41 protein-coding genes and 1 pseudogene are annotated in these 48,301 nt (G+C 66.7%); 21 read left to right on the plus strand and 21 right to left on the minus strand.

Annotated features, from left to right (window positions below):
* The 7 genes from OSH10_RS22150 to OSH10_RS22180 form a co-directional block, all read right to left on the minus strand.
* A partial coding sequence (locus tag OSH10_RS22150; protein ID WP_266334811.1) for an IS5 family transposase occupies positions 1-944 on the minus strand: 944 nt, incomplete at its 3' end.
* Positions 945-1,063: 119 nt separating this feature from the next.
* Positions 1,064-1,930, minus strand: coding sequence for an RNA polymerase factor sigma-32 (locus tag OSH10_RS22155; protein ID WP_266334813.1), 867 nt, complete (start codon positions 1,928-1,930; stop codon positions 1,064-1,066).
* 214 nt (positions 1,931-2,144) lie between these two features.
* Positions 2,145-2,738: a CarD family transcriptional regulator gene (locus OSH10_RS22160; RefSeq protein WP_266334815.1), complete on the minus strand. Its 594-nt coding sequence runs from the start codon at positions 2,736-2,738 to the stop codon at positions 2,145-2,147.
* Positions 2,739-3,200: 462 nt separating this feature from the next.
* Positions 3,201-3,539 (minus strand): ferredoxin FdxA, encoded by a 339-nt coding sequence (gene fdxA / locus OSH10_RS22165; protein WP_266334817.1) that lies wholly within the window; start codon positions 3,537-3,539, stop codon positions 3,201-3,203.
* A 119-nt stretch (positions 3,540-3,658) separates the two neighbouring features.
* Complete coding sequence (locus OSH10_RS22170) at positions 3,659-4,063, minus strand: RNA-binding S4 domain-containing protein (protein WP_266334819.1); 405 nt, start codon at positions 4,061-4,063, stop codon at positions 3,659-3,661.
* A gap of 18 nt (positions 4,064-4,081) precedes the next feature.
* Positions 4,082-7,270 carry a helicase-related protein gene (locus OSH10_RS22175; RefSeq protein WP_266334821.1) on the minus strand — a complete coding sequence of 1,063 codons (3,189 nt, stop codon included), beginning with the start codon at positions 7,268-7,270 and terminating at the stop codon, positions 4,082-4,084.
* 866 nt (positions 7,271-8,136) lie between these two features.
* On the minus strand, positions 8,137-8,994 hold the full coding sequence (locus OSH10_RS22180; protein WP_266334823.1) for a DUF3108 domain-containing protein: 858 nt from the start codon (positions 8,992-8,994) through the stop codon (positions 8,137-8,139).
* Between the two features lie 257 nt (positions 8,995-9,251).
* On the opposite strand from OSH10_RS22180, the gene rpmB reads away from it, so the two are divergent.
* Both rpmB and OSH10_RS22190 read left to right on the plus strand, forming a co-directional pair.
* Complete coding sequence (gene rpmB / locus OSH10_RS22185; RefSeq protein WP_266334825.1) at positions 9,252-9,554, plus strand: 50S ribosomal protein L28; 303 nt, start codon at positions 9,252-9,254, stop codon at positions 9,552-9,554.
* A gap of 8 nt (positions 9,555-9,562) precedes the next feature.
* A complete protein-coding gene (locus tag OSH10_RS22190) occupies positions 9,563-10,201 on the plus strand; it encodes a queuosine precursor transporter (protein WP_266334827.1) in 639 nt (212 codons plus the stop codon).
* 50 nt (positions 10,202-10,251) lie between these two features.
* On the opposite strand, the pseudogene OSH10_RS22195 reads toward OSH10_RS22190, so the two are convergent.
* The 5 genes and pseudogenes from OSH10_RS22195 to OSH10_RS22215 form a co-directional block, all read right to left on the minus strand.
* Positions 10,252-10,979, minus strand: a pseudogene (locus tag OSH10_RS22195) (DNA helicase).
* Positions 10,980-11,207: 228 nt separating this feature from the next.
* Positions 11,208-12,242, minus strand: coding sequence for an esterase-like activity of phytase family protein (locus tag OSH10_RS22200; protein ID WP_266334829.1), 1,035 nt, complete (start codon positions 12,240-12,242; stop codon positions 11,208-11,210).
* Positions 12,239-14,143: a cobaltochelatase subunit CobT gene (cobT, locus tag OSH10_RS22205; RefSeq protein WP_266334831.1), complete on the minus strand. Its 1,905-nt coding sequence runs from the start codon at positions 14,141-14,143 to the stop codon at positions 12,239-12,241. Before cobT ends, OSH10_RS22200 begins: the two co-directional genes overlap by 4 nt.
* A 185-nt stretch (positions 14,144-14,328) precedes the next feature.
* On the minus strand, positions 14,329-15,315 hold the full coding sequence (gene cobS, locus OSH10_RS22210) for a cobaltochelatase subunit CobS (protein WP_266334833.1): 987 nt from the start codon (positions 15,313-15,315) through the stop codon (positions 14,329-14,331).
* Positions 15,316-15,417: 102 nt separating this feature from the next.
* Positions 15,418-16,041, minus strand: coding sequence for a J domain-containing protein (locus OSH10_RS22215; protein WP_266334835.1), 624 nt, complete (start codon positions 16,039-16,041; stop codon positions 15,418-15,420).
* Positions 16,042-16,110: 69 nt separating this feature from the next.
* On the opposite strand from OSH10_RS22215, the gene OSH10_RS22220 reads away from it, so the two are divergent.
* On the plus strand, positions 16,111-16,374 hold the full coding sequence (locus tag OSH10_RS22220; protein ID WP_266334837.1) for a BolA family protein: 264 nt from the start codon (positions 16,111-16,113) through the stop codon (positions 16,372-16,374).
* 137 nt (positions 16,375-16,511) lie between these two features.
* Here the strand turns inward: OSH10_RS22220 and OSH10_RS22225 are convergent, their stop codons facing one another.
* From OSH10_RS22225 to OSH10_RS22240, 4 genes are all read right to left on the minus strand, one after another.
* Positions 16,512-17,663 (minus strand): transcriptional regulator, encoded by a 1,152-nt coding sequence (locus OSH10_RS22225; RefSeq protein ID WP_266334840.1) that lies wholly within the window; start codon positions 17,661-17,663, stop codon positions 16,512-16,514.
* Positions 17,664-17,801: 138 nt separating this feature from the next.
* A complete protein-coding gene (locus tag OSH10_RS22230) occupies positions 17,802-18,755 on the minus strand; it encodes an acetyl-CoA carboxylase carboxyltransferase subunit alpha (RefSeq protein ID WP_266334842.1) in 954 nt (317 codons plus the stop codon).
* Between the two features lie 142 nt (positions 18,756-18,897).
* Positions 18,898-19,860 (minus strand): site-specific tyrosine recombinase XerD, encoded by a 963-nt coding sequence (gene xerD / locus OSH10_RS22235; protein ID WP_266334844.1) that lies wholly within the window; start codon positions 19,858-19,860, stop codon positions 18,898-18,900.
* Entirely contained in the window at positions 19,857-20,006 is a 150-nt protein-coding gene (locus tag OSH10_RS22240) for a hypothetical protein (protein WP_266334846.1), read from the minus strand. The genes xerD and OSH10_RS22240 overlap by 4 nt, the downstream gene beginning before the upstream one ends.
* Positions 20,007-20,205: 199 nt before the next feature.
* On the opposite strand from OSH10_RS22240, the gene OSH10_RS22245 reads away from it, so the two are divergent.
* The 3 genes from OSH10_RS22245 (at position 20,206) to OSH10_RS22255 (ending at position 22,780) form a co-directional block, all read left to right on the plus strand.
* Positions 20,206-20,832 (plus strand): shikimate kinase, encoded by a 627-nt coding sequence (locus tag OSH10_RS22245; protein ID WP_266334848.1) that lies wholly within the window; start codon positions 20,206-20,208, stop codon positions 20,830-20,832.
* Positions 20,819-21,946, plus strand: coding sequence for a 3-dehydroquinate synthase (aroB, locus tag OSH10_RS22250; protein ID WP_266334850.1), 1,128 nt, complete (start codon positions 20,819-20,821; stop codon positions 21,944-21,946). The genes OSH10_RS22245 and aroB overlap by 14 nt, the downstream gene beginning before the upstream one ends.
* A 111-nt stretch (positions 21,947-22,057) precedes the next feature.
* Complete coding sequence (locus tag OSH10_RS22255) at positions 22,058-22,780, plus strand: Crp/Fnr family transcriptional regulator (RefSeq protein ID WP_266334852.1); 723 nt, start codon at positions 22,058-22,060, stop codon at positions 22,778-22,780.
* Positions 22,781-23,304: 524 nt separating this feature from the next.
* Here the strand turns inward: OSH10_RS22255 and secA are convergent.
* Positions 23,305-26,031: a preprotein translocase subunit SecA gene (gene secA, locus OSH10_RS22260; protein ID WP_266334854.1), complete on the minus strand. Its 2,727-nt coding sequence runs from the start codon at positions 26,029-26,031 to the stop codon at positions 23,305-23,307.
* Between the two features lie 267 nt (positions 26,032-26,298).
* Between secA and OSH10_RS22265 the strand changes: the two genes are divergently transcribed.
* From OSH10_RS22265 to OSH10_RS22285, 5 genes are all read left to right on the plus strand, one after another.
* Positions 26,299-27,258, plus strand: a complete 960-nt coding sequence (locus OSH10_RS22265) for a peptidylprolyl isomerase (protein ID WP_323181657.1) — start codon at positions 26,299-26,301, stop codon at positions 27,256-27,258.
* Positions 27,259-27,420: 162 nt separating this feature from the next.
* The gene (gene argJ, locus OSH10_RS22270; protein ID WP_266334856.1) at positions 27,421-28,653 is read left to right on the plus strand and encodes a bifunctional glutamate N-acetyltransferase/amino-acid acetyltransferase ArgJ; all 1,233 of its coding nucleotides are present in this window, start codon (positions 27,421-27,423) and stop codon (positions 28,651-28,653) included.
* 10 nt (positions 28,654-28,663) lie between these two features.
* Positions 28,664-29,407 carry a GNAT family N-acetyltransferase gene (locus OSH10_RS22275; RefSeq protein WP_266334858.1) on the plus strand — a complete coding sequence of 248 codons (744 nt, stop codon included), beginning with the start codon at positions 28,664-28,666 and terminating at the stop codon, positions 29,405-29,407.
* 26 nt (positions 29,408-29,433) lie between these two features.
* Positions 29,434-29,838, plus strand: a complete 405-nt coding sequence (mutT, locus tag OSH10_RS22280; protein WP_266334860.1) for an 8-oxo-dGTP diphosphatase MutT — start codon at positions 29,434-29,436, stop codon at positions 29,836-29,838.
* A gap of 89 nt (positions 29,839-29,927) precedes the next feature.
* Complete coding sequence (locus OSH10_RS22285) at positions 29,928-30,107, plus strand: Flp family type IVb pilin (RefSeq protein WP_266334862.1); 180 nt, start codon at positions 29,928-29,930, stop codon at positions 30,105-30,107.
* Between the two features lie 6 nt (positions 30,108-30,113).
* Here OSH10_RS22285 and OSH10_RS22290 read toward each other — a convergent pair whose 3' ends face one another.
* Entirely contained in the window at positions 30,114-30,977 is an 864-nt protein-coding gene (locus OSH10_RS22290) for a methyltransferase domain-containing protein (protein WP_266334864.1), read from the minus strand.
* Positions 30,978-31,063: 86 nt separating this feature from the next.
* Between OSH10_RS22290 and OSH10_RS22295 the strand changes: the two genes are divergently transcribed.
* The 4 genes from OSH10_RS22295 to OSH10_RS22310 are packed head-to-tail and all read left to right on the plus strand — an operon-like array spanning position 31,064 to position 33,487.
* Positions 31,064-31,849: a ComF family protein gene (locus OSH10_RS22295; RefSeq protein WP_266334866.1), complete on the plus strand. Its 786-nt coding sequence runs from the start codon at positions 31,064-31,066 to the stop codon at positions 31,847-31,849.
* 37 nt (positions 31,850-31,886) lie between these two features.
* Positions 31,887-32,144, plus strand: a complete 258-nt coding sequence (grxC, locus tag OSH10_RS22300; protein WP_266334868.1) for a glutaredoxin 3 — start codon at positions 31,887-31,889, stop codon at positions 32,142-32,144.
* Between the two features lie 40 nt (positions 32,145-32,184).
* Positions 32,185-33,036, plus strand: coding sequence for a carbon-nitrogen hydrolase family protein (locus OSH10_RS22305; protein WP_266334870.1), 852 nt, complete (start codon positions 32,185-32,187; stop codon positions 33,034-33,036).
* 16 nt (positions 33,037-33,052) lie between these two features.
* On the plus strand, positions 33,053-33,487 hold the full coding sequence (locus OSH10_RS22310; RefSeq protein WP_266334872.1) for a DUF1178 family protein: 435 nt from the start codon (positions 33,053-33,055) through the stop codon (positions 33,485-33,487).
* 98 nt (positions 33,488-33,585) lie between these two features.
* On the opposite strand, the gene ubiG is transcribed toward OSH10_RS22310, so the two are convergent.
* Positions 33,586-34,332, minus strand: coding sequence for a bifunctional 2-polyprenyl-6-hydroxyphenol methylase/3-demethylubiquinol 3-O-methyltransferase UbiG (gene ubiG, locus OSH10_RS22315; protein WP_266334874.1), 747 nt, complete (start codon positions 34,330-34,332; stop codon positions 33,586-33,588).
* 277 nt (positions 34,333-34,609) lie between these two features.
* On the opposite strand from ubiG, the gene OSH10_RS22320 reads away from it, so the two are divergent.
* The 6 genes from OSH10_RS22320 (at position 34,610) to clpB (ending at position 44,880) form a co-directional block, all read left to right on the plus strand.
* Positions 34,610-35,863, plus strand: coding sequence for an aspartate kinase (locus tag OSH10_RS22320; protein ID WP_266334876.1), 1,254 nt, complete (start codon positions 34,610-34,612; stop codon positions 35,861-35,863).
* Positions 35,864-36,026: 163 nt separating this feature from the next.
* A complete protein-coding gene (gene ptsP / locus OSH10_RS22325; RefSeq protein ID WP_266334878.1) occupies positions 36,027-38,294 on the plus strand; it encodes a phosphoenolpyruvate--protein phosphotransferase in 2,268 nt (755 codons plus the stop codon).
* Positions 38,295-38,299: 5 nt separating this feature from the next.
* Positions 38,300-39,370: a peptide chain release factor 1 gene (prfA, locus tag OSH10_RS22330; protein ID WP_266334880.1), complete on the plus strand. Its 1,071-nt coding sequence runs from the start codon at positions 38,300-38,302 to the stop codon at positions 39,368-39,370.
* Positions 39,367-40,239 (plus strand): peptide chain release factor N(5)-glutamine methyltransferase, encoded by an 873-nt coding sequence (gene prmC / locus OSH10_RS22335; RefSeq protein ID WP_266334882.1) that lies wholly within the window; start codon positions 39,367-39,369, stop codon positions 40,237-40,239. The genes prfA and prmC overlap by 4 nt, the downstream gene beginning before the upstream one ends.
* A 453-nt stretch (positions 40,240-40,692) precedes the next feature.
* Entirely contained in the window at positions 40,693-41,988 is a 1,296-nt protein-coding gene (locus tag OSH10_RS22340; RefSeq protein WP_266334884.1) for a DUF4167 domain-containing protein, read from the plus strand.
* Between the two features lie 291 nt (positions 41,989-42,279).
* The gene (clpB, locus tag OSH10_RS22345; RefSeq protein WP_266334886.1) at positions 42,280-44,880 is read left to right on the plus strand and encodes an ATP-dependent chaperone ClpB; all 2,601 of its coding nucleotides are present in this window, start codon (positions 42,280-42,282) and stop codon (positions 44,878-44,880) included.
* Positions 44,881-44,982: 102 nt separating this feature from the next.
* On the opposite strand, the gene catB is transcribed toward clpB, so the two are convergent.
* Both catB and OSH10_RS22355 read right to left on the minus strand, forming a co-directional pair.
* Entirely contained in the window at positions 44,983-45,612 is a 630-nt protein-coding gene (catB, locus tag OSH10_RS22350) for a type B chloramphenicol O-acetyltransferase (RefSeq protein ID WP_407660749.1), read from the minus strand.
* Positions 45,613-45,889: 277 nt separating this feature from the next.
* On the minus strand, positions 45,890-48,043 hold the full coding sequence (locus OSH10_RS22355; protein WP_266334890.1) for a M23 family metallopeptidase: 2,154 nt from the start codon (positions 48,041-48,043) through the stop codon (positions 45,890-45,892).
* Positions 48,044-48,301 lie beyond the last annotated feature (258 nt).

The raw sequence follows: 48,301 nt of genomic DNA on the forward strand, positions 1-48,301 counted from the left end.
GCGAGCCGAACCGCCCGACGCAGATTGATGGCCATCAGGGTGATGAACAGATCGAGGCTGTTCTTGGCCAGGCCGATATAGAGGAGACGCTGTCGACGGTAGCTTCGTTTGAGGGTGCCAAAGATCCCCTCGACCCGCCCACGAATACGCCCGATGTCGGAGTTACGGGCCTTGTCGGCATCGCCCAGCTTGTGGTGCCGGTTCGGACGGCGCATGACACCATTGCCGATCCCGGCCGCCGCCAGGCGCTGGCGCATGACGGCGTTGTCATAGGCCATGTCCGCATAGACCTTGTTCTCGTCGCCCTGGACAAGGTCAGGGCCAATCGTGCAGTCAGCAACCGTCGCCCGCGTCAGCACCGCCTGACGGACAAGGCCGGAGGTCTGGTCGACGGCGATATGCAGCTTGTAACCGAAGACGGCCTTGCTGCCCTTCTTGGCCCAGACCGCCTCTGGATCGACCTTCGACACGCCGCCGCCGGCCTGCTTGCGCGGCTCGGCCACCGCGGCGGCGATCAGGCTGGCGTCGATCAGTGTGCCCTGCCGCACCAGCAACCCCTTGTCGCTCAAGGCCCGGCCCACCGCTGAAAACAGCGCGTCGCCCAGGCCGGCGGCAGCTAGGTCCGTGCGGAAGCGGCAAAGCGTCGAAGCATCGGGAACCGCCGCCTCGAGCGACAGGCCGACGAAGCGGCGAAACGACAGCCGGTCGACCAACCCATCCTCCGCCGCTTCGTCCGACAGGTTGTACCAGCGTTGCAGAAGCAGGAGCTTGAACAGCAGGAGCGGCGGATAAGGCGGCCGGCCCATGCGAGCCGACCGCAGCGGGCGCAGCAGCCCCTCGATCTTGGACCAGTCGATCAGGCCGTCGATCTCGGCCAGATGATCCTTGCGCCGCGACTGCTGCCCAGACACCAGATGATCCGCGAACCCCAACTGCTTAGACATCGAGCCCCCTCCGCATCCCCCATACGGAATCAGTCAATCCGCACTTTTGCAAGGGTCCCGCTTGCGGGAGAGGGTAGGGTGAGGGGCTTGCTTGGATTCCTGCCTTCGCGGGAAAGCCCTCACACGAAGCTGGCCCGATCCGGGTGGTCGCGCAGCAGGGCGGCCTTCAGCTTCTCGATCGCCCGACTCTCGATCTGGCGGACGCGCTCCTTGGAGATGCCGAGCGTCTCGCCGAGCGATTCCAGTGTGGCTCCTTCCTCGCGCAGGCGGCGCTCGCGCAGGATCCGCACTTCGCGGTCGGAAAGCACGGCCATCGCATCGTGCAGCCAGGTCACCCGTCGCTCGCTGTCGATGACGTCGCCGACCATCTGGTCGGGCAACGGCGTGTCGTCGACCAAAAAATCCTGTCGGTCGGAAGCGGACGATTCCGTGTCGTAGATCGGCGCGTTGAGCGAGGTGTCGGCGCCCGAGAGGCGCGCATCCATCATCGCCACGTCATTGGTCGAGACGCCGACAGCGATGGCGATCTGCTGGTAGATCTGCTGGTTGGGGATCGCCACCGAGCCCTGGGAGAGCTTGGCGCGCAGCCGGCGAAGATTGAAGAACAGCGCCTTCTGGGTCGAACTGGTGCCGCCGCGCACGATGGACCAGTTGCGCAGGATATAGTCCTGGATGGAGGCGCGGATCCACCAGGTGGCATAGGTCGAGAAGCGGACATCGCGATCCGGTTCGAACCGGGCCGCAGCCTCCAGCAGCCCGACATGGCCTTCCTGGATCAGGTCGCTCATCGGCAGGCCGAAATGGCGGAACCGCGCCGCGATGGCGATCACAAGCCGCATATGCGAGGCGGCAAGGCGGTGCAGCGCGTTCTGATCCTTGATATCGCGCCAGCGAATGGCGAGATTCTTTTCCTCATCCCGTTCCAGATATGGGGCCTGCATCGCCGCCTTGACGAATTGCCGCCCAGAGATCGCCGATGTGCCCATGCGACCCGCTCCTGTGTTTGGAATTTCGTGCGCCCCACGTTTGAACAACAGCAACCCTACGCCCCGGTTCCGAAAAGGCGACGCACATTGGTGTGATGCGGTCGACAGAAGCTTGTGATGGCGGCAGAGCGTCGCAGGGCGGCCGGCAGGATGCGGGCATAAAAAAAACGCCCGGCGGAGCCGGGCGTTTTTCGGGAAAGACGATGCGCCGGGATCACGCGGCTTCGTCGTGCTTCTCGTCGTCGCTTTCGACTTCGGCGACCGCTTCCTCATCGGCCTTGCCGCCGCGCTTCGGGCTCTTGGCAAGGTTCTGTTCGATCTGGCGGACCGCCTCGGTCTCCGAAATCTCGCTCACCGCCGCGATTTCGCGCGACATGCGGTCGAGGGCAGCCTCATAGAGCTGGCGCTCGCTGTAGGACTGCTCGGGCTGGGTATCCGAGCGGAACAGGTCGCGGACGACTTCCGAGATCTGGATCAGATCGCCGGAATTGATCTTCGCTTCATATTCCTGGGCGCGACGGCTCCACATGGTGCGCTTGACGCGGGCGCGGCCACGGATGGTTTCGAGGGCCTTCTTGACGGTCGTTGCATCCGAAAGCTTGCGCATCCCGACCGTCGCCGCTTTGGCGACCGGTACGCGCAGCTTCATCTTGTCCTTCTCGAATGCAATAACGAAGAGCTCAAGCTTGATGCCGGCCACTTCCTGTTCTTCAATGCCGACGATCTCGCCGACGCCATGCGCCGGATAGACGATGTGTTCGCCGGTCTTGAAATCGGAACGCAGAGTGGTCTTCTTGAGGGTGGCCATACGCGTATTAACTCCGTTAAATTGGCGGGCCCGGCTCGCCAAGCCAGAGGCCGGATTTTGACGAAACCCGTCTCATCCATGGCTGTCGCGGTTCCGGACCGGTCCCGGAACAACACGTTCCGGAGGCGACCCGGTCAGGTTCGCTCTTCCACTGTCAGCCGATCCGGAAAACGCTCGTCCCGATCCGGGGATCCGCACGCGCACAACCCAACATCGACAACGATCCATCGCCAGCGCGCCTTAATGTCGCGGCAGGACGACTTCTCGCTTCAATGTTGAGGGTTGTTCACGAACGAAACACCAGAAAGGTGCGGTGACGCCGTAAGTGGTTACCGACTGTATTTGTATATATATCACAAAATACCCAAAAATCAAAGCATTGCCGTCGCGGTGCGCGGGCGCACCTCGACAGCGGCTTCGTCCTGGGCCAGGCGTCGGTCGGATGGCGGCGGCGGAGCCGGCTCAGTCGCCCTCGCCGGGAGCCGCGGAGAAGAGGGTCTCGAGCTTGTTGGCGACGCCGTCGAAGTCCGCGGCGTCGGCCGGCGCATCCTTGCGCACCGTGATGTTCGGCCACTTCTCGGCATATTCGGCGTTGAGCTTCAGCCACTTCTCGAGGCCTGGCTCGGTGTCCGGCTTGATCGCCTCGGCCGGGCATTCCGGCTCGCAGACGCCGCAGTCGATGCACTCATCCGGATGGATGACCAGCATGTTTTCGCCCTCGTAGAAGCAGTCGACGGGACATACTTCGACGCAATCCGTGAATTTGCAGCGGATGCAATTGTCAGTCACGACATAGGGCAAGATCGTCTCCTCGGGCAAGCACGCTCCAAGCTCGCCGGCGTCGTCTGGGTAAACGCTTTAGCGGGACGGCGCAAGGATCGCGGATGCCGCATCGCCAAGCTCAGGCCGAATGAATTTCCTCAATCTTCGTCGTCATTTGGAAAATTCTCGCCCGGGTCGCCGGATGAGGCGGAATGGAACGCATCGAGCACCCGCCGATCGCGTTTTGTCGGCCTCGGACCGCCCCGGATGACCGGCTCCGTCAGCACGGCCGGCGGCGTCAGGTCTTCGTAAAGGCGCTGCGCCTCGGGGGCGGGACCCCGGCGCGTGCCGGGGTCGAGGATCCTGACGACGCGGATCTGCCGCTCCAGCGACAGGGTCAGGACGTCGCCGGGCCGCACGAGGCGGCTCGACGCGTCGATCTTGTCGCGGTTGACCCGGACCTTGCCACCCGCGACGAGCTTCTGGGCGATCGAGCGGCTTTTCGCGAAGCGGGCAAACCAGAGCCATTTGTCGATACGCTGGCGCCCGGTTTCCTCGCTCATCGCCGCTCCGCGTCTCGCTTAGCCACCGCGCTTCTTGGCTTCGAGGTCGGCCTTGAGAGCCGCCAGGGCCGCGAAGGGCGAATTCGGGTCGATCGGCCGCTCGCGCCGGGGTTCCTCGCGGCGCGGCTGCGGCGCGTTCTGGCCCTGGCGATGATCGCCGCCCTTGTTGCGGTGGTCATTCCCCGGACGATCGTTGCGACGGCCCTCGCGCTCGCCCTGCGGACGATCGCCGGCGCCGCGCTCGGGACGCGGACCCCGCGACTGTTGCGGACGGCCGCCCTGGCGGCGTCCGTCGCGTTCGCCATCGGCCTGACGGCCACCCCGGCCTTCCGGCCTTGCCTCACCGGCGACTGCCTCGGCGGGGGCGCCCTGGTTGGGGCGGCGGTCGCGGCGGTTGTCGCGCTGCTGCGGGCGACGGTCGAAACGGCCGGGACGCCAGACGTCGATCATTTCCGGCTCGGCCGGCGCGGCGGCCTCGGCTTCCACCGGCTCGCCATCGCTGGTCTCGAGCGACGGTGCCTCGACGACCGGGGTCGTGTCAGCCTCGGTGGTTTCGCCGACGGGGTCCTCGGTCGTCGTCTCGGTCACGACGGTTTCCACCGTCTCTTCCGAGGCGACGGTCTCGGCAGCCGGCGCTTCGACCTCCGCAGGCGACTCGCCCGCCGTCTCGGTGACGGTTTCCGTGGTCTCTTCCGAAACCGCTGTCACGGCCGGGGTTGCATCCGCGACCGGTGCCTTGGGCGGCGCCGGGCGGCGGTCGAGACGATAGCCGAGCGACTTCAGCACGCCGGCGAAGTCTTCGCCGGAGCAGCCCAGAAGCGAGGTCATCGACACGGTGACGGTGAAGCCATTGCCGTCGACGGCGCCTTCCGGCGGCACCAGATTGTCGGGGGTCGGCTTCCACGCGATCAGCGGGCGGATGATATCGGCCAGACGCTCGAGGATGTCGATGCGCACGGCGCGGTTGCCGGCGATGCGATAGCCGACGACCTTGTAGAGCGGGCGGGCGAAGGCCGGGTCGACCGGCACCGTGGTGCGGCCGGTTGCCGAAAGCTGCGGCAGCTCGGCCAGGCCGGGCGCGTCGAGACCATGGTTCTTCAGCGCCCACAGCATGGCGTTCAGCGCGCTCGGCGCGGGCTTCAGTAGGGCCGGCACATAGATGTGATAGGCGCCGAACCGCACGCCGAGCTTGCGCAGGCCCGAGCGGGCTTCCTGGTCGAGCGCCTTGATCTCGTCGGCCAGTTCCGACCGCTCGAGCACGCCCTGGCCCTCGACGAGCCGGAAGGCGATGCCGCGCGCGGGCGCCGAAAGCTCGACGCCGGCCAGAAGCTCGAACAGCGGCTTCAGCAGCGTCTCGACATGGCTCTTGAGCCAGATGTCGACGCGGTCCTGCACGCGCTCGCGGGCCGGGCCCGTCAGGCCTTCATCGGCCAGCAGGATCAGGCGCGGGCGCAGGACGTCGTCGGTCGCGACGATCCGTGCCACCGGCGCGCCGAGCCAGCGCAGCGTACCGTCGGTCGACAGCACGAATTCGGGATTGGGCGCATTGCCGATCTTCTCGGCACGGCGTTCGATTTCGCCGGCAAGCGCCTTCTGGGCAATCGCCCCGATCGCTTTGGCGTCCGGTCCGTCGGCCTGGGGATCTGGCGTGAAGCGGAAACCCTGCAGGCTTCCGACATGCTGTCCCTCGACCAGCACATCGCCGGAGGTCGTGATTTCTGCTTCGAGCATGGCGTTTTCTCTGAGCCGCTTCATCAGTACACTTGTGCGCCGATCCACGAAACGCTGAGTGAGCCTTTCGTGGAGCGCATCGGAAAGACGATCCTCTATAGCGCGGGTGCGCTCCTGCCAATGGCGAGGATCCTTAAGCCAGTTAGGCCGGTTTGCCGCAAAGGTCCATGTCCGAATGTGCGCAATGCGGTTGGCGAGCGTATCGATATCGCCATCTGTGCGATCTGCAAAGGCGACCTGACGCTGAAACCAGTCGTCCGGCACCGCGCCATCGCGGGCGACGAAGGTGAAAATATCGCCGACCAGCTCGGCATGATTAGCCGGGGCAATGCGTCGATAATCAGGCGTCTGGCAAATATCCCAGAGCAGTTCGAGCCGCTCGCGACGATCGGCAAGGCCCCGGATGCCGGGATCGCGGGCCAGGATTTCCAGCACCGTGACGTCCTCGGACGGCGGCGCCTTGGACAGGCCTTCATGGCCCGGCGGACGGTCCAGACTGGCGCGAAGCGTATCGATCGAACGGAAATCGAGCGCACGATTGCGCCATTGCAGCGTGCGCACCGACATGAAGTGGTGGCTTTCCAGCGCCTCGATCAGTTCGTCCTCGAAGGGATCGACCTGGCCGGTCACGCCGAAGGTGCCGTCACGCGTGTGGCGTCCGGCGCGGCCGGCGATCTGGCCGAGCTCGGCCGCCGTCAGCCGGCGATACTGGAAGCCGTCGAACTTGCGCTCCTGCGCAAAGGCAACATGGTCGACGTCGAGATTGAGGCCCATGCCGATCGCGTCGGTGGCGACGAGAAAATCGACATCGCCCGACTGATAAAGTTCGACCTGGGCGTTTCGCGTGCGCGGGCTGAGCGATCCGAGAACCACCGCGGCGCCACCGCGTTGCCGGCGAATCAGTTCGGCGACCGCATAAACCTCGTCGGCCGAGAAGGCGACGACGGCGGAACGGCGGGGCAGACGGGTGATCTTCTTCGAGCCGGCATAGGTCAGCATCGACATGCGCGGGCGGGTGACGATCTCGATGCCCGGCAGCAGTTTTTCCAGGATGCCGCGCATGGTGGCGGCGCCCAGCAGCAGCGTCTCGTCGCGACCGCGCAGGTTCAGCAGCCGGTCGGTGAACACATGGCCGCGATCGAGATCGGCGGCGAGCTGGATCTCGTCGATGGCAACGAAGGAAACGTCGGTATGCGAGGGCAGGGCCTCGACCGTGCAGACGCGAAAGCGCGGATTGGGCGGGACGATCTTTTCCTCGCCCGTGATCAGCGCCACCGATTCCGCGCCGACCCGGGCTACGATCCGGCCATAGACCTCGCGCGCCAGCAGGCGCAACGGCAGGCCGATGATTCCCGAAGAATGCGCGAGCATCCGCTCGATCGCCAGATGGGTCTTGCCGGTGTTGGTGGGCCCCAGAACGGCAGTGACATTGCGCCCGCCCGCTCCGGCGCCTGGTGGTCTCGTCCGTTCATTCATATCGCGGGCAGTCTCACTTCCAGATCAACGCTATCGAGCATGCCCCTGTATCATGTCGAAACAGAGAAGCGCTTTCAGGCCGTGCCGCGAGCGGCGCCGGTTAAGTTCTAGAACCTTAATGGAACAAACGAGGTCCGAATCGCTGACTCCCCGGAAATCGCGTTCTGTTCACCACCATATATGTGCCGCCCCAACGCCGGCGCCACGAAATAGTGCCGCAGGCTTGCCTCGAAAGACCGCAAAAGGCTCCGCGTCGTTAACGTTTGCCGCAACGCAACGGCGCGGCGTGGTTAGCAGACCATGAATTCGGGCGAGGCTGTCCGGCCGCGCCGCGTTAAGGACTCGACCGAATCCGGAACGGAGCATGGACGAATCGCTGGCGAATCGCCGTTCCGGATTCGTGCTGGCTAGCCGTGGTGTCGCGCGCGGGCGCGGACACTATGGGCGGAGTGCACTGGCGGCCGGCGCCTGGAAGTTGTCCGTGGGATCCCGGCTTTCGGCAGGTGTCGCGTTAACGGGTGGCAGGCGGGATGTCGCAATTCGGGACAGGCGGCATGGGGACCGTCCAAGATGCGGGATAGATCGCGGTATCGCCACGGCATTGGAGCGGGCTGCAGCGAAGGCAGACCCTCACCCCAACCCTCTCCCGCAAGCGGGCGAGGGGGGCTCGCCGGCACCCGTGGCTGGCGCAGGCTCCCTGCGTCCATGGTTGTCGCTACGCCCTTGATGAAGACCACCGGCCCAAATGCCCTCGCCCGCCCGCCGGAGAGGGTGGGTGAGGGGCTTGCTTGGGGACGGCTTCATGCGGCTGGACTGCATCCGCAGGGCCGTCTCGAAGCCCGCGCCGGACCTCTCGCCTACCCAGGCTATTCCGCCGCGGCGCGCCGCGTCTCGGCTTCGCCGACGAAGCGGGAGGCGTGGATGGTGAGCATGCCGACCTCGGTGCCGATCTGCATCCGGAACGGCATCATCACGCCGAGGCTCTCGACCGGCGCCAGCCAGACTTCGAGCGCCTTGTTGTTTTCCATGTATTCGATGGCTTCGCGCGTCGGCCTGTGGCCGGCCACAGGGACGTAGCGGGCGCCGCAGACGACGACCGAGCCCTTGTAGGATCCGCTCTGGCCGTCCACCTCGGCCATGCCCTTGTAGTGGAGCTTGACGTCGAAGCGCTGCCAGCCGTCGAAGACGGGAACCGTGCGATTGCAGGCCGCCGAGAGATTGCCCTTGACCAGCGGCACGATCATCGCGCTCAGCGGGTCGAAGATGTTGCGCTTGTGCTGCGGCAGCAGGGGAACGCGGTCCGCCTTCTTGGCGAGCGGCGGCATGGCGGCGACATTGACGATGGTGCCGCTGTTCATCTGCATCGACACGGTCGAGTTGCGGCGGCCGTTCTCGCTGGTGTCGAGCATGTAGGCGGCGGGCAGGACGCGCGAGCCGACGATGCGGCCGCTGCTCTTGAGGAAACCCTTGCCGTCGGAGACGAAGCGGCTGACGCCGCTGGTCGAGCCGCGCGCCGTGATCGTGTAGCCCTTGTCGTCGAAAACCGTATCGAGCGCGAAACGGCCGATGGTCAGCCCGCCGAGCAGGATGTTATATTCCGCGTCGACCTTGCCGGCCTGCTGCTGGGCGGGCGCGGCGACAGCCGCCGGCGCGACCGACGCCACGGGCGCGGCGGCCACGAGGAGCGGCAGGACAAGGGCACGGAAGAGGCGGAGCGATTGCATGGGAATTGTTCCGTCGGAGGAGCGGCCCAAAGCCGGTTCTCATGCCTGAGTCCGGCCTCGGCTTCGTGGTCGTGATGATGCCCCCAAATCACTTCGCGCGATTCTAGGTGATTTGCACCGTCTTCGTCACTAGTGATTGCGCGCTGAATGCTTGACGACCGAAGCTTCGGCCACTATGAGAAGGCCCACTTTCCGATACCCCTGTCGCGATGGATGCCGAGCCCGGCGCGTTGCGGCGGAAAAGAAGGATTTCTGTTATGTCCCGTGTCTGCGAGTTGACCGGCAAGGCCGTCATGACCGGCAACACCGTCAGCCATGCCAACAACAGGGCGCGTCGTCGCTACCTGCCGAACCTCGTCAACGTGACGCTGATCAGCGACGCGCTCGGCCGCAGCTTCAAGCTGCGCGTTTCGGCTTACGGCCTGCGCTCGGTCGAGCACCGCGGCGGTCTCGACGCGTTCCTCGCCAAGGCCAGCGCCAGCGAGCTGTCCGATCGCGCCCTGACGCTCAAGCGCGCCATCGCGAAGAAGACCGAGCAGGATAGCGTCGCAGCCGCCTGAGGCCTCCGATGATCAAGCCGGGTCACATCATTGCGGCCGCCTTCATGGCGGCCGTTGTCGTTCTGTCGAACATCCTCGTCCAGTATCCGGTCGAGGCCATGGTCGGCCGGCTGGGGCTCGCCGATCTGCTGACCTGGGGCGCGTTCACCTATCCGTTTGCCTTCTTCGTCAGCGACCTGACCAACCGCCGCTATGGCCCGCGCGTCGCGCGGATCGTCGTGCTGGTCGGCTTCGTCTGCGCCGTCATCGTGTCGTTTAAGCTGGCGACGCCGCGTCTCGCGATCGCCTCGGGCACCGCCTATCTGTTCGGCCAGTTGCTGGATATCAGCCTGTTTGCCCGGCTGCGCCGCCAGGCCTGGTGGCGCGCCCCGCTGGCGGCATCCGTGGTCGGTTCGGTGGTCGACACCGCGATCTTCTTCACGCTCGCCTTCGCGCCGTTTGCGGCCTTCCTCGGCCCCAACGATTCCTTCGCGCTCGAATCGGCGCCGCTGCTCGGCGTGCTGTCGGTCGCGAGTGCGCGCTGGATGTCGTGGGCGCTGGGCGACCTGACGGTGAAGCTCTGCGCGGCGCTGCTGCTGCTCGCGCCCTACCGCGCGCTGATGCGCTTCGTGCTGTCCTGGCCCGAGGCGCAGCGCAGCCCGGCCTGACCGGCTTCGCGTCTAAATGAAAAAGCCCCGCTTCGGCGGGGCTTTTTTGTTCAGCGCAGGGTCTGGATGCGGATCTCGCCCTGGTGCAGGAAGCAGGCCTTGTCGAACAGCGCCAGATCCAGCGGGTTGGGGAGGCGTATGTCCTCGAGACCGGCAGCGGCTTGGTCGCGGGATCATAGGACCGGTCGATCTGGGACAGGAAGGCCAGGATCAGACCCCGCTCGCGCGCGAAGGCCCGCAGTGTCCGCACCTGCGTCATCAGGTCGGGATTCGCCCGCCTCTGGTCGAGCAGCTGCAGGTAGTCGATCACGGCGAGCGTTCCCGGCGGCGCCGTCGCGAGCGCGGCGGCGATATGGTCGGCACGGATCGCGTCGGAGCCGTCATGCTCGAACAGGTCGCTGGAAAACATGGCCTCGGCGCCGATCGCCCGGAGCCGGTCGGCGATCTCGTGCGCGGTATATTCCAGCGTGAAGAACAGGCTGCGATGCCCTGCTTTCATCGCCTCGGCAGCAAGCGCCAGGCCCATGAGCGTCTTGCCCTGGCGGGGCCGTGCGCCGATCAACACGAGGTCGCCGGGCGTAAGCCGGGCATACAGTCTCGCCGCGGGCGACGCCGCCTCGGCCCGCGCGACCAGCAGGCTCCAGCCCTCGAACCCCTCCGCCGTGGCGACGCGGTCGAGCGCTGCATGCAGCGGGATGCCCTCCCGGCGCGAGAGAAGCCTGGCATTGCGTTTGAGGCGATGGATGGGCGCGGATAAGCCTGGCGATCCGGGCAGCATGCCGGGTGCAGGCAGAGTCATGGTGCAAACCTCCTGGTGCGAGCCAGAACCGCAACCCCTCCTTATGCGTATCGCTCGAACAGTCGGTTCGAAAATCGTCCGTCGCCCGGCATGCAGATGCTGTCCCGAATGGAGGGGGGAGGCGTGGGCGGCGCCAGAATCAGAGCATAGCCGATGGCGTGCCGGCCGAGAATGCCAGGCATGCCGCCTTGCGCGAAAAAGCCGGGATCAGTTGACGGCGTTGCCCGCGCCGCTGCCGGGGCCGGTCCAGATGAATTCGAGGATCAGGGTGCGCTGCAGGACGCTCAGATTGTCGTCCGACACCAGCGTGACGCGGGTGCGGCCCGCCTCGTCGGTCGTGACGGCGAGCCCTTCCATGTTGTCGATCTGGTTGAGCATGTCCGCTTCCATCACGATGGGCCCGTCGACCAGCGCGCCGGGGCGGATCGTGTCGCCGGGGATGCGGCGCATCCGCATGCCGACGCCGAACGGCATGATCACGCGCCGCTCCAGCAGCAGCAGATCGCCATTCGGCAGGAAGGCGCCATCGGTGACGTCGAAATCATCCCGGCGCAGGACCGAAAAGGCGCCGGCCAGCGGGCCGCGCACGATCCACGAACGGTGGTTGCCCTTTTTGTCGAGCGAGCGTTCCGAGACCAGCACGGGCGACCCGGCCAGCGGGCCGTCGGCGGGCGCCAGCGCCACCATCTCCAGGCCGCTGTTCTTGACCAGGCCGGTCGCCGAGCGCGGCAGCTTGACCGGCTCGGGCCTGGCGAGCGACAGGTCCGGATTGGCGCGATAGAGGCGGAGATCGTTGGTCTGCTCGAACGAGACATAGGCCGCTACGTGGCCGTCGATCGTCGTCAGCCGCAGCCCCTCGGCATCGGCATTGCGCTTGACGCCGAGCGGCTTCCCCTTGCTGTTCAGCATCGGCGCCCATTCGGCATCGGCAATCCCGACCAGCCTGCCGCCCTCGCGCACCAGCGTGCCGCGAAACCAGTAGCCGGTGTCGGAGATGGCGACGAAGCTCTTGCCGTCCGGTTTGAAGTCGATGCCGGACAGGCCGCCAAAGGCGCGGTTGGCCGAGTTCAGCGTCAGCCCGCCGGCGAATTCGAACTCGCCGAAGCGGGCCTGGCTGCGGCCGATCAGGAATTTGTCGATCCGCGTCGCGCGGGTCGGCTCGGGCGCGAAGCCGGCGGCCAGTGCGATGCCGGCCGACCCGGCCAGGATCATCGCACAGAGGGCCGCCAGCGCCCGCTTCATCGCGTCCCGGTCCGCCGTCTCGGCGCGGCCCGGCGCACCGGCGTCTGGTGCTCGTCGAACAGTTCCGCCAGCTTCTCGGTCATCGCGCCCGCCAGTTCCTCGGCGTCGACGATGGTCACGGCGCGGCGGTAATAGCGCGTCACGTCATGGCCGATGCCGATGGCGATCAGTTCGACAGGCGAACGGTTCTCGATCTCGTCGATGACGAAGCGCAGATGGCGCTCGAGATAGTTGCCGGTGTTGACCGAAAGCGTGGAATCGTCGACCGGCGCGCCGTCGGAGATCATCATCAGGATCTTGCGCTGCTCGGTGCGGGCGAGCAGGCGCTGATGCGCCCAGTCGAGCGCCTCGCCGTCGATGTTTTCCTTGAGCAGGCCTTCGCGCATCATCAGGCCGAGATTGCGCTTGGCGCGGCGCCAGGGCGCGTCGGCGGCTTTGTAGATGATGTGGCGCAGGTCGTTGAGGCGGCCGGGCGCTGCCGGCTTGCCGGCCTGCAGCCAGGCCTCGCGCGACTGCCCGCCCTTCCAGGCGCGCGTCGTGAAGCCGAGGATCTCGACCTTGACGCCGCAACGCTCCAGCGTGCGGGCGAGGATGTCGGCGCAGGTCGCCGCGACCGTGATCGGCCGGCCGCGCATCGAGCCGGAATTGTCGATCAGCAGCGTCACGACGGTGTCGCGGAAATTGGTTTCCTTCTCGATCTTGAAGGAGAGCGGCTGCATCGGATCGGTGACGACGCGGTGGAGCCGCGCCGGATCCAGCATGCCCTCTTCGCGGTCGAAGTCCCAGGAGCGGTTCTGCTGCGCCATCAGGCGGCGCTGCAGCCGGTTGGCGAGCCGGCCGACCGCGCCCTGCAGGTTGGAGAGCTGCTTGTCGAGGAAGCCGCGCAGCCGGTCGAGCTCGGCTGCGTCGCAGAGGTCCTCGGCCTTGATCGTCTCGTCGAAACGGGTGGTGAAGGCCTTGTAGTCGACGGTCGGCCAGGCGTTCGAGAGCGGACCGTCCTGCCGGTTGGCCTCGCCCGCGTCGCGCGCATCCTCGGCGTCCTCGCCGTCGGAATCGTCCTCGGCACCGGCCTCGGTCGTCTCCGTGTCGCCGGCTTCCGATTCGTCGCCCGTGGTCTCGGCCTCTTCCGACGCGTCGCTGTCGGCCTGGTCGGCCTGATCCGAGGCGTCGTCCTTCTCCGAGCCCGAATCCTCGGAAGCGTCGTCGCCCTGCTCCTCGTTGTCGTCGTTCTCGCCCTTGCCCAGTTCCTCGGCCATGTCGAGCGAGGCGAGCAGCGAGCGAACGGCGGAGGCAAACTGCTTCTGGTCGCCGAGCGACGTGGAGAGCTTGTCGAAGTTCGGCCCGGCCTTGGACTCGATCCAATCGCGCCAGAGGTCGACGATCTTCTCGGCCGAATGCGGCGGCTTCTGCCCGGTGAGCTTCTCGCGCACCAGCAGCGAGACCGCGTCCTCGAGCGGGGCTTCCGACTGTTCGGTGATCTCGTGGAAATTGCCGCGGTGATAGCGGTCCTCGAGCATGGCGGCGAGGTTGCCGGCGACACCCTCCATCCGCCGCGCGCCGATCGCCTCGACGCGCGCCTGCTCGACCGCGTCGAAGATCGCCCGGGCATTCTTGCCCTCCGGCGCGACCGCGCGGTGGATCGCCTCGTCATGGCAGGCGAGCCGCAGCGCCATCGAATCGCCCAGGCCGCGGGTGACCGCGATCTCGGCCGCCGTCGGCTTGCGCGCCGGCTCGGGCAGGCGCGCGCGCAGGCCGGTCAGGATCGGCCGGTCGTTGGAGAACGAGACCTCGAGGTCCGGCTTGCCGGAAATCGCCCGCACGCAGCCGGCGACCGCGCGCTTGAACGGCTCCGTCACCGCCTCGCCGGGCTTCTGTCTCGGATCGCTGTTGCTGCCGCTCATCTTCGCTTCCTTTTCCCTCGCCCGCCGGACGGGAAGGGGCGGGGTAACGGTCCCGCGCCGATCTCAAGCCTTGATCATAAGCGCAGTCCCGGCCTTGGGCTATGAATCCGAAAGGCCGAGGGCCGGCCCGAAAGGGCGAGCCGCGCCGAGCCCCCGCCGCGATGCGGGCGAGGGCCGGGGTCCGCCTAGCTCAGCACCACGTTGGCGGCCGATTCGACCAGCTCTTCGCCAAAGGCGCGCTGATAGAATTCCGCCACCAGAGAGCGCTCGAGCTCGTCGCACTTGTTGAGGAAGGTCACGCGGAACGCGAAGCCGATATCGCCGAAGATCTCGGCATTCTCGGCCCAGGTGATGACCGTGCGCGGGCTCATGACGGTCGACAGGTCGCCGTTGATGAAGGCCGAGCGGGTCATGTCGGCGAGGCGGACCATGCGGCCGACGAGCGCGCGACCCTTCGGGTCGGCGAAACCCTTGGCCTTCGAGACGACGATGCCGACCTCGTTGTCGTGCGGCAGGTAGTTCAGCGTGGTGACGATGGACCAGCGGTCCATCTGCGCCTGGTTGATCTGCTGCGTGCCGTGATAGAGGCCCGAGGTATCGCCGAGGCCGACCGTGTTGGCGGTGGCGAACAGGCGGAAGGCGGGGTGCGGGCGGATGACGCGGTTCTGGTCGAGCAGCGTCAGGCGGCCGGAGGATTCGAGCACGCGCTGGATCACGAACATCACGTCCGGGCGGCCGGCGTCATATTCGTCGAACACCAGCGCGATGTTGTGCTGGTAGGCCCAGGGCAGGATGCCGTCGCGGAATTCCGTGACCTGCAGGCCGTCCTTGATGACGATCGCATCCTTGCCGATGAGGTCGATGCGGCTGATATGGCTGTCGAGATTGACGCGCACGGCCGGCCAGTTGAGGCGGGCGGCGACCTGCTCGATATGGGTCGACTTGCCGGTGCCGTGATAGCCGGTGACCATGACGCGGCGATTGCGCGCGAAGCCGGCCAGGATGGCCAGCGTGGTCGTGCGGTCGAACAGGTAATCCGGATCGGCGTCCGGCACGTGCTCGTTGGGCTCGGAATAAGCCGGCACCTGCAGGTCGGAATCGATGCCGAAGACCTCACGGACGGAAATCGTCGTATCGGGCAGGGCGGTGCGATCAGTCGTCGTCTCAGTCATGTCTGCTCCGTCGCATCCAGCGGACGCTTGCGGTCGGGTTCTAGGCGGGAGGGCCAAACTGAAGAGCCCGCGCGCGGGGAGCGAGCGGGAAGTGAGGCTCTTCTAGCAGAAGCCGGCCGCCTTGAGAAAGTTATATGCCTGAATGATTTCGCGCAGCTTGTCCTCGAAGCTGCGGTCTCCACCATTGGCATCGGGATGGTAGATCTTGACCAGCGACTTGTAGCGCGACTTGATCTCGACACTGGACTCGGAGCCGTCCAGCTCCAGCGTGTCGAAGGATTTGCGCTCCAGCGTCTTGATGTGGCGAACCGGCTTGGCGGGTTCCTTCATCCGGCCGGCGGTGCCGTCGAACATGTCGAACGGATCCTGCACGCCGCCGCTCCAGTCGCGCGCCGCGTGGCTCTTGACGCGTTCGCGCTGCTCGCCGGCGCTGTTGACGCCCATCGTCCAGGTCGGGCGATGGCCGGTCAGCGAATCCTTCTGATAGGCGGCGACATCCTCGTCGCCCATGCCGGAGAAGTAGTTGTAGTTCTTGTTGTAGAGCCGCACATGGTCGATGCAAAAATGGTGGAACTGCCCTTCGCGGTTCCGGCCCTTCGGCGCCTTGTGCGTACCTTCGGCCTTGCAACCGGCCCAGCTGCAAGGCTGGGTCGCTGGCTTTTGAGCGGTTCTTCCGGATGCTGACTTGATCCGGATCCCGTCGAACAATTTTGAATCGAGCTTCATGATGCGATTATGGTAGCCACCCCGCCCACGAACAAGGCGATGTTTCGCCAGAGTGACGGAGGTTTCTCTATGAACACGAAAGAGCGGATTACGGCGGCGCTGGCAAGCGCCCTGTCGCCGCAGACCCTAGATGTGATTGACGAGTCGCATTTGCACAAGGGCCATGCCGGCCACCGGGAAGAGGGCGAGACCCATTTCCGGGTGAAAATCACGGCCGAAGCGTTCCGCGGCAAGAGCCGGGTCGATATCCACCGGACCGTCAATTCGATTCTCGCCGACGAACTCGCCGCCGGCGTCCACGCCCTCGCCATCCAGGCCAGGGCGCCGGAATAGCGGCGACTCGCCGCGATGGCGGGCAATTGGGATGGCGGGCGTCGTGCTGCCATCTGCTGGCCCCTTGGCCGGGAAATCGGCAGCGAAACGCCCTGTGACTGCAGGGGGTCCCGCTTTCGTAGGATTGATGCCCCGCCTTACGAGGGCTCGCGCTTCTTGAACTTGTCCCAGAAGCTCGGCTTCTTGGCGACCGGGGCCGGCGCATAGGCGTCGCCGGCCGGCTCCGCCGTCATGCGGATCGGCGAGGGCACCGGCAGCGGCATGTCGGGCGCCGGGACGCCGTCGATGGCCAGCGCCGCCGCGTTGCCTGCCGCCGTCGCCGGGAAGGCGACGGGCGTGTAGGCGGCGGGGCCCGATGCCATCGCCTCGGCCTCGACGGAGGCCTGGCGCGCCGCCGCGTCCGTCACGGACCTGGAGGCCACGGCCTGGCCCTGGCTGTCCAGCCTGGCGGCGGTGGCGAGGAAGATCTGCTGGTCCTTGGACTGCTTCGCCTTCACCGCCGCGTCCAGCCATTCCGGCACGCGCATGCTGGCGGGGCAGGCGGCCGACGCGTTGAGGGCGGCACCGCCGGTATCGACATCGAAGACGTAGCGCCTGTCGCAGACGCCGACGACGGGCGGCTTGCGCGTCACTTCGAAATGATCGTTGCCGTCCTTCAGCATCTGCCAGAACGGCATGTTCGGGTCGTTGCGATGCTTGGCCATGTTCTCGGCCGTCATGCGGAACGGGTAGAGGTGCACTTCGAAGGAGCGCTGGCCGCCGATGAAGGCGTCGCGGGCGAGCCAGTAGATCTCGCCGGCCGATTCGTCCGTCATCGAATAGCAGCCCGCCGACGAGCAGGCGCCATGCACCATCAGGCTGTTGCCGGTGCGGTTCCATGCCGTGTCATAGGCGTTGGGGAAGCCGATGTTGAAGGACAGGTAGTATTTGGAATTGGGGTTCATCTGGCCGGGCTTGACCGTATAGAAGCCCTCCGGCGCCTGGCGGTCGCCTTCGCGCACCTTGGGGCCGAGCTTCCCGGACCATTTGCAGATGTCATAGGTCTTCAGCAGGCCATAGGTGCCGTCGCGCCGCTGCTTCCAGACCTCGAACTCGGACGTTTCCTTGAAGGAGCGGATATAGACCGGCGCCTTCGGGTCCATGTTCAGCTGCTCCATCTTCGCCTTGAGCTTGGCGGGGAGCGGCTTCAGATGCTTGGGCGTGGCGTCCTGGCACGCGGCGAGGGCAAGCCCCACCGCCAGGAACAGCAAAGCCTTGCGAAGACGAGAAAAGAACGCGGAACCTGGCATGAACACCCCTGCGGAGCCTTCGCAACGCTGCGGCGGAGCGGCTCCATCCCGTCTCTGAACGACCGCGCGAGGCCCCATCAGGGGCCGCGCACGGACCGAATCAGATGTTCAATAGACGGGAAGACGGGCGGAATCGTGTCAAAGCGACCGGCCGATCGCAAGAAACTTCTCGCGACGCTGGCGCTTGATGTCGGCTTCCGACTGGCCCTCGAACGAAGCCAGCGCATGTTCGATCGCCTTGCCGGCCGCTTCGATCGCCGCGTCGGGATCGCGATGCGCGCCGCCCATCGGCTCGGGAATGATCTCGTCGATCACGCCGAAGCGGAACAGGTCCTGCGCGGTGATCTTCATGTTGGTCGCCGCATCCTGGGCGCGGCTGCCGTCGCGCCAGAGGATCGAGGCGGCGCCTTCCGGCGAGATCACGCTGTAGATCGAATGCTCGAGCATCAGCACGCGATTCGCGGTGGCGATCGCGATGGCGCCGCCGGAGCCGCCTTCGCCGATGATGACGGAGACGTTCGGCGTGCCGAGGCCCAGCGCTGCCTCGGTCGAGCGCGCGATCGCCTCGGCCTGGCCGCGTTCCTCGGCGTCGATGCCGGGATAGGCGCCGGCGGTGTCGACCAGCGCGATCACCGGCAGCGAGAAGCGCTCGGCCAGTTCCATGATGCGCACGGCCTTGCGATAGCCTTCGGGCCGGGCCATGCCGAAATTGTGCCGCAGGCGGCTTTCGGTGTCATGGCCCTTTTCCTGGCCCATGACCGCGACCGGACGGCCGCGGAAACGGCCGAAGCCGGCCAGAATCGCCTGGTCCTCGGCAAATTTGCGGTCGCCGGCGAGCGGGGTGAAATCGGTGATCAGCCGCTTGGCATATTCGACGAAATGCGGCCGGTCGGGATGGCGCGCCACCTGGGTCTTCTGCCAGGGCGTCAGCTTCGCGTAGATCTCGGCCAAGGCCTGTCCGGCCTTTGCCTCGAGCCGGGTGATCTCGTCGCCGACGGAGACGGCATCGCCCTTCTCGGCCATGGCGCGGAGTTCCTGCACCTTGCCCTGGAGATCGGCGACGGGTTTTTCGAATTCAAGAAAGGTTCGCATCCAGACCTTCAAGCCGTACAAACATGGCTATATGCGGGCGGCCGGATAGACCTCCCTGAAAGTGGCCGCACACTGGCTGTAAGGCCCGGCGGTGTCAAGCTGACGCAAGCGCAGCTCGCGGCGGGGCCGGATCGGCGGCTCCTCACGGCTTCGCCAGCGGATGGTGCTCGGCGACGAGCGCGCGCAGTCGCTCTTCCAGCACATGGGTATAGATCTGCGTCGTTGAAATGTCGGCATGTCCGAGCAATTGCTGGACGATGCGCAGGTCGGCGCCGTTCTGCAGCAGATGGCTGGCGAAGGCGTGGCGCAGCACATGCGGCGAGACGCGCGCTGCCGGGATGCCGGTGGCGACGGCGAGCTCCTTCAGGTCGCGGGCGAAGGCCTGGCGGGTCAGCGTGCCGCTCTCGCCGAAGGAGGGGAACAGCCACTGGCTGCTCGGCGCCTTGCCCTCTAGCTCGCGGCGCAGCGCCACATAGCGGGAGATCGCCTCCCGGGCGCGCTCGGTCAGCGGCACCAGCCGCTCCTTGTTGCCCTTGCCGCGCACGATCAGCGCGCGCAGATCCGCCCGGGCGGCGGAGGCAGGCAGCGCCACCAGCTCGGACACGCGCATGCCCGAGGCATAGAGCGTCTCCAGCAGGGCGGCGAGGCGGGCGGCGCGCAACTGCGCCGAGGGTGTTTTGGCGAGGGCGACGGCGCTCTCCGCCGTCTGCAGCAGCCGGTCGACCTCGGCCTCGGACAGCACCTTGGGGATCGGCACCTTGCGCTTCGGTCCCTCGACGATGCCGGAGGGGTCGTCGCGCCGCACGCCCTCGGCGAACAGGAAGCGGTGCATCTGGCGCAGCGCGGAAAGCCGCCGCGCCGCCGACGACGCGGCGAAGCCGCGCAATTCGAGATCGACCAGATAGGCGCGCACATCGGCCAGCGCCGCGCTTTCGAAATCGAGCCCGCGATCGCCGAGGAATTCGGCATAGTCCTCGATGTCGCGGCGATAGGAGGTGAGCGTATGCGGCGAGGCGCCCCGCTCGGCGCTCATCATCTCGAGAAACGCCTCGAGGTGGTGCATGCCCGCCAGCGTGCGCCGGGTCTTTGCCTTCGCCACGATCATTGTTCCTGCAGCAGTTTGTCGGTCGGGACCCGCACCGTGATCTCGCGCGGGCTCGGCTCGACGAAGTTCGCGAGGGCGAACACGGCGGCATAGCCGGCGAGCGCGAGCAGGATGCAGGCGATGATGAAGCGCGACAGTGTCGGCATGAACCGGCCACGGACCTCGAAATATCTGGAGTGAGGTTATGGCCATGCACCGGCATCGATGGCAAGGGCGCGGGTCACACCCTCGCGATTCCAGCGCCGCGAGAGGCGCTGTCCGCATGCGATGCGTCGCGGAACGCTTGACAGTTTCGCCCGGGTCCGGTTCTACCTCGGCTGAGGCTGGACGAGGAGCTGCGGGACCATGATCGAGAGCATCGTGCCAGAACAGGATACCACTGCGTCGGCGGCGGAGCTGATCAGCCGCCTGGGGCCGCGCGCCATCGTCCTGGTCGGCCTGATGGGCGCCGGCAAGACGTCGGTCGGCAAGCGGATCGCCGCCAAGCTGCATCTGCCGTTCATCGACGCCGATGCGGAGATCGAGAAGGCGGCCGACGCCACCATCCCCGAGATTTTCGCCCAGCATGGCGAGGCCTATTTCCGCGATGGCGAGAGGCGGGTGATCCGCCGCCTGCTCGACGGCAATCCGAAGGTGCTGGCCACCGGCGGCGGCGCCTTCATGAACGAGGAGACGCGCGCTGCGATCCTCGAGGGCGCGGTATCGATCTGGCTGCGCGCGGAACTCGACGTGCTGATGGCGCGGGTGCGCAAACGCGCCAACCGGCCGCTGCTGCAGACCGCCGACCCTGAAGCCACCATGCGCCGGCTGATGACCGAGCGCGATCCGATCTATTCGCTTGCCAATGTCCATATCCTGTCGCGCGACGTGACTCACGAGATCGTCGCCGACGAAACCATCGAAGCGCTGCTCGCCCATCTGGCGGCAGAAAGCCCTGCCCAGGAAAGCCGACCGACCGATGACGATCGCTGAAGCCGCAGCCCCCACCACGGTCCGTGTCGCGCTGGGCGAGCGCGCCTATGACATCCTGATCGGCCGCGGCCTGATCGCCGATGCCGGCCGGGCCATCGCCGAGCGGCTGCCCAAGGCGCGCGCCGCGATCGTGACGGACGAGACGGTGGGCGGCTTCTATCTCGCGGCGCTCACCGCGTCGCTTGCCGCCTCCGGCATCGACAGCGTGCCCGTGGTGGTCGCGCCTGGCGAGGCTTCGAAGAATTTCCAGACGCTCGAAACCGTCACCCGCGCGATTCTGGCGGCCCGGCTGGAGCGTGGCGACATCGTCGTCGCGCTGGGCGGCGGCGTCGTCGGCGACCTCACCGGCTTCGCGGCGGCGATCGCCCGGCGCGGCATGCGCTTCGTCCAGATCCCCACCTCCCTGCTGGCCCAGGTCGACAGTTCCGTTGGCGGCAAGACGGGCATCAATACCGCCGAGGGCAAGAACCTGGTCGGCGCCTTCCACCAGCCTGATCTCGTCATCGCCGATACCGGCGTTCTCGATACGCTCTCCCCTCGCGAATTCCGCGCCGGCTACGCCGAGGTGGCGAAATACGGCCTCATCGACGACCCGGCCTTCTTCGCCTGGCTGGAGCAGAACTGGCGGGGCATCCTTTCCGGCGGCCCGGAGCGCGAGCACGCGGTCGCCACCAGCTGCCGCGCCAAGGCCAAGGTCGTCGCCGCCGACGAGCACGAGACCGGCGAGCGCGCGCTCCTCAATCTCGGCCACACCTTCGGCCATGCGCTGGAATCGGCCACCGGCTATTCGCAGCGCCTCGTGCATGGCGAAGGCGTCGCCATCGGCATGGTTCTGGCGCATCAGTTTTCCGCCCGCATGAACCTCTGCTCGCCGGATGACGGCGCCCGCGTCGAGGCGCATCTGAAAGCGGTCGGCCTGCCGACGCGGCTCTCCGACGTGCCGGGCGGGTTGCCGGACGCGCAGGATCTGATGAAGCGGATCGGCCAGGACAAGAAGGTGTCGCGCGGCACGCTGACCTTCATCCTGACGCATGGCGTCGGCAAGGCTTTCATCGCCAAGGATGTGCCGCCGGCCGCCGTGGAAGCGTTCCTCACTGACAAGCTGGCGGATTGAGACGCCAGCCCCCGGAAACGGGGTCTCGCTTTTTGCAGCGATGCTTTAGAATGCCGCGGCGAGCGATCGCGGCGGCCTTGATGCGCCGACTCCTCGCGCGGAGACGGGCTCGTGTTTGACATCCTCGAAACCTTCGGCGGCTGGTATGACCTGCCCGCCCATATCGGCTATGTGCTTTTCGCGGTCTCGCTGTTCCTGACGAACATCTTCTGGCTGCGCATCCTGCTGATCATCTCGCTGGCCTTCCAGATCGTCTATTTCGCCATGTCCGGCGGCTCGCTCTATACCGGCATTGTCTGGAACGTCGTCTTCATCCTGATCAACGCCTATCGCCTGATGGCCCTGGTCCAGGCGCGGCGCGCCCTTGGCCGGGCGACCCGCGGCCAGCTGCTGGGCGCCGGCGCCGACGAGGTGGTGATCGACGCCGCAAACAGCCTGGACGACAACCAGATCGGGGAACTGATCCGCCTTGGCGAGGTGTATGACCTCGCGCCCGGCGCGCCGCTGACGACGGAAGGCGAACCCGTCGACTGGTTCTATTTCATCACGGCCGGCCATGCCGTCGTCTTGGCGGGCGGTGTCGAGGTCGCGCGCCTGCATGCGGGCGAGTTCGTCGGCGAGGTGTCGTTCCTGACCGGCATCGTCGCGTCGGCGACGGTCCGCGCCTCCGACCGGCTTTCGGTGATCGCGCTCGACCGCGAGAAGCTGTCGCGCGCCTGCGCCGAGGATGCCCGGCTGTCCGCGGCCGTGCACCAGGTGATCGGCAACGCGCTGGCCCGCAAGCTGGTCGCCGCCAACCGCCGCGGCATGCCGAGGGTTCCCCAGCCGGCGTGAGGGGGAGACTTCAACGACTTGGCCCTGCCTGAATGCCATCCAGGTCGAGGTCGGTTGGTTCGGTGAGAGGGGGGCGGGTCGATGTCCGGCACCCGGCAACAGACCCTCACCCCAGCCCTCGCCCGCTCGCGGGAGAGAGGGGCCATCGCGCCTGGTCTCGACGCCGCCACCGCACCGGCCGAAAGCCCTCTCCCGCTTACGGGAGAGGGTGGGGTGGGGGTCTTGCTTGAGAGCTAGGGCTGAATGGATCCCGGGTCTTCGCCCGGGATGACGGCGGAGCGTGGCGGCTGTGGCTCGCGCACGATGACAGCGGCCGGTCCGAAGATCTGGCTCCGCCATCACCCCACCCTCGCCGTCATTCCTGCGAAAGCAGGAATCCCTGCAGCCGAGGAACAGGGCGTTTCGGGCGCAATTTTCCGGCTAACCGCCCCCGATCTCCGCCCGGAATCACGGCCGAGCCGTGCCAGACACAAAAAAGCCCGGCATGTCGCCATGCCGGGCTTCTTCAAGAGTTGGAGCCAGCCTTACGCCAGCTTGCCGTGGCAGTGCTTGAACTTCTTGCCGGAGCCGCAGGGGCAGGGGGCGTTGCGCTGGAGGCGGCTCCAGGTCGACGGGTCGTTCGGGTCGACGCCAAGCGCCGCGAAGCCGGCGGCGCTGTCGGCATTCTCCAGCAGCGGCTGGTCATCGAACTCGTTCTCGCCCGATAGCGGGTCGAGATGCATCGCCTGGAGGCTGTCCATGTCCATGTCGTCGGGCGCCAGCGGCGGCGACTGCATGATCTCGACGCGCATCATCTGCGCCGTGACGGCCTCGCGCAGGTTCTGCAGCATCGCTTCGAACAGTTCGAAGGCCTCGGTCTTGTATTCGTTCAGCGGATCGCGCTGCGCATAGCCGCGGAAGCCGATGACCTGGCGCAGATGGTCCAGCGTGACCAGGTGCTCGCGCCAGAGATGGTCGAGCGTCTGCAGCAGGACGGCCTTTTCGACCTGGCGCATGACGGTCGGCGAGAAGCGCTCGGTGCGCGAGGCGGCGGCTTCGTCGCCGGCCTTCTGCACGCGTTCCAGCACTTCCGCGTCGGCGATGCCTTCCTCGGCCGCCCAGGCCTCGATCGGCAGGTCGAGATTGACCGCCGCCAGCAGCGCCTCGTGCAGGCCCTTCGCGTCCCACTGCTCGGGATAGGCCTTTTCCGGGATGTGCTTGGCGACCAGGTTGGCGATCACTTCCTGGCGCATGTCGTCGACGGTGGAGGCGACGTCTTCCTCGGCCATCAGCTCGATGCGCTGGTCGAAGATGACCTTGCGCTGGTCGTTCATGACGTCGTCGTATTTCAGCAGGTTCTTGCGGATGTCGAAGTTGCGCGCCTCGACCTTCTGCTGCGCCTTTTCCAGCGCCCGGTTGATCCACGGATGGACGATCGCCTCGTCTTCCTTGAGCCCCAGCTTCTGCAGCATGCCGTCCATGCGCTCCGAGCCGAAGATGCGCATCAGGTCGTCCTGCAGCGACAGGAAGAAGTGCGAATGGCCGGGGTCGCCCTGGCGGCCGGAACGGCCGCGCAGCTGGTTGTCGATGCGGCGGCTTTCATGCCGCTCGGTGCCGATGACGTAGAGACCGCCGGCGGCCAGCGCCTTGTCCTTGAGGACGGCGATCTCGGCCTTGATCTCCTCGATGCGGCGATCGCGCTCGGCCTCGTCCTGGACGTCGCCCAGTTCGCGCTCGATGCGCATTTCGAGGTTGCCGCCGAGTTTGATGTCGGTACCGCGGCCGGCCATGTTGGTGGCGATCGTCACCGCGCCGGGCACGCCGGCCTGGGCGACGATATAGGCTTCCTGCTCGTGGTAGCGGGCGTTCAGCACCTGGTGCGGGACCTTCTCCTTCTTCAGGAGCTCCGACAGCAGTTCCGACTTTTCGATCGAGGTCGTGCCGACGAGGACCGGCTGGCCGCGCTGGCTGCAGTCCTTGATGACGCGGATGATCGCCTTGTACTTCTCGTTGGCGGTCCGGTAGACCTCGTCATCATCATCGATACGCGAGACGGGGACGTTGGTCGGGATCTCGAGAACCTCGAGACCGTAAATGTCCATGAACTCGGCCGCTTCCGTCTGCGCCGTGCCGGTCATGCCGGCCAGCTTCTCGTACATGCGGAAATAGTTCTGGAAGGTGATCGAGGCCAGCGTCTGGTTTTCCGGCTGGATCTTGACGTGTTCCTTCGCCTCCAGCGCCTGGTGCAGGCCTTCCGAATAGCGGCGGCCCGGCATCATGCGGCCGGTGAACTCGTCGATGATGACGACTTCGTCATCCTTGACGATGTAGTCCTTGTCGCGCTGGAACAGACGGTGCGCGCGCAGGCCCTGGTTGATGTGGTGGACGACGGTGACGTTCTCGACGTCGTAAAGCGACTCGCCCTTCAGCAGGCCCGCTTCGGTGAGGAGCTGCTCGAGCTTCTCGTTGCCGGCCTCGGTGAAGTTGGCGGTGCGCTGCTTCTCGTCGATCTCGTAATCTTCGGGCACGAGCGCCGGAATGAAGGCGTCGATGGTGGTGTAGAGCTCCGAGCGGTCGTCGAGCGGGCCGGAGATGATCAGCGGGGTGCGCGCCTCGTCGATCAGGATCGAGTCGACTTCGTCGACGATCGCATAATGATGCGGGCGCTGGACCATCTGGCCGAGCTCGTACTTCATGTTATCGCGCAGATAATCGAAGCCGTACTCGTTGTTGGTGCCGTAGGTGATGTCGCAGGCGTACGCCGCCCGGCGCTGGTCGTCGTCGAGGCCATGCACGATGACGCCGACCGACAGGCCGAGGAAGCGGTAGAGCCGGCCCATCCATTCGGCGTCGCGCGAGGCGAGGTAGTCGTTGACGGTGACGACGTGCACGCCCTTGCCGGTCAACGCGTTCAGGTAGACCGGAAGCGTCGCGACGAGGGTCTTGCCTTCGCCCGTCTTCATTTCCGAGATGGCGCCGTCGTTCAGCACCATGCCGCCGATCATCTGGACGTCGAAATGACGCATGCCGAGCGCGCGCTTGGCGCCCTCGCGGACCGTGGCAAAGGCCGGCACGAGCAGGTCATTGACCGATTTTCCGCCGGCGATTTCGCGCTTGAACTGTTCGGTGCGGGCGCGGAGCTGGTCGTCCGTCAGCTTCGACAACTCGTCTTCCAGCGCATTGATTTGCGCGACCACCGGCCGGTAGCCCTTGACGCGGCGGTCATTGGCCGAGCCGAAAAATTTGCGCGCAAGCGAACCGAGACCGACCATGGGTCATCCTTGATGTTGGATCCGGGCCGCCCCAGGGAAGACGAGGGGACGCCGGGTTCTTGTTGTCGGCGCGATCGCATCGACTGCGACGAAGGCCGGAAACCATTAGGCGCGCCGTCACCTCACACGTCACAGCGTTCTGGACGCCGAGTTCCGAGAGAGATAAGAGGGGGCACAAGGGTTGTCAACGTGGACGACCGGCGGCGTCATGCCCGCAAAATGCCGGAATTGCAGCAGATCCACGCACTTGATCGTGAGGAACACGCAATGCTCTTCACTTCTCTCTCCGTAAAGGAACAGGACAAGTTCATGATGTCTCGTGTCTCATCTTCCCTTACGGCCTTGCGCGGGCCCGCTCTGGCCGTGCTCGGCCTGATGGCTCTGGCGACGGCGCCGGCCGTCGCGCAGGACGCGCCCGCGCCCGCGCCCGCGGCGGCTCCTGCTGCGGCGCCCGCCGATCCGAAGACCGTTCTGGCGACCGTCAACGGCCAGCCGATCACCGAGGCCGATCTGACGCTGGCCGGTGATGATTTCGCCGAGGAACTCGCCAAGGTTGCCCCCGACCAGCGCCGCAAGGCCATCCTCGACGTGCTGATCGACCTGCGCCTGATGGCGGGTGCTGCCGAAAAGGACGGCCTCGACAAGTCCGAGGAATTCCAGCGCCGTCTCGCCCTGCTGCGCGCCCGCGCGCTGCGCAACGAGTTCTTCCGCGCCAAGGTCGACAACGCGGTCACCGACGAAGCGGTCAAGAAGCGCTACGAGACCGAGATCGCCAAGATCGTGCCGGAAGAGGAAGTCCACGCCCAGCACATCCTGGTCGAGACCGAGGACGAGGCCAAGGCGATCATCGCCGAGCTCGACAAGGGCGGCGATTTCGCCAAGCTCGCGGCCGAGAAGTCGAAGGATCCGGGTTCCGCCAAGATGGGCGGCGATCTCGGCTTCTTCACCAAGGGCAAGATGATCAAGGAATTCGAGGAGGCGGCCTTCGCGCTCGAACCCGGCAAGTACACCGAGAAGCCGGTCAAGACCCAGTATGGCTACCACGTCATCAAGTCGGTCGAGAAGCGCAAGCAGCCGCTGCCGACCTTCGACCAGGTCAAGGATCAGGTCCGCCAGCTCGTGCTGCGCGACACCTTCGTCGACACCGTCGCCGGCCTGCGCAAGGACAGCAAGGTCGAGATCGTCGACCCGACCCTGAAGGCCGCCCCGTCGCAGCCCGCGCAGTAGGCGCCGGGTCCGCGGATTGCGAATGGAAGGGCCGGACATCAGTCCGGCCCTTTTGCATTTCAGGATCGCCGCTTGCGCCATTCCCCGATCCGAAACGGCTTGCGCGTGACAGGCGGTTCGGGCAGAGGGATGGCCTCTTTTGCCCGAACCAGCCGAGGCATCATGTCCACTGCCGTTTCCCCGCTCGCCGTTCCCTTTCCCGACATGCCGCCGATCGAAGGCGTGACCTTCGCGACCGCCGAGGCCGGCATCAAGTACAAGAACCGCCTCGACGTTTTCCTGGCGCTTTTCGCCGAGGGAACGACGGTGGCCGGTGTCTTCACCCAGTCGAAGTGCCCGTCGGCGCCCGTCGACTGGTGCCGGGAATCGCTGAAAGGCGGCACGGCGCGCGCGCTGCTGGTCAATTCCGGCAATGCCAATGCCTTCACTGGCAAGAAGGGACGCGAAACCACGAGTTTGCAGGGCGAACTGGCCGCCAAGGTCGCGGATTGCCGCCCGGATGAGGTGTTTCTCGCCTCGACGGGCGTGATCGGCGAACCGCTCGACGCGCAGAAATTCGCCGCCGTCCTGCCGGATGCGGCATCCCGCGCCGCGAGCGGCCCCTGGATCGACGCCGCCCGCGCCATCATGACCACCGACACCTTCCCGAAGGGCGCGACCCGCACGGTGAAGCTCGGTGCCGCCACGGTCACGATCAACGGCATCGCCAAGGGCGCCGGCATGATCGCGCCCGACATGGCGACCATGCTCTCCTTCGTCGCCACGGACGCCGCCATCGCCGCGCCGGCGCTGCAGGCGCTGCTTTCGAAGGGCGTCGTGGGCAGCTTCAACTCCGTCACCGTCGACAGCGACACCTCGACCTCCGACACGCTGCTGCTTTTCGCCACCGGCAAGGCGGAAGGCGCGGAGACCATTGCCGATCCCGCCGATCCGCGCCTGGCGGACTTCGCCCGGGCGCTGGATGAGGTGCTGCTCGACCTCGCCACCCAGGTGGCGCGTGACGGCGAGGGCGCGCGCAAGTTGATCGAGGTCCGGGTGGTCGGCGCGGTTTCCGACGCTTCCGCCAAGCGCATCGCGCTGTCGATCGCCAATTCGCCGCTGGTCAAGACGGCGGCTGCCGGCGAGGACGCCAATTGGGGCCGCGTCGTGATGGCGGTCGGCAAGGCCGGCGAACCGGCCGACCGTGACAGGCTGTCGATCTCCTTCGGCGAGACCCGCGTCGCCTTCGAGGGCGAGCGCGATCCGTCCTATTCGGAAGCCGTCGCCTCGGCCTACATGAAGAACCGGGAAATCGTCATCACCGCCGAGATCGGCCTGGGCGAGGGCAAGGCCACGGTCTGGACCTGCGACCTGACCAAGGAATATGTCGCGATCAACGGCGACTACCGCAGCTGAGGTGACCATCTTGCCGTCCATCCTGGGGATCGAGTCCGCCTGCCTTTCCGCCTGGCCTGCGGTCGGTACCGTGCATGACGGCGCCTGGCTCTGGCGCTTCGCGCATGGCTATTCGAAGCGCTCGAATTCGTTCCAGAGCCTCGATCCGGAAGATGACGAGGATGCCGGGCGGCGGATCGACTACCTCGCCGCCCTCTCCGTGCGCCATGGCATCGCGCCGGTCTTCCGCGTGACGCCGCTGGCCGGTGGCCGGGTGCTGGACGCGCTCGACCGCGCCGGCTGGTCCGCCTATGAGGAGAGCCGGGTTCTCGCCATGTCGCTCGAGGATTGTGCCTTCGAGCCGGCCGGCGATGTCCGGTTCTTCAATCCGACCGATCCGCGCTGGTATCGCGCGCAGTCGACCTTGAGCCAGTCGACCGGCAAGACGGTCGAGACGCTGAAGGTCCTGCTCGGGCTGATCGCGCCGGAGGCGCGCGGCGTCGTCGCCTATGCGCCGGACGGCACGCCTGCCGCGGCGGCGCTCGCCGTCAATGCGGGTGGGATCGGCATCTATCTGAACGTCGTCACCGACAGGACGAAGCGCCGCCAGGGCTACGGCGCCATGGTGATGCGGGCGGCGTTGCGCTGGACCATGGAGAACGGCGCCCGGGCGGCGGCGATCCAGGTGACCTCCGACAACGACCCGGCGATACGGCTCTACGAGTCGCTCGGCTTCGTCGAGCAATATCGCTACCACTACCGCAGTCCCGCCTGATCCCTCCCGAGTCCTCCGAGGTTTTGATGACACGCCGCCTTCTTCTCGTGGTCGCCTGTGCGCTGGTCGATGCCGACAATCGCATCCTGATCGCGCAACGCCCTGAGGGGAAGGCGCTGGCGGGACTCTGGGAGTTCCCCGGCGGCAAGGTCGACGCCGGAGAGACGCCCGAAGATGCCCTGATCCGCGAACTGCGCGAGGAACTCGGCGTCGAGACCAGGACGGCGTGCCTCGCGCCGCTCACCTTCGCCAGCCACAGCTATGACGATTTCCACCTGCTGATGCCGCTCTATGTCTGCCGGCGCTGGTCCGGATTTCCCCGCAGCCTCGAGGGGCAGGCGCTGAAATGGGTGCGCGCCAAGCAGCTCCGCGACTATCCGATGCCGCCGGCCGACGAGCCTTTGATCGCGCCGTTAATCGAGCTTTTATGAGTTTGGGCGAGGGTCTCGCCGGAAGGCGTCGCGTGGCGTGACGCCGAATGGACAGCGCGATTCCGCCGCTGTCCAGGCAAGGCATGACGATGAGCGCCGCCGCAGGTCCTTCCCTTATCCGCTTGCTGCGCTCGCGCCGGAGCCCGATTGCCATCGAATACGGCCTGATCATCGGCGTCATCGTCCTGGCGCTGGCGGCCGTCTTCCTCACCGGCGGCGGCATCCTCTCGCTTTATGAGCGGGTGGTGGCGCTGGCCGTGGAATCCTGACGCCCGCTATTCCGACGACCGCTCCCTCTCCTTGCGGGCCGCCTCCAGCGCATCGGCGAGCCGCACCTTGGCCGAGCCGGGCTTGAGCGGCTTCTGCTGGCTCTCATGCGGCGCCCATCCCGAAAGCGCGATCAGCTCGAACGTGGCGCGGACGCGGCCGTCGGGGTCGGCATGGCGCTCCGCATAGAGCGCGGCGGCGCGGGCGAGGATCGGGCGCGTCAGCGGGCGCGGATCGCGGGCGACGAGCGCGTTGGTCGCCCCCATGGCCCGCAGATCGCGCATCAGATGGAACAGGCTGTCATAGCGGACGATGAGCCGGTCGGTGTCGGTCACCGGCAGGGCAAAGCCGGCGCGCTGCAGCAGCGCGCCAATGTCGCGCACATCGGCGAAGGGTGCGACGCGGGGCGCGGCGCCACCGCGAATGTCACTCTCCGCCTCCGTCAGCACGGCGCGCAGTTCATGCAGCGTGTCGCCGCCGACCAGCGTGGCCAGCAGCAGCCCGTCCGGCTTCAGCGCCCGCTTGATCTGGGCGAGCAGGCCGGGCAGGTCGTTGACCCACTGGAACGTCAGCGCGCTGACCGCGAGGTCGATCGAGCCTGGCTCCAGCGGCAATGCTTCATGGCTATCCAGCCGGACCCGCCGGACATCGCCGCCCTGGCCGTTGGCGGCGAGCGCCGCCGCGAGGGCGGGCGAGAGATCGCCGATATCGGCCGCCTGCGCGAAGTGGCGGTTTACCGTCGACAGGCGGTCCATCAGGTCTTCGATCGTGCGCGCCAGCAGGAAATCGCTGCCGGCAACGGCGAGCCGCTCGGCGCGGGCGCGGCGCAGGTCGAGCAGGTTTCGATCGAAGAGAATGGGGGCGCCGGACATGGCACAGCCTTCCTGACGGGTGTGGTGGCGGCCGTTATGGGACCGGCGGCCCTTCCGGTCAAAGCCGTTCTGCATTACGCTGCGGCATGCGAGCGGGCGCGGCAGTCGAAAAACCGATTTGGCTGGAGCCGCTTCGGGCACGGCTCGGGGCGGCGGGGCGGTTCGTCATCAATCTGGCGCTGCCGCCGGCCTGCATGGCTTGCAGCCGGCCGGTGGCCGAGAGCGGCGCGCTCTGCGCCGCCTGCTGGGACCAGCTTCGGCTGATCGAGCGCCCCTTCTGCCAGCGACTGGCGATTCCGTTCGGCTATGACATCGGTCCGGAGGCGCTTTCCGCCGAGGCGATCGCCGATCCGCCGCCCTTCAACCGGCTGCGCGCCGTGGCCGTCTATGACGAATTATCCGGCCGCATCGTGCAGGGGCTCAAATACCATGACCATGTAGAACTCGCCCGCTCGATCGGTGCGATGATGGTGCGCGCAGCCGGCGACATTGCCGGCGAGGCGCAGATCGTCGTGCCGGTGCCGCTGCATCCGCGCCGGCTGTGGCAGCGCCGCTTCAACCAGTCGGCGATGATCGCGGCGGAGATCGCGAGACGGCTGGAAAGACCGCATTTCCCGGACCTTGTCGACAGGATCAAGCCGACGCGCCGGCAGGTGGGGCTGAAGGCCAGCGAGCGGGCGGCGAACGTCCAGGGCGCCTTTCGCGTATCGGCGGAGGCCAGGGCGAAGCTGGCCGGCCGGCATGTGCTTCTTGTCGATGATGTCTACACCACCGGGGCGACGGCGAAGGCGGTGACGCGGGCGCTGTTGCGGGGCGGCGCGGCCGGCGTCGACGTCGTCGTCTTCGCACGGGTTGTCGAAGGGCTGGGCTGAAGCCTATATAGGCGGCTCCCAATCATCAGGATTGAACATGGCCGAAGTGATCATCTACACCCGGCAGGCCTGCGGATATTGTTCGTCCGCCAAGCGCCTTCTGGACAAGAAAGGCGTTGCCTATGTCGAATTCGACGCCACGGGAAAGCCGGAACTCCGCCAGGAAATGATCGAGCGCGCCAAGGGGCGCGCAACGTTCCCGCAGATTTTCATCGGCGGGACGCATGTCGGGGGCTGCGACGACCTGCACGATCTCGAGGGGCAGGGCCGCCTGGATCTGCTTCTGGCGTCCTGACGGGCGCCGCTTTCATTTCATTCAATCAAGGAGAGAGCCGATGACGAGCTTCAAGGCGGCTTGCGTCCAGATGCGCAGCGGGCGTTCGGTGGCGGCGAATGTCGACGACGCCGAGGCTTTGATCCGGGCGGCGGCGGCGGCAGGGGCGGGCTATGTGCTGACCCCCGAGATGACGACCATCCTCGACCGGGACAAGGAAGCGCTTCTCGCGGCGATCGGCCCGGAAGAGATCGACACGTCGCTGCAGCGGTTTCGGGAGATCGCGCGCGAGCTGGGCATTCATCTCCATATCGGTTCCATGGCGATCAAACTCGCCGACGATCACATCGCCAACCGCTCGTTCCTGATCGCGCCGAACGGCGCCATCATCGGCCGCTATGACAAGATCCACATGTTCGATGTCGATCTCTCCGGCGGCGAGAGCTATCGCGAATCCGCGACCTACCGGGCTGGCGATTCCGCCATCGTCGCCGACCTGCCCTGGACCAAGATCGGCCTGACGATCTGCTACGATGTCCGCTTCCCGGCCCTGCACCGGACGCTGGCCAAGGCCGGCGCCGCCGTGCTGGCCGTTCCCGCCGCCTTCACCAAGAAGACCGGCGAGGCGCATTGGCACGTGCTGCTGCGCTCGCGCGCGATCGAAACCGGTTCCTATGTCGTGGCGGCGGCGCAGGCCGGCCATCACGAGGACGGTCGCGACACGTATGGCCACAGCATGATCGTCGATCCCTGGGGCAAGATCCTGGCCGAGGCCGACGACCAGCCCGGCTTCATCATCGCCGAGATCGATCCGGCCTTTTCCGCCTCGGCGCGCCAGGCCATTCCGGCGCTCGCCAATGCGCGCGATTTTGCGCTGCCCGCAATGCCGCAGGTTGGCAGCTTCGTGAACTGATCCCCATATAGACGGCATGATCCGATACAATCTCGTCTGTACGGGCGGACACGACTTCGAAAGCTGGTTTCGCGACGCGGCGGCCTTTGACAAGGCCGCCAAGGCGAAGGCCGTGACCTGCCCGGAATGTGGCACCAGCGATGTCGTGAAGGCCTTGATGGCGCCGTCCGTTTCGACGGCGCGCAAGCGCGAGGCGGCGGCCGTGAAGGTCGCCGCGCCGGACCCGCGCCAGGCGGCCATGGTCGAGATGATGCGCAAGCTGCGCGCGCATGTGACGGAAAACGCCGACTATGTCGGAGCCAAGTTCGCCGAGGAAGCGCGCAAGATCCACTACGAAGAGGTCGAAGCGCGCGGCATCTATGGCGAGGCCTCGCCGGAGGAGGCGCGTTCGCTGATCGACGAGGGCATCGAGTTCCTGCCCCTGCCGGTCCTGCCGGAAGACGGCAACTAGAGCCTTTCCCCGTTTCTCTTCAACGGCGCAACGCTCCAGTTCCTTGTGGGATCGCGTTTTCTTCACGCGAACCGGTGCCCCCTTCGCTCGAAAACGCCCTAGCGGCGGACGGCCGCTAGCATGTAGTTAACGTCCATGTCGGAAGAAGTCTTCCACTGGTTGCGAAGCGGGTTGAACACGACGCCGGTCTCGGTCGACAGATCGAGACCGTTTTCCCGCAGCGCCGAGGCGAGTTCCGAGGGCCGCACGAGCTTCTCGTAGCTGTGCGTGCCGCGCGGCAGCCAGCCCAGAACATACTCCGCCCCCACGATCGCCAGCGCCCAGGCCTTCGGTGTGCGGTTGATGGTCGAGAGCACCATCAGCCCGCCCGGCTTCACCATGGCTGACGTCTCGCGGATGAAGAGCGGCAGGTCGGCGACATGCTCGACGATCTCCATGGCGAGCACGATGTCGAATCGCTCGCCGGCCTGCGCCAGCGCCTCGGCGGTCGTCGCCCGGTAATCGATGTCGAGGCCGGCCTCGCGCGCATGCAGCGACGCGACGCCGATATTGGTCTCCGAAGCATCGGCGCCGACCACCGTCGCCCCGAGCCGGGCCATCGGCTCCGACAACAGTCCGCCGCCGCAGCCGATATCGAGCACGCGCAGGCCCTGCAGGGCCTTGGGATCCCGCCCGTCGCGGCCGAACAGCCGCGCGGCTTCTTCCTTGATGAAGCCGATCCGGATCGGGTTCAGCCGATGCAGCGGCGCGAACTTGCCGTTGGGCGCCCACCACTCGCCGGCGATCGCCGAAAAATGCGCGATTTCGTCCTGGTCGACGGTAGTGCTGTGCTCGGCGGCTGACATGGGCGGCTCCTTCTGCGGCGAACGTCGTCGTGGCGGCGGGTGAAGTCAAGGCAGGCGGTCGCCGCACCCCCTTGCCGGGCGGGATCCGGGGGGGCGGCTCGGCCGAGGGTCGCGCGGTTCCGGCCCGTCCCCAAGGCATGGCGCAGCCCACGCGCCGTCGCCGTTGCGGCTTCCTGCCGAAGCCGCTATGAAGGCGCCCGTCCGGTTGTTCTGGTTGGCCGGAGATCCTTCAATCTCTTCCGCAGCTTCTGCGGAAACTGCCCTTCAAAGGTTGCTGATGGCCCGGCTGGTGATGAAGTTCGGCGGAACCTCCGTCGCCGATATCGATCGCATCCGCATTGTGGCTCGTCACGTCAAACGCGAAGTCGATGCCGGATTCCAGGTCGCCGTCGTGGTTTCGGCGATGTCCGGCAAGACCAACGAACTCGTCAGCTGGACGCGCGCCGCGGCACCGATGCACGATGCGCGCGAATATGACGCCGTCGTCGCTTCCGGCGAGCAGGTGACGTCCGGCCTGCTGGCGATCGCGCTGCAGGAAATGGGCATCAACGCCCGCTCCTGGCAGGGCTGGCAGATCCCGATCCGCACCGATGGCGCCCATGGCGCCGCGCGCATCGTCGACATTGACGGTTCGAGGCTGATCGAGCGACTGGAGCAGGGCCAGGTCGCCGTGGTCGCCGGTTTCCAGGGCCTTGGCCCGGACAACCGCATCGCCACGCTCGGCCGCGGCGGTTCCGACACCAGCGCGGTGGCGATCGCCGCCGCGATCAAGGCGGATCGCTGCGACATCTATACGGACGTCGATGGCGTCTACACGACCGATCCCCGGATGGTCCCGAAGGCCAAGCGCCTCGACCGCGTCTCGCATGAAGAAATGCTCGAGATGGCGTCGCTGGGCGCGAAAGTGCTGCAGGTACGGTCCGTCGAACTGGCTATGGTGCATGGTGTGCGGACCTTCGTGCGGTCCAGCTTCGTCGACCCGGAAGATCCGGGCCTCGCCGATCCCAACAATCCCCCAGGCACCCTCATTTGCGACGAGGACGAGATCGTGGAAAAGCAGGTTGTTACCGGCATCGCCTATGCCAAGGACGAGGCTCAGATCTCGCTGCGCGAAGTCGCCGACAAACCCGGCGTCGCCGCCGCGGTGTTCGTGCCGCTGGCCGAAGCCAACATCAATGTCGACATGATCGTGCAGAACGTCTCGGAAGACGGCACGACCACCGACATGACCTTCACCGTGCCGAATACCGATTTCGACCGGGCCTGGAAGGTGCTGGCGGAAGCGCGCGATTCGATCGGCTATACCAGCGTGCAGGGCTCGCGCGACCTGACCAAGGTCTCGGTGATCGGCATCGGCATGCGAAGCCATGCCGGCGTCGCGGCCTCCGCCTTCAAGGCGCTCGCCGGCAAGGGCATCAACATCCGCGCGATCACGACGTCGGAAATCAAGATTTCGATCCTGATTGACGCGGCCTATACCGAGCTGGCCGTACGGACGCTGCATTCGCTCTACGGGCTGGATGCTGCCTGATCAACAGGCTCTCCGACCCGACGAAACAGCATTGTACCTTCTGCCTAACTCGTGCCACGACTAGGTAGGAAGCATGCGGGGAACCGGCCGAATCGGCCGGCTTTCCGAGACGGATTTCGGTGGTCGGAACCCGTCAAAGCTCTCAAATTGCGGAAGGCGGACCATGCGGGGGTCACTCGCCGGGCCGCGCGTCCTGCTCCGTCGCCTGCGCGAAATCATGGCGGAGCCGATCAGCGCGCAAGACCGGCTCGACAAGATCGTAGCCCAGATCGCGGCCAACATGGTGGCCGAGGTGTGCTCGGTTTATGTCCTGCGCGCCGATGACGTGCTCGAGCTCTATGCGACCGAGGGTCTCAACCGCTCGGCGGTCCACCATGCCGGCCTGCGTGTCGGGCAGGGCCTTGTCGGCCTGATCGCCTCCGAGGCGCGCCCGCTCAACCTGCAGGACGCGCAGAGCCATCCCTCCTTCGCCTACCTGCCGGAGACGGGCGAGGAAATCTACAACGCCTTCCTCGGCGTGCCGATCCTGCGCGCGGGCCGTACGCTCGGCGTCCTCGTCGTGCAGAACCGCGCGCACCGCACCTATCACGACGAGGAAGTCGAGGCGCTGCAGACGACGGCGATGGTTCTGGCCGAGATGATCGCGGTCGGCGAACTGCAGGGCCTTGCGCGGCCGGGCACCTCGCTCGACGTCAAGCGCCCGCTGTCGCTGAAGGGCACGCCGCTCTCGGACGGCATCGCACTCGGCCATGTCGTGCTGCATGAACCGCGCGTTGTCGTGACCCAGCTGATCGCCGAGGACACCGACAAGGAAAGCCAGCGGCTCGAGCAGTCGATCGCCAATCTGCGCCTGTCCGTCGATGACATGCTCTCGCGCGACGATATCGCGCCGGCCGGCGAGCATCGCGACATCCTCGAAGCCTATCGCATGTTCGCCTATGACCGCGGCTGGGTGCGCCGCATGGACGAGGCGATCCAGAACGGGCTTTCGGCCGAAGCCGCCGTCGAAAAGGTGCAGAGCGACACGCGCGCCCGGCTCCAGCGCCAGACCGATCCGTATCTGCGCGAGCGGCTGCATGATTTCGACGACCTGGCCAACCGCCTCCTGCGCGAGCTGATGGGCAAGTCGCATGGTCCCGATGGCGGCACGCTGCCCAAGGACAGCATCATCGTCGCGCGCAACATGGGCGCGGCCGAACTGCTCGACTACGACCGCAGCCGCGTTCGCGGCCTGGTCTTGGAGGAGGGCGGGGCGACCAGCCACGTGACCATCGTCGCGCGCGCGCTCGGCATTGCCACCATCGGCCACGCCGCCAACATCGTCTCGCTGGTCGAGAATGGCGATCCGATCATCCTGGATGCCGACAGCGGCGAGGCGCATGTCCGCCCGCCGGCCGATGTCGAGGCCGCCTATGGCGAGAAGGTCAAGTTCCGCGCCAAGCGCCAGGCCCAGTATCGCCTGCTGCGCAACAAGCCGGCCGTGACCACCGACGGCCATCGCGTCTCGCTCAACATGAATGCCGGCCTGCTCGTCGACCTGCCGCATCTATCCGAGGCAGGGGCGGAGGGGATCGGCCTGTTCCGCACCGAGCTGCAGTTCATGGTCGCGTCGACCATGCCGCGCATGGACGAGCAGACAGCCCTCTACGAGGCCGTGCTGAAGGCAAGCGGCAACCGGCCGGTGACCTTCCGCACGCTGGATATCGGCGGCGACAAGGTGCTGCCCTATATGCGGATGCAGCCGGAGGAAAACCCGGCCCTGGGTTGGCGCGCGGTCCGGCTTGGCCTGGATCGCCCGGGCTTGCTGCGCATGCAGTTGCGGGCGCTGTTGCACGCGGCCGCCGGCCGTGAGTTGCGCGTCATGCTGCCGATGGTCACCGAGGTGAGCGAGATCCGCCGCGCCCGCACCCTGCTGGAGCGCGAGGTCGCGCAGTTGCGCCGGCATGGCCACAAGGAGCCATCGCGCATCCTGCTCGGGTCGATGCTCGAGGTCCCGGCGCTGCTGTTCCAGCTCGACTCGCTGATGAACGCCGTCGATTTCGTTTCGGTCGGCTCCAACGACCTGCTGCAGTACATGACGGCGAGCGACCGCGGCAACACGCGCGTCGCCAGCCGTTTCGATCCGCTTTCCCGTCATTTCCTGCGCACGCTTCGCATCATCGTCGAAGCGGCCGATCGCCACGGAACGCCGGTTACCTTGTGCGGCGAGATCGCCAGCCGTCCGCTTGCTGCGATGGCGCTGGCGGGCATCGGTTTCCGGTCGCTTTCGATGTCGGCCGCGGCGATCGGCCCGGTCAAGGCGATGCTGCTGGCGCTGAACGTGGCGCGGCTGCGCGAGATGCTCGACCCCCTCCTAGACCTGGACGATGGCGAGGACGGCGTCCGCGCGGCGCTGACCGCCTTCGCCGAAGCCGAAGGCATACCAATCTGACCTCCTTGCTGCCGCCCGGGCTTCCCTGGGAAAAGATCAATCACCTCGTCGCCCGCGCCGAGGTCATCGACCAGAAGCTCGCCGCGACCAGCGACGGCGCGACCCTGGTGCAATTGTCCAAGGAACGCGCCGAACTGCAGGATATCGTCGAGGCGGTCCATCGGCTGAAGGCGACCGCGGCCGAACGCGAGGCGCTGGACGATCTGGCCGGCGATCCGGAAATGGCGGCGCTTGCCGAGGAGGAGCGGGATGCGCTCGAGGCGCAGATCGAAGCCCTGACGCAGGAGATCCGCGTTCTGCTGCTGCCGCGCGACGCAGCCGACGAGAAGAGCGCGATCCTCGAAATCCGCGCCGGAACCGGCGGCGACGAGGCCGCGCTGTTCGCGGGCGACCTCTTCCGCATGTATCAGCGCTATGCCGCGCTGCATGGCTGGCGGATCCAGGTTCTCTCGGAGAGCGAGGGCGAGGCGGGCGGCTACAAGGAAATCATCGCCGACGTGACCGGCAAGGGCGTGTTCGCCCGGCTGAAGTTCGAATCCGGCGCCCATCGGGTGCAGCGCGTCCCGGCAACCGAGGCGAGCGGCCGCATCCATACCTCGGCGGCGACGGTGGCGGTGCTGCCCGAGGCCGAGGATGTCGACATCGACATCCGTCCGGAAGACATCAAGATCGACACGACCCGCGCTTCGTCGGCCGGCGGCCAGCACGCCAACACGACCGACACCGCCGTGCGCATCACGCACATCCCCACTGGTACCGTCATCGTCGTGGCCGGCCGGTCGCAGCACCAGAACCGCGCCCAGGCGACGCAGATCCTGCGCGCCCGTCTGTTCGACATGGAGCGCGAGCGGCTTTCGTCCGAACGCGCCGCCGATCGCAAGGGCCAGGTCGGATCCGGCGATCGGTCCGAGCGAATCCGCACCTACAACTTCCCGCAGGGCCGGGTCACCGACCATCGCATCAATCTGACGCTCTACAAGCTCGAGGCGGTGATCACGGGCGAGGCGCTCGACGAGATCATCGAGCCGCTGATCACCGAGCATCAGGCGGGCCTGCTGGCCGCGCTCGACTCATGAGTCCTCCCGCCGCCACGCTGGCTTCGGCGCGGCGTGCCGCGGCGGCGCGGCTGGCGGCGGGGCTCGGGCCCGATGCGACGCCGGCGCTGGATGCGCGCCTGCTGGTCGCCGGCGCGCTCGGCATCGCGCCGGACCGTCTGATCCTGGTGGACGACCGGGAGCTTTCCCAAGCGGAGAGCCATGCCATCGACGCGTCGATCGAGCGCCGCCTGACCGGCGAGCCGGTCGCCCGCATCCTCGGCGAAAAGGAATTCTGGGGCCTGAGCTTCCGTCTCGCCGACGCGACGCTGGTGCCGCGCCCGGACACCGAGACCCTGGTTGAGGCGACGCTGGCCTGGATCGACCGGACGCATGGCCGCGACACGCCGCTGCGCCTGCTCGATATCGGCACCGGCACCGGCGCGATCCTGATTGCCCTGCTCAGGGAACTTCCCAGGGCAATCGGCCTCGGCATCGATCTGTCGGAAGAGGCGGCCCGTGCGGCGCGCGGCAATGCCGCGCGGCTGGGTTTCGCCGATCGCAGCCTGTTCGTTCGAGGCTCCTGGTCGGCGTGTTCCGGACCCGTGGATGTAATCGTCTCAAATCCGCCCTATATAGAGAGTGGAATCATCCTTACCCTGGATCGGGAGGTCAGAGACCACGATCCGATGCTGGCATTGGATGGGGGGGATGACGGTCTCGTTGCCTACAGAGCGATCCTTGCGGATCTGGACCGGGTGATGCATCCCGGCGGTGCGGCGTTCTTCGAAATCGGCCACGATCAGGCTGAGGCGCTTGCTTCGCTGGCCGGTGAATCCAGTCTCACGGTCGAGGTCCATCGCGATCTCGCGGGCCATGACCGGGTGGTGGAACTGCACCGGGCGATCTGAGCCTGCTGCCAATGCGCGCAGGCGCCGGAAATTGAATAATCCGCTTGGAAATCAGCCACGAAACAGCTAGTTTCCGAGCCACCGCAGATGGAATTGATGCGACTCCCTGACGTCGAAGCGCAAGCCTCGCGAGGGAGCGGCGCGGTAAGGGCCAGATTGGCCGTGAGGGTCGGATCGGGGGAGATCGACCGGGCTTCAGTGCCTAGAGCGTCATCTCTACTTGGTACGACACGAATTCCCAGGACGCCCCGCTCCGGCGGTGGCCAGGTTGCCCAAGGTCCTTTGTCTGGACACTTGGCTGCCCGATCCGCGGAAGAGTGACGATCGTCTTCGCCGGTTCCGGCGTTTCGGGCTGAGGCTCGATGCGGCCCGATATCGACGGATTTGTCCGGCCGGCGTTTCGCTTCGGTCGATGAGATTGGTTGACCTTGTTGGTCACGGAAGAGAAAATTCATGAGACAAGGACAGCAGAACAACAATAACAACAAGCGGATGCGCGGGCGGAACAACAGCAACAACAACAATAACAACAACCGCAAAGGCCCCAATCCGCTGACCCGCTCGTTCGAGAGCAATGGTCCGGATGTCAAAATCCGTGGCACCGCTCTCCACATCGCGGAGAAGTATGTGACGCTGGCGCGCGACGCCCAGTCGTCCGGCGACCGCGTCATGGCCGAGAACTATCTGCAGCATGCCGAGCATTATTTCCGCGTCATCGCGGCGGCGCAGGCGCAGAACCCCCAGAATGCCCAGCAGCCGCAGCCGTCCTACCGTTCCGACCAGGACGATGAGGGCCTCGACGAAGAGGACGATCGCTTCAGCGAGCGTTTCGGTCAGGCGCACAATCAGGAACGCGGCCAGCAGGCCGACCGCCAGCCCCCGCGCGACAATGACGGCAATGTCGCCCAGGCCGACGCGCAGTCCTATGCCAACGGCCAGAATGGCGGCAGCCAGAACGAGGCTCGCGAAGGCGGCGATCGTCAGCAGGACCGCCCCGAACGTCAGGAGCGCCAGGACCGCCAGGATCGCCAGGATCGCTATGAGCGGCCGGCGCGGGCCGATCGTCAGGATCGCGGTGACCGGCAGGATCGCCCCGAGCGGAACGACCGGTCCGATCGCAACGAGCCGCGCGGCGACCGTGCGGAGCGGAACGAGCCGCGTGCGGATCGTCCGGAACGCCAGGATCGCCCCGAGCGTCAGGATCGTCCGGAACGGAACGATCGCCAGCCGCGCGCGGATCGTGGCGAGCGCCGCGACCGTTCGGACCGTGGCGACCGCAACGAGCGTTCGCAGCTTCCCCGTTTCGTGACGGGAGAGCCGGCGCCGCAGCCGGTCGTCGACGCCGCGCAGTTCCATCCCGCGGCCGATCAGGCGAAGCCCGAAGCCATCCGCCCCGAGCCCGCCAAGTCCGAGCCCGCCAAGTCCGAACCCGTGACGCCGGAAGTCGCCGAGGTCGTGAAGGCCGAGCCGGCTGTCGTCGCGCCGGTCGCCGAGGCTGTCGTCGCCGAGGCGCCGCGTCCGACCCGGGCGCCCCGCAGCAGCGCCGCGAAGGCCGAGCGGGCCGCGGCGGCGTCCGCCGCTGCCGCCGAAGCGGCGCCCTCGCTCGATCTTGGCATCGAGGGCGCAGCCTCGACCGAGGAGGAGGAGTTCCGTCCGCGCCGCCGTCGCACGACCCGCGCGCGGGTCCGCACCGCGGACGAGGCCGGCTCCGAGCCGGCGATGGCCAGCGAGCCGGCCGGCGACGAATAGATCGTTTCCCCTTCGAGAGATTGAAAACGCCCGGGCCTCGTGCCCGGGCGTTTTTGTTTTTGGCACGCGGATTCATGCGTCTTCCCGCGCCGGGACCCCGGCCGTCGGACCGGTCGTGCCGACGGGCACAAGCTCGCTAAAATTGTGCGCTCCGCCCCTTCCTGTTGCTGTGGGGCAACACTATATCCGGACTGGCGGCAGGCCGGAACTTGGCTGTCGCTGGACTGAGGTCCATATTCAGAGCGGCCCATGCGTGCCTTCGGGGCGATGGGACCGGGTCAGGAGGCGACAATGAATTTTGAGAATTACTCCGAGCGCGCGCAGGGATTTATCCAGTCGGCGCAGACGCTCGCGATGACGCGTGGCAACCAGCAGTTCACGCCCGAACATCTTCTGAAGGTTCTGCTCGATGACGAGGAAGGTCTGGCCGGCGGCCTGATCGACAGTTCCGGCGGCAATTCCCGTCAGGCGCTCGCCGCGACGGAGCGGGCGCTGGAAGCCATGCCAAAGGTTTCCGGCGGGGGCGCCGGCCAGCTCTATCTGGCACCGCCGCTCGCCAAGGTCTTCCAGCAGGCGTCCGACCTTGCCAAGAAGGCCGGCGACAGCTTCGTCACCGTCGAGCGGCTGCTGCTTGCTCTGGCGCTGGAGAAGGATGCGAAGACGGCCGCTATCCTCAAGGATGCCGGCGTGACGCCGGTCGGCCTCAACCGCGCGATCGAAGCCCTGCGCCAGGGGCGCACCGCCGATACGGCCGGCGCCGAGGGCCAGTATGACGCGCTGAAGAAATATGCCCGCGACCTCACCCAGGTGGCGCGCGACGGCAAGCTCGACCCGGTCATCGGCCGGGACGACGAGATCCGCCGCACCATCCAGGTGCTGTCGCGCCGCACCAAGAACAATCCGGTGCTGATCGGCGAACCGGGCGTCGGCAAGACCGCCATCGCCGAAGGCTTGGCGCTGCGGATCGTCAATGGCGACGTGCCCGAGAGCCTGAAGGACAAGCGTTTGCTCGCGCTCGACATGGGCTCGCTGATCGCTGGCGCCAAATATCGCGGCGAGTTCGAGGAGCGCCTGAAGGCGGTTCTGTCGGAAGTCACGTCGGCTGCCGGCGGCATCATCCTGTTCATCGACGAAATGCACACGCTGGTCGGCGCGGGCAAGGCGGATGGCGCGATGGATGCGTCCAACCTGCTGAAGCCGGCTCTCGCGCGCGGCGAACTGCACTGCGTCGGCGCCACCACGCTCGATGAATACCGCAAGCATGTCGAGAAGGACGCGGCGCTCGCCCGCCGGTTCCAGCCGATCTTCGTCGGCGAGCCGACGGTCGAGGACACGGTTTCGATCCTGCGCGGCATCAAGGAGAAGTACGAGCTGCACCATGGCGTGCGGATCACCGACTCCGCGCTGGTCGCCGCCGCCACTCTGTCGAACCGCTACATCACGGACCGTTTCCTGCCCGACAAGGCGATCGATCTCGTCGACGAGGCGTCCGCGCGACTGCGCATGCAGGTCGATTCCAAGCCGGAGGCGCTCGACGAGCTCGACCGGCGCATCATCCAGCTCAAGATCGAGCGGGAGGCGCTGAAGAAGGAGACCGACCAGGCCTCGAAGGATCGGCTCGAGCGGCTGGAGAAGGAACTGACGGACCTCGAGGAGGAATCGTCGGCCTATACCCAGCGCTGGCAGGCGGAGAAGCAGAAGCTGAACGTCGCGCAGAAGCTGAAGGAACAGCTCGACCAGGCTCGCAGCGACCTCGACAAGGCGCAGCGCACCGGCGATCTGGCCAAGGCCGGCGAGCTTGCCTATGGCACGATCCCGACCCTGGAACGCCAGCTCGTCGATGCCGAGCAGGCGCAGACCAGCACGATGATGGAAGAAGCGGTGACGCCCGACCACATCGCGCAGATCGTCTCGCGCTGGACCGGCATTCCGGTCGACCGGATGCTTCAGGGCGAGCGCGAGAAGCTGCTGCGCATGGAAGACGAGCTTGGCCGCCGCGTCGTGGGCCAGAGCGAAGCCGTGCATGCGGTGTCGACCGCGGTTCGTCGCGCTCGCGCCGGTCTGCAGGATCCGAACCGGCCGATCGGCTCGTTCCTCTTCCTCGGCCCGACCGGCGTCGGCAAGACGGAGCTGACCAAGGCGGTCGCCTCGTTCCTGTTCGACGACGAGACGGCGATGGTGCGCATCGACATGTCCGAGTTCATGGAGAAGCACTCCGTGGCCCGGCTGATCGGCGCTCCTCCGGGATATGTCGGCTATGAGGAGGGCGGCGCGCTGACCGAGGCCGTGCGGCGCCGGCCCTATCAGGTCGTGCTGTTCGACGAGGTGGAGAAGGCGCATCCCGACGTCTTCAACGTGCTGCTGCAGGTTCTCGATGACGGGCGCCTGACCGATGGTCAGGGTCGCACGGTCGATTTCAAGAACACGCTGATCATCATGACCTCGAACCTCGGCTCCGACTATCTGGCGCATCTGCGCGATGACGAGGATGTCGATGGCGTGCGCGAGCAGGTCATGGCGGTGGTGCGCGGGCATTTCCGGCCCGAGTTCCTGAACCGGCTCGACGACATCATCCTGTTCCATCGCCTGAAGAAGACGGAGATGGGCCGGATCGTCGAGATCCAGCTCGGTCGTCTCGCCAAGCTGCTCGAGGAGCGCAAGGTGACGCTGGAGCTGGACGACACGGCGCGCAGCTGGCTGGCCGAGAAGGGCTACGATCCGGCCTATGGCGCACGTCCGCTGAAGCGGGTGATCCAGCGCTATGTGCAGGATCCGCTCGCCGACAAGATCCTGGCCGGCGAGATCGCCGATGGCTCGCTGATCAAGATCACGGCCGGCACGGACAGGCTCCTGTTCCTGCCGCGCGGCGAAACGGCTTCGCAGGCCGCCTGATCGATAGCGATACCGGCCCCTGTCCTTGGACAGGGGCCGCTTCCCCCAGGGAGAAGGCCGCGCCGGAGAAATCCGGCGCGGCCTTTTTCATTCGATGGCGGCTCAGGCGATCTGTTCCTGCCAGTGTCGATGCAGCGCTGGGACATCGCCCGAGCAGAGCAGGGGCATGGCGTCGCGGATCTGCTCGATCGGCCAATCCCACCAGGCCATCTCCTGCAGCAGGGCAATGACCTCGTCGGGGAATCGCTTGCGTATCGCACGCGCCGGATTGCCGCCCACGATCGCGTAGGGCTCGACATCCCTAGTCACCAGGGCCCGGCTGCCGATCACCGCGCCATTGCCGATCCGGATGCCCGGCATGATCATGGCCTCGGCCCCGATCCAGACGTCATGGCCGATCACCGTGTCGCCGGCGGGCTGGTAGGCGTTGACCGCTCCGGCGAAGGCGGGCTCCTCGGGCACGAAGAAGAACGGGAAGGTCGAGACCCAGTCGTTCCGATGCCCCTGGTTTCCGGCCATCATGAAGGACGCGCCGGTGCCGATCGAGCAGAAGCTGCCGATGACCAGCCGGTCGACATCGCTGCGGTCGCGCATCAGATAGCGGGCGCACTCATCAAAGGAATGGCCGTGATAATAGCCGGAATAGTAGCTGTAGCGGCCGACCTGGATATTGGGGTTGGTGACCTGTTCGGTCAGCGGCTTGCCCAGAAACGGGCTCTCGAAATAGTTCATGGCTTTTCCCATGTCGGTGCGGCCGCGAACCCTGTCGCAGCGGGCACCCCAGAAACGGACTTTGCCTCGGGCGAGGCGGGTGGCGGCACAAGCCGACCGCCGCATGCGGGATGCGGCAGTCAGGCAGGCGCGGTCATCTGTCGCTTTCTGGTAACATCGGGCTTTCTCCGGACAAGCTCCGGCTCTTTCCTGAGAGTCCGTCGTCGCGACGACGGTGCTCTCCTGCAGTCTGCTGTTCCTCGTCTCGCCGCGAGACCGCGCCGGTCCGCGGGGCGCCCTAGTTGGTCGCCTCTTCGTCGGCATTGATCGCGGCCACCTTCGAACTGGCGGGCATGCCGATCAGCGTATCGATGCGGGTCTTTTCCTGCTTGAAGGCCAGGAGCATGTCGCCCTGCAGCACGCGGCCGCGCGGCAGGCGCACGCGCAACGGATCGACCGGCTTGTTGTTGATGCGGACCTCGTAGTGCAGGTGCGGGCCCGTCGACAGGCCGGTCGAGCCGACATAGCCGATGACCTGGCCCTGCCGCACCTTGACCCCGGGGCGGATGCCCTTGGCGATCGCCGACTGGTGGCCATAGGCCGATTCATAGCCGTTGGTATGGCGGATCAGCGTGAAGTTGCCATAGCCCGAGCTCCAGCCGGCCTTCTCGACCGTGCCGTTGCCGGCGGCCAGGATCGGAGTGCCGCGCGGGGCGGCCCAGTCGACGCCGGGATGCAGGCGGGTATAGCCAAGGATGGGATGCTTGCGGTAGCCGAAATTCGAGCGCAGCACGCCGCCATTCATCGGCTTGCGAACCAGGAATTTCTTGGCGCTGCGGCCTTCCTCGTCGAAATAGTCGACCACGCCGTCATCGGGCGAACGGTAGCGGTAATAGCGCTTGGTCGCGCCGTCGAGCGTGATCGCGGCGTAGAGGATTTCCTCGTCGTCCTCGGCGCCGCCTGCTTCCGGCAGCGAATGGAAGACCTCGAGCGAATCCCCTGGCGCGACGCGCGACTGGAAGTCGACGTCATAGGAGAAGATGTGGATCAGCTCGGTGATCAGCGGCGCCGGGATCTTCTGCTCCAGCGCTGTCTCATAGACCGCCTGGTAGAGGCGTGGCATCGGGCTGTTGTCGGTCGGCGCGGGCTCCGCCATCTCGAATTCGTCGGTCGAGCTCTCCGGCTCGTCGGCGCGCACGAAGGTATCGTCGTCGCGGCGCGCGACGGTCGCCTGGTGGGAGCCTTCGTCATAGATCGAGACGCGCATCGGCCGCGGCGTTTCGCCTTCCGCCGAGAAGAGGATTCGAACCTTCTGCCCGGCCTGCAGGTCCGAAAGGTCCATGAGATTGGACATGGCGGCGAGGATGTTCTGGGCGTCGGGCTGGGCGACCCCGCTTTCGTCGAGGATCTCGGCCAGCGTTTCCTTCTTCTCGACGACGGCGACGCGCTCGTCCGACGGGATGGCCGGGCCGGTCTTGGAAACGAAGGAGACGTTCTCCGGCACGATGCGCACGCCGAGCGCCGAGAACGGATCGGTGCCGGTTTCGTCGAAGGAGAAGCGATCCGGGTCGACATAGGGCATCGCCGCGATCTGGACGCCGTTGGAAACGGTCGTCTGGATCGAGGCGCGCGCGACCTGTTCCGCCTCGTCGGGGCTGAAGCTCGGCTCCTCCGGCTGCGGCGCCTCGTTGATCGGGAAATCGCTGACCTTGATCGAGACTTCGCCCTCGACATTGGCGCCGTAGATCTGCTCCTGCTCCGTCCCGACCGCGATGACACTGGCCCCGTCGCCGCTGGCGTCCTCGGCGACCGCATCGGCTTTGCCGTCGATGATCAGGCCATCATCCCCACCGTCGCCGGAGGCGCCTTCGTCGTCGACCACCCCGAGCTTTTCGGTGGCGGAAGGCGCGGGCGGGTTGTCGCCACTCTTGTCGCCGCGGCGGCTGCCGGCCGCGCCGGCGACGATCTTGGCCGGGTCATAGGCCGGCACGTCGTCGCTGAGAGCGGTGATGGTGGTTGCGATCGAGGTCGCGATGCGGGCGAAGGGCTTCAGCTTGATGAGATCGCGGTCCCCCTGCTTGGTGACGGTGGAGACCTGGACGACCTGGCGATCGGAGACCGGCTCGCGCGCGGTCCGGATGCGATCGGCCTTGGAGCCATTGGAGAGCGGGACGTCGCCGCCGGCCTCGGAGGCGCGCATGGCGCGGCCGACTTCCGGCGGGAACGCCAATTGATGGCGGCCGTCCAGGGCCGCCATCAGGGCGCCGCCCATCAGGATGGTGGAGGTGAAGCCCGTGAGCACGGTACCGGTCAGCCAGCGAATGCTGACGCCGCGCCGATGCGGAACGCCCTCGCCCGTGTCGCCGACCGTCAAGGGCGGTTCGCGCCCGAGGTCGATGCGCGCGCCATGCATTCCTCTTGCTGGCGCGCCGCCGCGCGTCGATGCCTTCACGGTTTCGTATTCTCCCCGTCTCCGGCAGCTTTCGTAGCGCCTGTCATCTGATCCTGGAGCCTGCCCCGCATGACGAAGGAACTTGCCGTCCGCGGCGGCTCAAGTCAACGAACGGTCGCCTGTTCTGGCTTTCCCGCATGGCGCCCTTGCCGGGGGCCATGCGCGGTGGCTGCGCGACCGACGCAGCACCGGCAATGACAGGTTCCTGAACTCGTCCCTTTTCATGTCATCAATATGGCTGAGGCCGATCCTGGTCCC

The organism is Kaistia defluvii, assembly GCF_026343955.1.
GTDB lineage: Bacteria > Pseudomonadota > Alphaproteobacteria > Rhizobiales > Kaistiaceae > Kaistia > Kaistia defluvii.

Coding starts and splice junctions, on each gene's coding strand:
- cobS (WP_266334833.1), bottom strand. CDS start 15,315: ATGACTGAGACGACGACTGATCGCACCGCCCTGCCCGATACGACGATT.
- xerD (WP_266334844.1), bottom strand. CDS start 19,860: ATGATCGTGGCGAAGGCAAAGACCCGGCGCACGCTGGCGGGCATGCAC.
- OSH10_RS22295 (WP_266334866.1), top strand. CDS start 31,064: ATGCGAGCGGGCGCGGCAGTCGAAAAACCGATTTGGCTGGAGCCGCTT.
- OSH10_RS22310 (WP_266334872.1), top strand. CDS start 33,053: ATGATCCGATACAATCTCGTCTGTACGGGCGGACACGACTTCGAAAGC.
- OSH10_RS22160 (WP_266334815.1), bottom strand. CDS start 2,738: ATGGCCACCCTCAAGAAGACCACTCTGCGTTCCGATTTCAAGACCGGC.
- OSH10_RS22245 (WP_266334848.1), top strand. CDS start 20,206: ATGATCGAGAGCATCGTGCCAGAACAGGATACCACTGCGTCGGCGGCG.
- ubiG (WP_266334874.1), bottom strand. CDS start 34,332: ATGTCAGCCGCCGAGCACAGCACTACCGTCGACCAGGACGAAATCGCG.
- cobT (WP_266334831.1), bottom strand. CDS start 14,143: ATGAGCGGCAGCAACAGCGATCCGAGACAGAAGCCCGGCGAGGCGGTG.
- aroB (WP_266334850.1), top strand. CDS start 20,819: ATGACGATCGCTGAAGCCGCAGCCCCCACCACGGTCCGTGTCGCGCTG.
- argJ (WP_266334856.1), top strand. CDS start 27,421: ATGTCCACTGCCGTTTCCCCGCTCGCCGTTCCCTTTCCCGACATGCCG.
- OSH10_RS22200 (WP_266334829.1), bottom strand. CDS start 12,242: ATGAAGCGGGCGCTGGCGGCCCTCTGTGCGATGATCCTGGCCGGGTCG.
- OSH10_RS22265 (WP_323181657.1), top strand. CDS start 26,299: ATGCTCTTCACTTCTCTCTCCGTAAAGGAACAGGACAAGTTCATGATG.
- OSH10_RS22340 (WP_266334884.1), top strand. CDS start 40,693: ATGAGACAAGGACAGCAGAACAACAATAACAACAAGCGGATGCGCGGG.
- catB (WP_407660749.1), bottom strand. CDS start 45,612: ATGAACTATTTCGAGAGCCCGTTTCTGGGCAAGCCGCTGACCGAACAG.
- OSH10_RS22225 (WP_266334840.1), bottom strand. CDS start 17,663: ATGCCAGGTTCCGCGTTCTTTTCTCGTCTTCGCAAGGCTTTGCTGTTC.
- secA (WP_266334854.1), bottom strand. CDS start 26,031: ATGGTCGGTCTCGGTTCGCTTGCGCGCAAATTTTTCGGCTCGGCCAAT.
- OSH10_RS22170 (WP_266334819.1), bottom strand. CDS start 4,063: ATGAGCGAGGAAACCGGGCGCCAGCGTATCGACAAATGGCTCTGGTTT.
- rpmB (WP_266334825.1), top strand. CDS start 9,252: ATGTCCCGTGTCTGCGAGTTGACCGGCAAGGCCGTCATGACCGGCAAC.
- OSH10_RS22320 (WP_266334876.1), top strand. CDS start 34,610: ATGGCCCGGCTGGTGATGAAGTTCGGCGGAACCTCCGTCGCCGATATC.
- grxC (WP_266334868.1), top strand. CDS start 31,887: ATGGCCGAAGTGATCATCTACACCCGGCAGGCCTGCGGATATTGTTCG.
- prmC (WP_266334882.1), top strand. CDS start 39,367: ATGAGTCCTCCCGCCGCCACGCTGGCTTCGGCGCGGCGTGCCGCGGCG.
- mutT (WP_266334860.1), top strand. CDS start 29,434: ATGACACGCCGCCTTCTTCTCGTGGTCGCCTGTGCGCTGGTCGATGCC.
- OSH10_RS22215 (WP_266334835.1), bottom strand. CDS start 16,041: ATGAAGCTCGATTCAAAATTGTTCGACGGGATCCGGATCAAGTCAGCA.
- ptsP (WP_266334878.1), top strand. CDS start 36,027: ATGCGGGGGTCACTCGCCGGGCCGCGCGTCCTGCTCCGTCGCCTGCGC.
- OSH10_RS22230 (WP_266334842.1), bottom strand. CDS start 18,755: ATGCGAACCTTTCTTGAATTCGAAAAACCCGTCGCCGATCTCCAGGGC.
- OSH10_RS22285 (WP_266334862.1), top strand. CDS start 29,928: ATGAGCGCCGCCGCAGGTCCTTCCCTTATCCGCTTGCTGCGCTCGCGC.
- OSH10_RS22155 (WP_266334813.1), bottom strand. CDS start 1,930: ATGGGCACATCGGCGATCTCTGGGCGGCAATTCGTCAAGGCGGCGATG.
- OSH10_RS22175 (WP_266334821.1), bottom strand. CDS start 7,270: ATGAATGAACGGACGAGACCACCAGGCGCCGGAGCGGGCGGGCGCAAT.
- clpB (WP_266334886.1), top strand. CDS start 42,280: ATGAATTTTGAGAATTACTCCGAGCGCGCGCAGGGATTTATCCAGTCG.
- OSH10_RS22220 (WP_266334837.1), top strand. CDS start 16,111: ATGAACACGAAAGAGCGGATTACGGCGGCGCTGGCAAGCGCCCTGTCG.
- OSH10_RS22305 (WP_266334870.1), top strand. CDS start 32,185: ATGACGAGCTTCAAGGCGGCTTGCGTCCAGATGCGCAGCGGGCGTTCG.
- OSH10_RS22190 (WP_266334827.1), top strand. CDS start 9,563: ATGATCAAGCCGGGTCACATCATTGCGGCCGCCTTCATGGCGGCCGTT.
- OSH10_RS22240 (WP_266334846.1), bottom strand. CDS start 20,006: ATGCCGACACTGTCGCGCTTCATCATCGCCTGCATCCTGCTCGCGCTC.
- OSH10_RS22290 (WP_266334864.1), bottom strand. CDS start 30,977: ATGTCCGGCGCCCCCATTCTCTTCGATCGAAACCTGCTCGACCTGCGC.
- OSH10_RS22180 (WP_266334823.1), bottom strand. CDS start 8,994: ATGCAATCGCTCCGCCTCTTCCGTGCCCTTGTCCTGCCGCTCCTCGTG.